This window comes from Streptococcus sp. IsoGale021, from assembly GCF_031142795.1.
Lineage (GTDB): Bacteria > Bacillota > Bacilli > Lactobacillales > Streptococcaceae > Streptococcus > Streptococcus hominis.
The window spans coordinates 229,386-287,056 of sequence record NZ_JAKZJH010000001.1 but is presented as its reverse complement, the minus strand read 5'-3'; the positions used below and the strand labels follow the sequence as shown (position 1 = coordinate 287,056).

Genomic DNA, 57,671 nt, shown 5'->3' with positions numbered 1-57,671 from the left:
GTTAGATCTGGTTAGAATGACAAGCGTCCTTTTGAATAATGCCATAGAAGGATCAGCAGAAAGTTATCAAAAAACGATGAATGTTTCTTTGGTGGATTTAGATACAGAAACAATCTTAGTCATTCAAAATTCACGTAAGAAAAGACCGCTAGATTTAGAAGAGATTTACCAAACTGATTTTTCAACAAAGGGTGAAGGACGCGGTTTAGGCTTAAGCAATATCAAAGAAATTATTAACAACTATGAAGGAATTATCCTCGATACTAAAATTGAGGATGAATATTTTACACAAGTAATGAGAGTGCGGAAAGAAGGTTTATAATGAAAGTATTAGTATTAGAAGATGAAATTTCACATCAAGTAAGAATGGAAACAACTTTGGCAGAGATTGCGAAAGAAATGGGAATTACAATAAAGGTTAAAGTAACTGGCAAAGTAAGAGAATTTAAAGAATATGTTGAAAATGATGAGGTGAATCAATTATATTTTTTAGATATTGATATCAAAGGAGAGGAAACAAAAGGTTTAGAAATAGCAAAATTTATACGTCATCACAATCCGTATGCTATTATTGTTTTTGTTACAACGAAATCAGAATTTGCTACTATGACCTTCAAATATAAGGTATCTGCACTGGATTTTGTTGATAAAAATTTGAGTGATGTTGCTTTTAAAAAACATATAAAAGACAGCATTGAGTATACAAAAGCGACATTGATTGAAAATAAAGATATGGTGGATTATTTTGAATATAGCTTTCGTGGCGGAGAGGTTAGAATGCCTTTTAATGACATTTTATATATTGAAACGACAGGTTCTTCTCATAAATTAAGAATTGTCGGTAAAAACTTTTTTAAAGAATTTTATGGTACTATTGCAGATATTCAAGAAAAAGATAAAGAAACAAGACGTTTCTTTTCACCTCATAAATCTTATCTAGTCAATATTGGAAACATCAAAGGTTATGACAAAAAAATGCGAGAAATAATTTTTTATGAAGATCATCGTTGTCCGATTACTCGAATGAAAATTGGAAAGTTAAAGGCTATTTTAGAGGAATTAAAAGGATAAATAGAATAGGCAAATGAAATAGCAAATATAGTTAAATTTTTAAATAAAAACTATTGACAAAGTTTTCCAAACTGGTATAATAGTATATGTTCTGTGAAAGAACATATATGGTCCGTTGGTCAAGGGGTTAAGACACCGCCTTTTCACGGCGGTAACACGGGTTCGAATCCCGTACGGACTATATCATCCGGCATAGCTCAGTTGGTAGTAGCGCATGACTGTTAATCATGATGTCGTAGGTTCGAGTCCTACTGCCGGAGCTACTAAGCATTCATAAAGAATGCTTTTTTATATAACTAAAGAATACTAAAAGCCAAACTGTCTTATTGTTCAGCTTGGCTTTTTAACTATGACAATTTTTTCTTACGTATCTTATTGTAAATTATAAATAAGGAGATTCCAGATAAACATGCTATACTACCTTCTTTAAGACCATTTGGGATAAATGTCAGTTTTATTTTTCCTGCGCCTTTTTTGACATCAATTTTCATAAAGCCATTTTGTGCTCTTGAAATTTTAATTGGTTTTCCGTTTTGTGTTGCAGCCCAACCTTTATCATAAGGAAGTGTGAAGAATAAAGAACTATCTCGTTGAGCTTGATAATGTGCTGTTATTGTATTATGTTTTGTTGTCACGGATACTTTTTGTCGTTGAATCTTGTTTATCGCTTGTTGAAAATGATTGGTGTTAAGCGTATAAAATTCAGGACTATCAAATGAAACTTTTGAGTTATCTGGGAAAGATATTTTAACGGTTATGGTTTGTTTTTGCTTAAAATAACCAAGATTAAAAAATGGAAAGACATTGTTGGTACCATAATGCATTTTTTGATTATTATTTACAGTTATGTCAACTGATTTTTGGTTGTCATTTGAGAAAGTTAAGTTTGGCAGAGTTAAATAAACTTGACTATTTGTTGGAACTTCTAAAGTGTAAGTTACACTAGCAAAGGAATCATGATTTTCTTTATCTACTTCTGCTGCTATTCTATTTCCAACTTGCTTAACATTATGATTACTTGTAGGAGATAATCTGTGATAATATTTTAAATTTAATCCAGAAAGCTGATTGAGAAAACGAGTTTGATTATCTAATGTTAAGTGATTAAACTTTACATCTCTGTAAATTGAATTTGTTAAAAATGCTAGTGAATTAGCATTTTTATTTTCATAAAGTGTTAAATTATCTTTCGTTTTAATGGAAGTAAAACCATATTTTTGAGGATTGTTTGTTGAAATATTATATTTTACACCCAATAAGCTATCCATAATGATACTATTGTTTTGATAACGTAAGTTTAAATTAGTTCCAGATGATTTAAAACCTAATTTATCAAGAATAGAACTAGCTGCGGTATTGCGAACAGAAGAAAATTGAGAGATACCATTATAATTGTATTTCATACTGTCATTTCCAGTTTGAATAGCTAATTTTTCAGTTCTAAAGAAATTGGAATTTTTCTTTTTACTGTAGTTGACGAGTAAATCAATAGCTGTTAAATCTTGTTCATAAGCATTTCTACTTGCAAAGCCCCATTCTTTTGCAATTCCTTCCATTTGATAAAAACTATTTAAACTTAGTTCAAAGCAAACAAATAATAAAGTAGAAATAGTAAATATTTTAACAGAAATATATTTTTTTGTATAAGTCCAAGAAATTAAAAGATAAGCAATCAAAAACTCTAATGTTAAGATGAAATTAACAGAACCTAAAAATTTGTAATGATTCTTAAAAATAAAAGCAGCAATAAAACCAAGTCCTAAGATAGAAAAACTGGCTAGAATGTTTGTCAATTTAATCTCTTTTAGACGCTCCAAGCTTTCAGCAGCTAAGAAAATAATGACAATAGAAAAAGTCCAAGAGTAACGATGTAGGAACATATTTGGCGTGTGCATACCTTGCCAAAGCAGATCCAAAGGCTGTAAGTAAAAACTAGCTACTAAGAATATAATTAAAATAACATAGGAAAGTTTCACGTGAAACTTAATAGACTTTAAAGTGAAGAAGAGAATTGCTAGTAATAATGGAACAAGCCCAACATAAATCATCGGAATAGATCCATATTTAGTTGTGTCAAAAGCTCCAATAAAGTTTTTGGCAAAGATATCCAAATACCAACTTTTTTCAGTCAGTAAAGTTGTTACTTTTGTTAATTTCTCACCATGCGTTTTTAAATCTAGAAAAGTTGGTAGAATCATAATGAGACTAGTTATCCCAGCTGAAATTGACACAACTGTAAAGTCTATGAAAGATTTAATCCTAATTTTAAAATCCCATGAAGTTTGAACAAAGAACCACAATACAAGAAAGATCGCCATCATATACCCAAAATAATAATTTTGAATAAAAAGAATTGACAAAGCTGTAAAGTAAAGAACACGTCTTTTTTGAGTAATCAACTGGTGTAAACCAAGTAAAATAAGTGGAATAATAATGAAGACATCTAGCCAAGTTTTTATTTCAAGTTGACTAACTGCAAAACTCATTAGAGCGTAGGAAGTTGACAGTATTAATATAAGATAAGGAGAAATTTTTTTAAAGATACCTTTAATACTGATGAAACAAGTCAATCCCATCAAACCAAACTTTATCAGAGTAAATAAATATACTGCATCTGGCATATTTTTTAAATTGAAAAAGTAAACTAAAGGTGATAAAAAACTTCCAAGATAATAGCTAGATAAAGCATAAAAATTTAATCCAAGTCCACTTGTAAACGTGTAAAAAATACTGTCTGAACCATGCAAAATATTTCTTAAAGTAACATCGAAAATGACATATTGATGAAATCCGTCTCCTAATAGCGGAGAAGTGTCACTTTTCCAATAGATTCCATTTATAAGGTAAGTTATAAACAGAATCAAAAATGGAATAAAAAAGGCTATCAAATAATAATTTTTGAAGAGTTTTTTGATTTTTTTCATAAGCTATCGTAAAATACTAAAATTTAAGGAACTGAATCTTTCATCAGCTCCTATTTTTTGAAAAGTTTAATCTTTCCAAAGACTATTGACTTTTTCTTGTACTTCTTGATTTTCTAAAAATTCATCATAGGTTTCGTCAATACGATCAATGACACCATTTTTAGAAAGAACAATAATGTGATTAGCAAGTGTCTGGATAAATTCATGATCGTGGCTAGCAAAAATAATAGATTCTTTAAAGTTTTTCAGACCGTCATTTAGGCTAGAAATAGATTCTAAGTCTAAGTGATTGGTTGGATCATCTAGTACTAAAACGTTTGATTTGAGCAACATGAGCTTTGACAGCATGACACGAACCTTTTCACCACCTGACAAGACGTTGACAGACTTGTTAACCTCATCACCAGAGAAAAGCATGCGACCTAGAAATCCTCGAAGGAAGGTGTTGTCATCTTCTTCTTTACTTGCAAATTGACGGAGCCAGTCAAGAATAGATTCACCGCTGGCAAAATCTTTGCTATTGTCTTTTGGTAAATAAGATTGACTAGTTGTAATACCCCACTTGACAGTTCCTTCATAGTCAATATCTCCCATAATAGCTCGAATCAAAGCGGTTGTTTGAATGTCATTTTGTCCAATCAAGGCTGTCTTGTCACCCGGACGCAAGATAAAGCTGATACTGTCAAGGATGACTTCGCCGTCAATCTTGACAGAAAGGTTTTCGACTGTCAAGAGGTCATTTCCGATTTCGCGTTCGGCTTTGAAGTTAATAAATGGATATTTACGGCTTGATGGGACAATTTCTTCCAGTTCAATTTTGTCAAGCATTTTTTTACGAGAAGTTGCTTGCTTAGATTTTGAAGCATTAGCAGAGAAGCGAGCAACAAATTCTTGCAGTTGTTTGATTTTTTCTTCTGCTTTAGCATTACGGTCTGCTAAGAGTTTAGCAGCTAATTCACTAGATTCTTTCCAGAAATCATAGTTACCAACATAGAGTTTGATTTTGCCAAAGTCTAAATCAGCCATGTGTGTACATACTTTATTGAGGAAGTGACGGTCGTGGGATACAACGATAACGGTATTTTCAAAATCAACCAAAAAATCTTCTAACCAAGAGATGGATTGAATGTCAAGGCCGTTGGTCGGTTCGTCTAGCAGCAGAACATCTGGTTGACCAAATAGAGCTTTTGCAAGGAGAACTTTTACTTTATCTCCATTGGATAATTCACTCATATTTTGATAGTGAAGATTTTCTGGGATATTTAAGTTCTGGAGGAGTTGAGAGGCTTCACTTTCAGCCTCCCAACCACCTAACTCAGCAAATTCACCTTCTAATTCAGCTGCTCGGACACCGTCTTCATCAGAAAAATCAGGTTTCATGTAAATGGCATCTTTTTCTTTCATAATGTTATAAAGATGCTCATTTCCCATGATAACTACATCAATCACTCGTTCTTCTTCATAATCAAAGTGATTTTGTCGAAGAACTGAGAGACGTTCGTCTGGTCCGAGTGAGATATTTCCAGTCGTTGGTTCGATATCTCCAGATAGGATTTTTAAAAAAGTTGATTTTCCTGCACCATTAGCACCAATTAAACCATAAGTATTTCCTTTTGTAAATTTGATATTCACATCATCAAATAATTTTCGATCACTAAAGCGTAGTGATACATCTGATACTGTAAGCAATATTTTTCTCCTAATTCTGTAATTAGTTTCATTTTACTAGAAAATTTGACTTTTTTCAAATGATTCAGGGATAAAATATGACATTTTAGAATATTGATAAGTAAGAGAAATTTCAAAAATTTATAATGAATTTAGAATATTTTTAGGAGGAGAAAATGAAAATTTTATTGGTAAATGGTTATCAAAAACATGAGTTTTGTAAAGGAGAATTAAATTTTAGTTTGTATAATATTATGTTGGATAAATTACGTCACAATCATGATGTGCAATTATCGTCAGTTGAGGACTATAATGTAATAGACGAGAGAAATAAGTTTTTGTGGGCAGATTTGATTATTTTTCAATTTCCTATTTATTGGTTTAATGTACCTGGGAAGTTGAAATTATATATGGATGAAGTCTTTGAATATGGTCAATTTTATTCATTTGCAGATACTTATGGACAAGGCGGTTTAATGAAAAATAAAGAATATATCTTATCCACAACTTGGAATGCACCAGAAGAAGTTTTTAATAATCCGGCTGCATTTTTTGATGGAAAAAATGTAGATGATGTTTTGATTTCATTCCATAAGACCATGGAATTTTGTGGTTTAAAGAAAAGAAAAACACTATCTTTTCATAATGTTGTGAAAAATCCTCAATTTAAATTTTATAAACAGACAATAGAAGATTATTTTTTAAAAGAGTTGTAAATAGTGTAAAGGAGGCATAAAGTGTTAGTTGTTTTTAATTTTAAAAATCAGATGTCAATCAAGCAACAATTAGAATTGTTAGAGAAGTTCAATCAACCAATAAGCAAACAACATCAATTGATTATTGCTCCTATCATACCGAATTATAATGTGTATCATTTTGACATTGCAGTTCAAAATTTGTCAATTAAAGGAAGAAATGTAGGTGATTTATCGCCTCAACATTTAAAACATTACAATATAAATTATGCTTTTGTAGGTCATTTAGAAAGGCAAAAGTATTTAAATGAAACAACAAGAATGATTCGCTCAAAGATTGACAATGCTTTACAGAAAGATATTATTCCTATTATTTGTGTAGGAAATCATGAAAATCCTATTTTTGAATGCGCAACATATTTAGATGATCTAGATCTTCAGGATAAACATATTATTGTAGCTTACGAAATATTGAGTGCAACATTAAAAGGAAAAAAAGATTATTCCTTTATAGATGTTGAAGAAAGTTTTCAAGATTTAAAAGATTATTTGGATAATTTAAGTGTAAAGTTTGGTTTTACATATCAGTTGATTTTTGGTGGTGGTGTAAACCGTGAAGATATTGAACAGATTTTAACTATTGGATTTGATGGGATTCTTATTGGAGATAGAATTGAAAGTTTGGTTGAAACATACCAATACTTACTAAAAGATACTCTTTTATTGATGTAAAAAGATAAGGAGGAGAAAAATGAAATCAATTTTAGTGACAGGAGGAGCTGGATATATTGGCTCTCATACTGTAAAGGCGCTTTTAGATGCTGGTTATGATGTATATGTTTTGGATAATCTAGCATCAGGTGTCAGGGATGCGGTGGATGTAAGAGCACACTTTAAAGAACTGGATGTTTATGATGAGTCTGCATTAAAAGCTTATTTACAATCTTATAAAATTGATGCTGTGCTACATTGTGCGGGTGAAATAGTCGTTAGTGAAAGTATTGAAGATCCAAGTAAATATTTTTCAGCAAATGTAGCTGGTATGAATCGGGTGTTAAAAGTATTATCAGCAGTAGGAATTGATAAAATTATATTTTCTTCTACAGCTTCAGTTTATGGCAATAATTGTATAGATAAACCGGCAAATGAAGATACGCTATTAAATCCAGTAAATCCTTATGCAGAGACAAAACTGATGGGAGAACGCATGATTTATTGGATGGCCAACCGTTATGGTTGGAAATATGTCATTTTTCGTTATTTTAATGTTGCTGGTGCTGCTATGGATGCTTCAAATGGTTTGAGGGTTAAAAATCCGACACATATTATCCCTAATATTAATAAAACAGCTCTTGGACAAAATGATGCTTTAAAAATTTATGGCGATGATTATGAAACGCGAGATGGCTCATGCATTCGTGATTATATTCATGTTTTAGATTTAGCGCAGGCACATGTAAAGGGATTTGACTATTTGTTTACAGATTCGTCAACTTCACAGATTTTCAATTTAGGAACAGAACAAGGTTATACTGTCAAGGAAATTTACAATACTGCAGAGCAAATTTTACAGCAAAAAATTCCTCATGAAATTGTGGCACGTCGTTCTGGTGATCCAGCAAGTGTGTTAGCAAATGCTTCTAAAGCAAAAGAATTTTTAAATTGGCAAGCAACTTATTCTTTGAAAGATATTATATTATCTGATTATAAATGGCGTGTGAAAGCTGGTAATTCAATTGTCAAATAATTTTAAGAAGTGTAGAAATAGTTTCTACACATTTTTCTTGAAAATGGTATAATATTATCAAGAAAATTCAAGGAGAATGTGATGTCAAAACCTATTATTTTAACAGGAGATCGTCCAACAGGAAAATTACATATTGGTCATTATGTAGGAAGTTTGCGAAATCGTGTTTTATTACAAGATGAAGGAAAATATGAATTATTTGTATTTTTAGCTGATCAGCAAGCCTTGACAGATCATGCTAAGGATCCTAAGACAATTGTAGAGTCAATTGGAAATGTAGCATTAGACTATTTAGCTGCTGGATTAGATCCTGAAAAGACAACTATTTTTATTCAAAGTCAAATTCCTGAGTTGTCAGAGTTGTCAATGTATTATATGAATTTGGTGTCATTAGCGCGTTTGGAACGTAACCCAACTGTCAAGTCAGAAATTGCTCAAAAAGGATTCGGTGAAAGTATTCCAACTGGTTTTTTAGTTTATCCAATTGCACAAGCAGCAGATATTACTGCTTTTAAAGCGAATTATGTTCCAGTAGGAAATGATCAGAAACCAATGATTGAACAAACTCGTGAAATTGTACGTTCTTTTAACCATACTTATAATTGTGATGTCTTGGTAGAGCCTGAGGGCATTTATCCTCAAAATGAAGCAGCAGGACGTTTGCCGGGGCTTGACGGGAATGCAAAAATGTCTAAATCTTTAAATAATGGCATCTATTTATCTGATGATATGGATACTTTACAAAAGAAAGTGATGAGCATGTATACTGATCCTGACCATATCAAGATTGAAGATCCTGGTAAAATTGAAGGCAATATGGTTTTTCATTATTTAGATGTGTTTGGTCGTCCAGAAGATGCGCAAGAAATTACAGCAATGAAGGAACACTATCAACGAGGTGGACTGGGAGATGTGAAAACAAAACGCTATTTATTGGAAATTTTAGAGCGTGAGTTAGGACCAATTCGTGAACGTCGTGTTGAATTTTCAAAAGATATGGGAGCAGTCTACACTATGCTACAAAAAGGTAGCGAAAAAGCACGTCAAGTAGCTAGTCAGACTCTTTCTGATGTAAAATCTGCTATGGGAATTAATTATTTCAAATAAATTAAGAAAGACTGTCACTAAAAGTGATGGTTTTTTAGATAATAGTGATTGACAAATACAGATAGAATGGTATCATATTAACAATAAATACGAGCTGTGCTCAATCAATAAAGAAAAGAGGAATTGTGGATGTCTAACTGGGACACTAAATTTTTGAAAAAAGGTTTTACTTTTGATGATGTATTACTCATTCCTGCAGAGAGTCATGTTTTGCCAAATGATGCGAATTTACAAACAAAATTGGCTGAAAATTTGACACTCAATATTCCAATTATCACCGCAGCAATGGATACTGTTACAGAAAGTAAAATGGCCATTGCTATTGCTCGTGCTGGAGGTCTTGGTGTTATTCACAAAAATATGTCTATTGAGCAACAAGCGGATGAAATTCGGAAAGTTAAACGATCAGAAAATGGAGTTATCATTGATCCATTTTTCTTGACTCCAACTCATACGGTATCAGATGCAGAAGAATTGATGGAACGTTATCGTATCAGTGGTGTTCCTGTTGTTGAAACGCTTGAAAATCGCAAATTAGTTGGGATTATTACAAATCGTGATATGCGATTTATTACGGATTATAATCAACCTATCTCAGCGCATATGACGAGTAAAAATCTTGTGACAGCTCCTGTTGGAACAGATCTTGAAACGGCAGAGCGGATACTTCATGAGCATCGCATTGAAAAATTACCATTGGTTGATGACTACGGTCGTTTATCTGGTCTGATTACAATTAAAGATATTGAAAAAGTAATTGAATTTCCAAATGCAGCTAAAGATGAATATGGTCGTCTTTTGGTTGCTGGTGCAGTAGGAGTTACTTCTGATACATTTGAGCGTGCAGAAGCTTTATTTGAAGCAGGTGCAGATGCTATTGTCATTGATACAGCACATGGACATTCAGCGGGAGTACTTCGGAAGATTGCTGAGATTCGTGAACATTTTCCAGAACGAACGTTGATTGCAGGGAATATTGCTACAGCAGAAGGTGCCCGTGCATTATATGATGCCGGAGTTGATGTTGTAAAAGTCGGGATTGGTCCAGGTTCAATTTGTACCACTCGTGTTATTGCTGGAGTTGGTGTACCTCAAGTGACGGCAATTTATGATGCTGCACAAGTTGCGCGTGAATACGGGAAAACAATTATTGCAGATGGTGGGATTCAGTATTCAGGAGATATCGTGAAAGCACTTGCTGCAGGAGGAAATGCAGTGATGCTTGGTTCAATGTTTGCTGGTACAGATGAGGCACCAGGTGAAACAGAAATTTTCCAAGGCCGTAAGTTTAAAACATATCGTGGGATGGGGTCCATTGCTGCTATGAAGAAAGGGTCCAGCGATCGTTATTTCCAGGGTTCTGTCAATGAGGCGAACAAGCTAGTTCCAGAAGGAATTGAAGGTCGTGTAGCTTATAAAGGTGCAGCAGCAGATATCGTTTTCCAAATGATTGGAGGAGTTCGTTCTGGTATGGGATATTGTGGAGCAGCCAATCTCCAAGAACTACATGACAAAGCTCAATTTATTGAAATGAGTGGAGCTGGTTTGAAAGAAAGCCACCCTCATGATGTTCAAATTACGAATGAAGCTCCAAACTATTCTGTACAATGAGATTTATTATAAAAGCTCTGCATTACCTACTGCAGAGCTTTTATAATTTACACACTTTGCAAGTGTGTAAAGCGTGTTAATATCTAGTTTACACCTTGTCTTCAGTTAAATGTCCTTCATGAATTGAGAAAATTTTAATATTAGAAGGCATGTTTTGTAGATGTTCTAGAGTTGTTGTTGTTATAAATGTTTGGATATTTTGAGAAATAGTTTCAAGTAAATTAAGTTGACGACTATTGTCAAGTTCACTCATAACATCGTCAAGTAGAAGAATTGGTTTTTCTTTAGTAACAGTTTCCATGAGCTCAATTTCTGCCAGTTTGAGAGATAAAACCACACTTCGATGTTGTCCTTGACTACCAAAATTGGCATTCATGTCATTGATACAAAAAGCAATATCATCTCGATGGGGACCAACCCCAGTATTTTTTTTAAATAAATCTCTACTACGGCTTTGCTTTAATGCAATTTGGAAAGATTCTTTTAACTTATTGGAATCTGAAAGTGGAACAGAAGAGCAGTACTTAATGGTTAAGTTTTCTAAATGACTTGAGAGTTCCAAATGTTTTTGTTGACCAAAGTGCTCTAATTTTTTGAGAAATTCTATCCGATGCTGCATAACACGACAACCAAACTCCACTAGTTGATCATCTAAAACTGCTAAAAAAGTCTCATCTATTGTTTTTGCTGTTTTTAAATAAGTATTTCTTTGTTTTAAAACATGGTGGTAATGTGATAAATCAGATAAATAGATTGGCTTAATTTGCCCCAATTCTATATCAATAAATTTTCGTCTAAGGGCTGGAGCTCCTTTAATCAACTGTAAATCTTCTGGAGCAAATAAAATAACATTCATATTTCCAACATAATCAGATAGTTTGCTTTGTTTTAGATGATTAACCTTTGTAATTCTTCCTTTAGGTGTCAAGTCAATCTCTAAAGAGATTTTCCCCGTTTGCTTGACAAGTTGTCCAGATATTTTTAGGGTGTCTTTGGAGAAATAAATTAAATCTTTGTCTGAACGAGTTCGATGACTTCGTGTCAATGCAAGAAAATAGATGGCTTCCAAGATATTTGTTTTTCCTTGAGCATTTTGGCCTAGAAAAATATTGAGACCAGAATGAAAATCTATTTCAGTTGCTTCATAATTACGAAAATGTTGAATTTGTAACTTTTTTAACCACATATTAAATACCTGGGAAGCGGATAGGAGCCTTTTTATCCGATTTATTGGTTCTCAGACTTGTTGTCGATTTACTTTTTTTGATACTTTTGTTCATTTCTTTTACAAGGGTGGCAACTCGTCTTTTTTCTAAAAGCTCTTTTTCATGCTCCCCCCCTTCCTCTTCATTTGGTGCAGTCAGCAGTATTTCTAATTTTTGATTTGGAAGAGTAATAGTATCGCCAATGCGAATTTTCTTTCCGCGGCGAGTTTCGAGTTCTCCATTAAAATAAACTTGATTTTCTTGAAGAAAACTTTTAATAGCACCACCACTTTGAATGATTCCGACTTCTTTTAATAAAGCTTGTAGAGTGATGTAGTCATCAAATAATTTATATTTCATATAATTCACCTCGATCTTTGTCATTATATCATAATTAGATGAAAAGATGATATTAGAATTATCACAATCACACCATTAAGAAAACGTTTTAAGTTGAAAGAATAAAGCTTGAAGGAGAAATTAGGAGTTGTTTCGTGATATAATAGAAGTCAATATTAAAAGAACATGAGGGACACTATGGAGCTGGTTTCTGGAGTAGATCTCCATTTTATAACATCCAAAAAATTTAAAACGAATCGAATAAAAATGAGGTTTTCAGCTCCGATGTCTACGGATACGATAGCGGGGCGCGTGCTGGTTGCAAGTATGTTTGAAACAGCTAATGAAATCTATCCAACTTCGCAGATTTTTCGTGAACGATTAGCAACTCTTTATGGTGCCAACTTTTCAACGGGATTATCACGCAGAGGACTAATACATTACGTGGATTTAAATATCTCTTTTGTTAGCGATGCATTTTTAAGTCGAAAAAATACACTAACAGGAGAGATACTTGATTTTTTAAAGGATAGCTTGTTAAAACCTTTAGCGAATGAAGGAGCTTTTAATCAGGCTGTTTTTGAAATTGAAAAAAAGAATGTACTCAATGATTTAAAAGCTGAAATTGAAGATCATTTTTATCACGCGCATCAAGAGCTGAATAAATTATTTTATACAGAAAAGGAAATACAAACTCCTCGTTTAGCTACGCCAGACTTAGTTGACAAGGAAACACCAGAAAGTAGTTTTGCTATTTTTCAAAAAATGCTTCAAAATGATAAAATTGACATCTTTTTTATGGGTGATTTTAATGAGATTGAAGTCTGTGAACATATTAAAACCTTTGGTTTACAGCCGCGTCAACTTAGTTTGCAACTGCATTATCATCAAGAATTTTCGAATGTTTTAAAAGAATCATTGGAGCGAAAAGATGCTTATCAATCTATTGTTGAATTAGGATATCATTTTTCTGCTCAATATGGTGATAAGACTCATATCCCTCTTATTGTATTGAACGGACTTTTAGGTGGCTTTGCTCATTCAAAATTATTTGTTAATGTTCGGGAAAAAGAGGGTCTAGCTTATACAATTTCAAGTAGTATTGATATTTTTTCGGGTATGATGCGTATTTATGCTGGAATTGATAGGAAAAATCGAACAAAAACAGTGAGTTTAATTTATCGACAAATTGCAGATTTAAAAAAAGGACATTTTACTGATGAGGCGTTAAATCAGACCAAAAAAATGCTACGAAATACGATGCTCCTTTCTTTAGATAGGCAAAATACGTTGATAGAACAAGCTTATATGGCATCTGTTTTGCAGAAAACATTTATGCCAATTGCTGTTTGGCTAAATGCTTTAGAAGCAGTCAGCCGAGAAGATATCATTGTTGCTGCAACACAACTCAGGCTACAAGCGATTTATTTTATGGAAGGAAAATAATGCAAATTTTAAAAATGGAGAGGAAGGATTATCCAGCAGTTGGAGAAGCAGTCTATCAGACTACTTTACGAAATGGTCTAAAAGTATTTCTTTTACCCAAACGAGATTTCAATGAAACTTATGGGATTATGACAGCAAATTTTGGCTCAATTGATACTTCTTTTATTCCGCGTGGTTCTAATCAAGCTGTTCAATACCCTGCAGGAGTTGCACATTTTTGGGAACATAAATTATTTGAGGATGAAAATGGTCAAGATCTTTTACAACAATTTGTTGAATTAGGTGCTGAGAGCAATGCCTTTACAAGTTTTACTAAGACCAGTTATCTTTTTTCGGCGACGGACAATGTTTTAGAAAATGTGAGATTGTTGCAAAGTTTACTAGAAAATGCTTATTTCACAGAAGAATCTGTTCAACGTGAACAGGGAATTATCCAGCAAGAAATTGATATGTACAAAGACAATCCAGATTATTGCCTGTTTTTTCACACTTTAGCAAATCTTTATCCAGACACTCCATTGGCAGAAGATATTGCAGGAAGCGTTGAATCAATTGCAGAAATAACTGTTGAGGATTTGGATGAAAACTTTGAAACCTTTTACCATCCATCTAATATGAGTTTACTGCTGATTGGTAATTTTGACTTAGAAAAGACCATTGCTGTTATTCAGGAACAACACGAATCTTTGAAGGGGATTGATGAAGAAAGTTTGATTAGACGTTTTCCCCTTGCGTTAAATCCTGTTATTTCTACTGGGAGTGTTCGAATGGAAGTGGCAAGTTCTAAACTTGCAATCGGATTACGTGGGAGTCAATCACTAGTGGGAGCTGATTTATTTCGTTATAAGACTGCTTTAAAACTGCTATTTGCAATGATGTTTGGTTGGACATCTAAAAGATTTCAAACGCTTTATGAGGCTGGAAAAATAGACAACTCATTATCGTTAGAAGTTGAAGTAGAAAAAGATTTTCACTTTGTGATGTTAACAATGGATACTAGTGAGCCAGTTGCTCTGTCTCACCAATTTCGTTCTGCGATTCGTGATTTTGAAAAAGACCCTGATGTAACAGAAGAGCATCTTGATATTATAAAAAGTGAAATGTTTGGTGATTTTTTACATGGACTGAACTCATTAGAATATATTGCCACTCAATACGAAACCTTTTCAGAAGGGGATAATCTATTTGATTTACCAAAAATATTACAGACAATTAGTTTAGTTGATGTGATTGAAATAGGACATCATTTTATTGATTCTTGTGAAATGATTGATTTTACTATTTTTCCAAAATAATTTCATGTTTTGATGAAATTTGGTAAAATAGTGTTTAATAGAAAGAAGGCTAGTGTGTATGAGAAAGAAAACAATCGGTGAAGTCCTGAGGTTAGCTCGTATTAATCAAGGAATGAGCTTGGAAGATTTACAAAAGAAAACAGATATTCAGTTAGAGCTACTGGAAGCTATGGAAGCTGATGATTTTGATCGTCTTCCCAGTCCTTTCTATGCTCGTTCTTTTCTAAGAAAATATGCTTGGGCTGTTGATTTAGATGAGCGAATTATTCTTGATGCTTATGAAGAAGGAAACATGATTACTTATGATGAAGTGGATGTTGATGAGGAAGAGAATTTTAGAAGTCGAAGAACAAAAAAACAACGAACTTCTTTTTTACCATTATTTTATCTGACGATTCTTGCATTAGCTATTTTATCTTTTGTTAGTTATTATGTTTGGACATACGTTCACCATAACTCATTAACAACCACTCCTTCATCAAGTTATAGTGTTGTAAACAAACAGACAACTACTTCTTCTAGTTCGACTAGTGAGGCAACTTCTAGTGAATCTTCTGGCAGTTCAAATACAAATTTGACTGTATCAGGAAATGGTAACAACTTGACAGCAACCTTAACAGGTGCAACAAGCTCTGTCAATTTAAAACTATCAGTTACTGATGCAACTAGTTGGGTAAGTGTTACAGGTACAGACTTAGAAGGTGGGGCAATATTAAGTCCTGAGAATCAAAGTGTGTCAACCACTATTTCACCAGGCACTACCTCAACAATTACTCTTGGTGTGGTTCAAGGTGTGACCATTACAATTGATAATCAACAGATTGATACGTCAGGCTTGACAAGTTTGACAGGTACAATTACACTTATAATAAACAATTAAGGAAAAGAAAATGAAAAAAGAAAATATTCCCAATGCTTTAACTCTTTTGCGGATTGCTTTAATTCCAATTTTTATTTTAGTACTATCCTTGGGTCACTCTGTTGGAATGCATGTCTTTGCAGCGATTATTTTTGCAGTAGCCAGCATTACAGATTATTTGGATGGATATTTGGCTCGTAAATGGAAGGTTGTAACAAATTTTGGGAAATTTGCTGATCCGATGGCAGATAAGTTATTGGTCATGTCAGCTTTTATTATGTTGATTGAAATGAATATAGCACCTGCTTGGGTTGTTGCAGTTATCATCTGTCGTGAGTTAGCTGTGACAGGTTTGCGGCTATTGTTGGTTGAAACTGGAGGGACAGTCTTAGCTGCTGCTATGCCAGGGAAAATAAAAACATTTACGCAGATGTTTTCCATTATTTTTCTGTTATTGCACTGGACACTGCTAGGACAAGTTTTGCTATATATTGCATTGATTTTTACGATTTATTCGGGTTATGACTACTTCAAAGGAAGTGCCTATCTTTTTAAAGATACATTTAGATAATATGAAAAATATCATTGAAGTTCAGCATTTAAAGTATAAATACGATCATCATGTAGATGATTATATTCTCAAGGATGTGACGTTTCACGTGAAACAAGGAGAGTGGCTGTCTATTGTGGGGCATAATGGCAGTGGCAAGTCTACGACGATTCGTTTAATAGATGGCTTGTTGGAGGCAGAAAGTGGCGAGATTATCATTGATGGAGATAAATTAACTCTTGAAAATGTATGGGAAAAGCGCCAGCATATTGGGATGGTTTTTCAAAATCCAGATAATCAATTTGTGGGGGCGACTGTTGAGGATGATGTTGCCTTTGGTTTGGAAAATCAAGGAATGGATTACCAAATAATGTTTGACAGAGTTCAAGAAGCATTAGACATTGTTGGAATGCAAGATTTTAAAGAGCGTGAACCTGCAAGACTTTCAGGTGGGCAAAAGCAGCGCGTGGCTATTGCTGGTGTGGTTGCTTTGCGTCCTGACATCATTATTTTAGATGAAGCAACTAGTATGTTGGATCCGGAAGGGCGTTTAGAGTTGATCCAGACAGTTAAAAAGATTAAAGATCGACATGGAATGACTGTTATTTCTATCACGCATGATTTGGATGAGGTGGCTCTTAGTGACCGAGTTTTGGTGATGAAGGAAGGTCAGGTGGAATCAACCAGCACACCAAGTGAGCTTTTCTCACGAGTGGATTTAGAAGATTTAGGTTTAGATGAACCTTTTACAAATCAAGTAAAGGAAACTTTGCTGAATTCAGGCTTTCAATTGCCAGAGCGCTATTTAACAGAAAAAGAATTGCAGGATTATTTATGGGAATCACTTTAGAAAATGTAAGTTATACTTATCAAGCAGGCACTCCCTTTGAGGGTCCTGCCCTTTTTAAAGTCAATTTAGAAATAAAAGATGGCTCATATACTGCTTTGGTTGGTCATACAGGTAGTGGGAAATCAACTATTTTACAATTGCTGAATGGGCTTTTAGTCCCGACTGAAGGAAGTGTTGTGATTGATGATGTCAAAATTACTTCCACATCTGTAAACAAAGATATTAAACAAGTACGTAGAAAAGTAGGATTGGTTTTTCAGTTTGCTGAAAGTCAGATTTTTGATGAGACCGTTTTAAAAGATGTTGCTTTTGGTCCACAAAATTTTGGAGTATCAAAAGAAGATGCTGAACGTTTAGCACGTGAAAAATTAACTCTTGTCGGAATTTCAGAAGAATTATTTGAACGAAGCCCGTTTGAACTGTCTGGGGGACAAATGCGTCGAGTAGCCATAGCTGGTATCCTAGCCATGGAGCCAGATATTCTTGTATTGGATGAGCCAACAGCAGGCTTAGATCCTGCTGGACGAAAAGAATTGATGAGTTTATTTAAACGATTACATGAAGCAGGAATGACCATTGTTTTGGTAACGCATTTGATGGATGATGTCGCTAATTTTGCAGATACGGTTTATGTGATGGAAAAAGGAAGATTAGTCAAAAGCGGAGAGCCTCGGCAAGTTTTTCAAGATGTAGCATTTATGGAAAGTATTCAACTAGGAGTCCCCAAAATTACAAAATTTGTACAAGAATTAAAAAATAGAGGGTTAACTCTTCCGTATTTACCTATCACCATAGAAGAATTTAAGGAGTTACTACATGGATAGTATGATTTTGGGGCGATATGTTTCTGGAAATTCAATCATTCATCGATTAGATCCTCGCAGTAAACTTTTGTCAATGTTTTTCTTTATTTTAATTATTTTTTTGGCAAATAATATTGTAACCAATGGACTACTATTCGTCTTTACAATAGTATTAGTTGGACTTTCCAAGATTCCTTTAGGCTTTTTCCTTAAAGGATTAAGATCTATGGTCTTTTTGATTGCTTTTACTACTTTGTTTCAACTACTTTTTACATCTGGTGGCACGACTTTATTTCAATTTGGCTTTATTAGAATTACTGAAGTAGGTCTGGCTCAAGCGGGTATCATTTTTAGTCGTTTTCTTTTAATTATTATATTCTCTACCTTATTGACTTTAACAACAATGCCACTTAGTTTGGCAGACGCAGTTGAATCATTATTGCAGCCTTTAGTAGCATTAAAGGTACCCGTTCATGAAATAGGGTTGATGTTATCAATGAGTTTACGTTTCGTTCCTACTTTGATGGATGATACGACACGGATTATGAATGCTCAAAGGGCGCGTGGGGTTGATTTTGGTGAAGGAAATATTGTTCAAAAAGTAAAATCAATTATTCCGATTTTAATTCCGTTATTTGCTTCTAGCTTTAAACGTGCGGATGCTTTGGCAACTGCTATGGAAGCGAGAGGTTATCAAGGTGGTGTAGGAAGAAGTCGTTATCGTCAATTGAGGTGGAAAAAAGCAGATACCCTTTCTATTTTTATTATGTTTGCTTTAGGTTTGATGTTATTTTTCTTAAAAAGTTAAAAAACTTATATTATTGTTAGCTAAAAAACGCCTTGAAGGGCGTTTTTGGCGTATAAAATCAATATTTCTGTAATCTTTGTAATACAATTATAAGATTAGAGTAATATTTTATGTGTAATATAGTATTATACGAAAAAAGGAGAAATTGATATATACATGAATACAAAATCAATGAAATGGACTTTATCAGGACTTTTTACGGCAGTTGCCTTTTTTGCAACGGGAGCTATTGCAAGTGCTGAATCTTATACTGTTAAATCAGGTGACACTTTATCAGAAATCGCTAAAGAAAAAAACACATCAGTTGAAAAAATTGTTGAGCTCAATAAAATTGAAAATCCTGACTTGATTAAAGTTGGGCAAATTTTAGAACTTGATGAAGAGAAAAATTCAGAAGTTTCAACAGAAACTACAACAGAAGAAGCTGTAACTTATGAAGATGTGACATATAACGCACCTGCTGCTTCCACTACCTATTCGCAACCGGCTGCAAACACTTCTTCAAATGTTGTTCTTCCTAATGGAAATACTGCTGGTGCTACGGGATCTTATGCAGCTGCTCGTATGGCAGAATTGACAGGTGTCCCAGCATCAACTTGGGAACATATCATTGCTCGTGAGTCAAATGGACAAGTAAATGCTTATAACCCATCAGGAGCTAGTGGTCTTTTCCAAACTATGCCAGGTTGGGGGTCAACAGCAACAGTAGATGATCAGATTCAATCTGCTTACCGTGCTTATAATGCTCAAGGTCTTTCAGCTTGGAACTATTAAGCAAAATTTTATGATAAATGAGTAAACAAAAAGACGAATCATTGAGTAAAAGATGATTCGTCTTTTTCTATGAGTGATTGGCTCAGCAAACATAGTTGTTTGTTTTAGAATCTTTGATTGTATATTGTAAAGATGGTTTACAATTCATGTAAAGTATTATTTACCAAAGCCGTTAAAATTTTCTGAGGTGAATCTGAGATAAAATCTGCCCCATTGTCAGTTAATTCTTTCTTGTTTCCAAATCCCCACAGAACTCCTAAAGTAGCAATTCCGACTGATTTTCCACCAATCATATCAAATTTTGTATCCCCAACAATGATAGATTGCTTAAGATTAGCATGAGAATTATTTAAAGCACGAGTTATAACATCTGCTTTATGATAAGAATTTGGAAGAGAGCCGAAGATACCATTAAAATGTTTATCAATTTCTAGGTATTGTGCCATTTTATGAGCCATTGGTTCATTTTTACTAGTGGTAATATAGACATGGTAATCCGAATGTTCTAATTCTAACAACAGTTCTTTTATACCTTTGTAAAGTTGAGCTTCAAAAACACCGTTATTTTTATAGTATTCTCTAAAGAAAGCAATAGCTTGATTGACGTTGGTCTCTGGCACTACAGAAACGAAACTAACTTCTAAAGGTGGTCCAATGAAAGTATCCAGCTCTTTGCTATCAGGGGCTTTGATATTTAGTGAAGTGAATGCGTACTGGAAAGCATTCTTGATTCCTACAGAACTGTCAACAAGTGTTCCATCTAAATCGAAAAAAATATATTTAAAATTTTGCATAGTCTAAATTCATGTTTACAGAGTTGTAAACTTTTTCCTTTTTTGGAGAAAGTTATTCTCCAAAAATTTCTTTGGACAATCTACGACCAGTAGGTGTAGCCGCCAATCCACCTTCAGCAGTTTCACGGAAGGCAGTTGGCATACTTGCTCCAACTTGATACATAGCGTCAACTATTTCGTCAACGGGAATTTTTGATTCAATACCTGCTAAAGCCATATCAGCGGCAATGAAAGCGTAGCTAGCTCCCATAGCATTTCGTTTGACACAGGGAACTTCTACTAATCCTGCAACGGGGTCACAGATTAATCCAAGCATATTCTTAATCACAAAACAAATCGCCTGGCTGGCTTGAAATGGGGTACCACCTGCTGCCAAAACAAGTGCTGCTGAACTCATGGCTGAGGCTGATCCAACTTCTGCTTGACAGCCCCCTTCAGCTCCTGAAATAGAAGCATTATTAGCGATGACTAGACCGAAAGCTCCAGCTGTTAATAAAAAGTCTAGTTGTTGTTTTTCAGTAAGGCTTAATTTTTCGATAGCAGATGTAAGGACAGCGGGTAAACAACCAGCACTTCCTGCTGTTGGTGTTGCACAGACCAACCCCATTTTAGCATTGTATTCATTGACAGCAATAGCATTTTTAGCTGCCGTCAAGACAGTATAGTCCGAAATAGTTTTTCCTGATTGAATATATTTGTGGAGTTTGGCTGCATCGCCACCTGTTAAACCACTCCGAGATTTACTTTCATCTAATCCCATAACGACAGAAGCTTTCATAACTTCTAGATTTCTAGTCATCAAGCGTAAGACTTCATCTCGTTCACGACCTGTCAGTTCGTATTCAGTAGCAATCATAAGTTCGGCAACGCTACCCTGAAAGTCTAAATCTGCTTGCTCCACTAATTCTTTGATTGAATAAAACATAAACTCTCCTATTTAAAGAAATTGACATTATGAAGTTTAGGAATTTTCTTGATTTCCTCAATAGCTCCATCACAGCTGCGACTGTCAACTTCAATGATCATAATTGCTTTTTCACCTGCTTTTTCTCTTGTGACATTCATCTGTGCGATATTGATGTTATAACGAGAAAGTGCTTCAGTAACATGAGCAATCATTCCAGGTACGTCCTGGTGAACGATAATGATTGTTGGAGTGTTCATGCTGAGTGAAATAGAAAAACCATTTAATTCAGTTACCTGAATATTTCCACCACCAATAGAAATACCAGTAACACTAATCGTTTTGTGGTCGTTTTTTACGGTGATTTTAGCTGTATTTGGGTGTGGAGCATTGCTATCTTTTTGAATAGTCCAGACAATTTTAATCCCTCTTTTATGAGCAATTTCTAGGCTATTTGGAATATCAGGGTCATCTGTATCCATTCCGAGAATCCCAGCTACAAGAGCCAGGTCTGTACCATGTCCCCGATAAGTTTTCGCAAAAGAATTAAATAGTTGGAATTCAACTTCTGTTGGTTCGTCATCAAAGATAGACGAGACAATTTTTCCGATACGAACAGCTCCTGCAGTATGACTACTAGATGGACCAATCATAACAGGTCCAATAATATCAAAAACAGATTGAAATTTTAGTGAGTTCATTGTAATTCCTTATAAGTTCATTATCTTCATTATATCAAAATTCAGTATTTTTTTTTGTTTTTTTATTTGACAAAATAGATGTGATGTAAATTCTAGACCATCTTTAAGGTCACTTTTCTTATAGTAACCTTAAAGCAAAGAAATATAGGGTGGATTTTAGTCTCTCTTCAATTTGTTTGTAATATTTTTAATGAAAGGAAAAAACAATAGTAATAATTAAGGTATATGATAGTTCTATCATAGAAAAGGAGAATTTAAATGATATTGAATTTAAATAACACAAATAAAAAAACAAAAGTAGGTTTAATGAGCTTAGCAGCAACAGTGCTGTTCTTTCTTCCTACACTTGCAAATGCGGATAGCTATACAGTAAAATCTGGAGATACTCTTTCAGCTATTGCTGCGTCACATAATACAACAGTTGATCAAATTGCTCAGAAAAATAAGATTAGCAATATTCATCTGATTAGTGTTGGGCAGGTATTGGAATTAGATAACACCGCTACAAGCACTACAACTGCGGAGTCAAGTAATTCTACAACTACCACATCTGGTCTGAGTGCTGAAGATGCGGCTGCAAAAGAATGGATTGCGCAAAAAGAATCAAGTGGCAGTTATACAGCCCAAAATGGACAATATTATGGTCGTTACCAATTGAGTTTATCATATTTAAATGGTGACTTGTCAGCAGAGAATCAAGAAAAAGTAGCAGACGCTTATGTAGCGGGTCGTTATGGTTCTTGGTCAGCTGCTAAGACTTTCTGGTTAGCAAATGGCTGGTATTGATGAATACAAAAAATGATTGAGGTTGGGACAAAATGTCTCAACCTTTTTGTGATGAAAGCAAGGCTTTAATATAGTAGTTTACGACTAAAAGCACCATTTTCAGACTGTAGATAGAGGCTGAAAGTTGCTCACTAGATTCGCCCTTTTGATAGAATTTCTATTGTTTCATTCACTGATTTAATAGTTTATCCACTGAATTTTTAGTTTATAGTAGTGTAAAGTTATTGATGTCTGGTTATTGAAATTTGTTCTTAAGGTTATTTCGTGTTATAATAAACCTTGCTCTAAGCGACCTTCAATCGTTGAAAGCAAAACACGACCTTCAATCGTGAAATAACGAAAAGATGGGAGAACACTATGAGTGATCATTCTAAAACACGTGTCGTTGTCGGAATGAGTGGCGGTGTGGATTCGTCAGTTACGGCTCTTTTGTTAAAGGAGCAGGGCTATGACGTGATTGGCATTTTCATGAAAAATTGGGACGACACTGACGAAAATGGGGTCTGTACGGCTACAGAGGACTATAAAGACGTAGCAGCTGTGGCAGACCAAATTGGCATTCCCTATTATTCTGTCAACTTTGAAAAAGAGTATTGGAATCGCGTTTTTGAATATTTCTTAGCTGAATATCGAGCTGGTAGAACCCCGAATCCAGATGTCATGTGCAACAAAGAAATTAAGTTCAAAGCTTTTTTGGACTATGCTATGACATTGGGAGCGGATTATGTGGCAACAGGTCACTATGCGCGTGTAAAGCGCGATGAAGACGGAATTGTTCATATGCTGCGAGGAGTGGATAATGGCAAAGATCAGACTTATTTCCTTAGTCAGTTATCACAAGAGCAGCTGCAAAAAACGATGTTCCCTTTGGGACATTTAGAAAAGTCTGAAGTTCGAGCTATTGCAGAGAAAGCAGGATTAGCTACTGCTAAGAAAAAAGATTCAACTGGCATCTGCTTTATTGGTGAGAAAAACTTTAAAGAATTCCTAGGAAACTATTTACCGGCTCAACCTGGTCGCATGATGACAGTTGATGGTCGAGATATGGGTGAACATGCTGGTTTAATGTATTATACAATTGGTCAGCGTGGTGGCCTTGGTATTGGTGGTCAGCATGGCGGGGATAATGAACCTTGGTTTGTAGTGGGTAAGGATCTCAGTCAAAATATTCTTTATGTTGGTCAAGGTTTTTACCATGACAACTTGATGTCAACGAGTCTTGACGCTAGTCAAGTACATTTTACAAGAGAAATGCCAGCTGAGTTTACTATGGAATGTACAGCTAAGTTTCGTTATCGTCAGCCAGATTCTAAGGTTACAGTAACTGTAAAGGGTGACCAGGCAATTGTCAACTTTGCAGAACCTCAACGTGCTATTACACCTGGACAAGCCGTTGTATTTTATGATGAAGAAGAGTGTCTTGGTGGTGGCTTGATTGACAATGCCTATAAAGATGGTAAACTTCAACAGTATATTTAGATTGACATTTTTTAGCAATCTGCTAAAATGGATATAGCAATAACTATGATGGTCAAAGCTCATGGATGTTGCAGGCTTTTTGTCCTGCACTTCTAGAGGTTTGACTTTTTTGGTGAAAAAATAAGGAAAGAAAAGATGACACACAATTTTACTGAAAGTTATGATATTGTCGTAATTGGCGCAGGGCATGCAGGTGTTGAGGCTTCGTTAGCAGCCAGTCGAATGGGCTGTAAAGTCCTACTTGCGACAATCAATATTGAAATGCTAGCTTTTATGCCTTGTAATCCTTCTATTGGAGGATCTGCTAAGGGGATCGTTGTACGTGAAGTGGATGCTCTAGGTGGAGAGATGGCTAAGAATATAGATAAAACTTATATTCAAATGAAGATGCTCAATACTGGGAAAGGTCCAGCGGTTCGTGCTCTTCGTGCCCAAGCAGATAAGGAACTTTATTCTAAAGAAATGCGCAAGACGGTTCAACATCAAGAAAATCTCACTTTGCGTCAAACTATTATAGATGAGATTCTAGTTGAGAATGGGAAAGTCGTTGGTGTGAAAACAGCCACGCACCAAGAGTTTGCTGCACAGGCAGTTGTCGTAACAACCGGTACAGCTCTGCGTGGAGAAATTATTATTGGAGATTTGAAGTATTCTTCTGGTCCTAATCATAGTTTAGCTGCAATTAACTTAGCAGACAATTTACGTGATTTAGGGTTTGAAATTGGGCGTTTTAAAACAGGGACTCCACCACGTGTGAAAGCCTCTTCTATCAATTATGAAGAAACGGATATTCAGCCTGGAGATGAAAAAGCGAACCACTTTTCCTATACTTCTCACGATGAGGATTACCTCAAAGATCAGATTCCTTGTTGGCTAACTTATACTAATGGAAGAAGTCATGAAATTATTCAAAACAACCTTTACCGTGCACCAATGTTTTCAGGAATGGTGAAAGGTGTAGGACCACGTTACTGCCCGTCAATTGAAGACAAAATTGTTCGTTTTGCAGATAAAGAGCGTCACCAACTTTTCTTGGAGCCAGAAGGGCGAGATACAGAAGAAGTTTATATTCAGGGGTTGTCAACGAGTTTGCCAGAAGATGTTCAAAAAGATTTAGTGCATTCTATTAAAGGACTTGAAAATGCTGAATTGATGCGAACTGGCTATGCGATTGAATACGATATGATTATGCCACATCAGCTTCGCGCCACTCTAGAAACTAAGAAAATCTCAGGTTTGTTTACAGCTGGACAAACGAATGGGACGTCTGGTTATGAAGAAGCAGCGGGACAAGGCATTGTTGCAGGAATCAATGCAGCTCTGAAAGTTCAAGGAAAGCCAGAACTGATTTTGAAACGCAGTGATGGTTATATTGGGGTCATGATTGATGACTTGGTCACTAAGGGAACGGTAGAGCCGTATCGTCTTTTGACAAGCCGTGCTGAATATCGTCTCATTTTACGACACGACAATGCAGATATGCGATTGACTGAAATTGGACGTAAAGTAGGATTGGTTGATGATGAGCGCTGGCTGCGTTTTGAAATTAAGAAACATCAATATGAAACTGAAATGAAGCGCTTGAGCACTATTAAATTAAAGCCAATTAAAGAAACGAATGAAATGGTTGAAAAATTAGGCTTTAAACCATTGACAGACGCAGTTACAGCGAAAGAATTTTTGCGTCGGCCAGAAGTTTCATATCAAGATGTTGTCAAGTTTGTCGGTTCAGCAGCTGAAGTTTTAGATGAAAAGATTATTGAATTGATTGAAACTGAAGTTAAATATGAAGGCTATATTTCCAAGGCGTTGGATCAGGTTGGGAAGATGAAACGAATGGAAGAAAAACGGATACCAGCAAACATTGACTGGGATGATATTGATTCCATTGCGACAGAAGCTCGTCAGAAATTTAAGAAAATAAACCCAGAAACAATTGGTCAAGCTAGTCGGATTTCAGGTGTCAATCCAGCGGATATTTCGATTTTGATGGTTTATTTGGAAGGTAAATCACGAAGTATCTCAAAAAATCAAGAAAAAGCAAAAAAATAAATGATGAAGATGCTTGTTCACATTTCTGAGCAAGTATTTTTTCGTCAATAATACTTGACAAGACTGTAAACCACCAGAGAAATAAAGTTAGTTTAATGGGAAAATCAGGCATTCTTTCTTGTAAAGTAATCAAAGGGATGCAGGAAGATTTAATTTTTTCTAATGTTTGACAGTATTATTTGGTTTGCTTTAATAAGGGAAAACTCGCTTTTTTAGAGCTTTTGTGGTAAAATGGCGGTTAAGAGGTTTATGATGAAAAAATTTCGTTTTACTCCAATTCATTTTGTAATCATGGGCGTTATTTCCTTTGGAATTTTAGCTATTTTATTACGAGTTTTTGGTAGCAGCATTCTGATGTTATCTGCACTCTTTTTAGTGCTTGCTCTTTTGATTTTTCTATTGATTTACCAACAAAAAAGTTATGAAATTGATGAAGTGGAACAAATCCAGTATGTGAATGATCAAGCAGAAAATAGTTTGGCATCATTGCTTGAAAGAATGCCGGTTGGTGTTGTAAAAGTTGATCAAACATCTGGAAATGTAGAATGGTTTAATCCTTACGCAGAGTTGATTCTTACCAATGAAGACGGTGAATTTGATGTGGATTTGCTGCAAAAAATTACCAAAACACCATCTGAGGGTGCTGGGTCGTATGCAACAATTGGGGATACAAAATATTCGGTCTACTTAGATCATGCTTCAAGTGTGTTTTACTTTTTTGATGCATCTAATGAGTATGAGGCAACTTCAGAATTAGTAACGACGAGACCAGTTATTGGTATTATTTCAGTTGATAATTATGATGATTTAGAGGACGTCGTCTCAGATTCAGATATTAGCCACATTAATAGCTTTATTGCAAATTTTGTCTCTGAATTTGCAGGAAAATATGCTATGTTTTCTCGTCGTGTTGGAATGGATCGTTTCTATATTTTTACGGATTACACGGTGCTAGATCGGTTAATGCAAAATAAGTTTGCAGTTATTGATCAGTTTAGAGAAGAAGCTAAAAAGCGGGAAATTCCTCTCACATTGAGTATGGGCTTCTCTTATGGTGATAGTAATCATGAGCAAATTGGTAAAGTGGCTCTCTTAAACTTGAATCTTGCTGAAGTTCGTGGTGGTGATCAGGCTGTTGTTAAAGAAAATGATGAGTCAAAGAATCCTGTTTACTTTGGTGGTGGCTCAGCTGCATCGGTGAAACGGACACGTACTCGCACGCGCGCTATGATGACTGCTATTTCGGATAAGATTAAAAGTGTGGACCAAGTTTTTGTAGTTGGGCACAAAAATTTGGATATGGATGCGCTTGGTTCTGCTGTGGGAATGCAAGTATTTGCTAGTAATATTATTGATCAGACTTATGCTGTTTATGATCCTCATCAAATGGCTGCGGATATTGATCGAGCAGTTCGCAAACTGCAGGATGAAGGGGAGACCAATCTTCTTTCGGTCGCTGATGCGATGACAATGGTGACCAATCGTTCTCTGTTGATTATGGTGGATCATTCAAAAACAGCTCTGACTTTATCAAAAGAATTTTATGATTTGTTTAACCAAATTATTGTCATTGATCACCACAGAAGAGATCAAGATTTTCCGGAAAATGCTGTTATCACTTATATCGAAAGTGGAGCAAGCAGTGCCTGTGAATTGGTAACAGAGTTGATTCAATTCCAAAATTCTAAGACAAGACGCTTGAGTAAAATGCAGGCTAGTGTGTTGATGGCTGGGATTATGCTGGATACGAAGAAGTTTTCTTCTCGTGTAACGAGTCGGACGTTTGATGTAGCGAGCTATTTGCGCACGCGCGGAAGTGATAGCGTAGCCATTCAAGATATTTCTGCCACAGACTTTGATGAGTACCGTGAAGTGAATGAGCTAATTTTAAATGGTAAGAAAATCTTGCCAAATGTACTCGTCGCTACCGGAGCAGAAGAAAAATGCTATGATACAGTTGTTATTAGTAAAGCAGCAGATGCTATGTTAGCTATGTCAGGGATTGAAGCTAGTTTTGTTGTCAGCAAAAACAAACAAAATAGTATATCGATATCTGCTCGTAGTCGTAGTAAAATCAATGTCCAACGTATCATGGAAGAACTGGGTGGCGGCGGTCATTTTAATTTGGCGGCAGCGCAAATTCCTGACCAGACAATTGCTCAGGTGGTTCATAGCCTGAATGAAATTATTGTTCGTGAAGTACTAAAAGATAAGGAGTTAGAAGAATGAAAGTAATCTTTTTAGCAGATGTAAAAGGTAAAGGAAAAAAAGGTGAAATTAAAGAAGTGCCTACTGGCTATGCACAGAATTTTCTGATTAAGAAAAATCTTGCAAAAGAGGCGACTGCAGCAGCTATCGGCGAGCTTCGCGGAAAACAAAAATCAGAAGAAAAAGCACACGCTGAAATGCTAGCTGAAGCGCAAGCCATTAAGGAAAAGTTGGAAGCAGAAAGTACAATTGTCGAATTTACTGAAAAAGTGGGACCAGATGGACGGACTTTTGGTTCTATTACCAGTAAAAAAATTGCTGAAGAGTTGCAGAAGCAATTTGGAATTAAGATTGATAAACGATTGATTCAAGTCAAGAGTCCTATTCGTTCTGTTGGTTTGATTGATGTGCCAGTGAAAATTTATCAAGATGTGACAAGTGTGATTAACTTACGTGTAAAAGAAGGTTAATTGAAGAATATTTTTTGAGAGAGGAGGTCTTATGGCAGATATTGATGAATTGCGAGCACAACCGCAGGATATTTTAGCAGAGCAATCTGTTTTAGGTGCGATTTTTATTGATGAAAGTAAGCTAGTTTTTGTTCGTGAATATATCGAGCCAACTGACTTCTTTAAATATGCTAATCGGTTAATTTTTAAAGCGATGATTGACTTGGCAGATCGAGGTGATGCCATTGATGCGACAACTGTTCGTAATATTTTGGACAGTCAGGGTGATTTGCAAAATATCGGTGGCTTGTCTTACTTGGTTGAAGTGGTCAATTCAGTGCCGACTTCTGCCAATGCTGAATATTATGCTAAGATTGTCGCAGAAAAAGCTGTTTTGCGCCGGTTGATTTCGCGGCTGACAGACTCTATCAATCTAGCTTATGATGGCTCTAGTCCTGCAGATGAAATCATTGCTGGGGCTGAAAAAGCGCTGATCGATGTTAGTGAAAATGCTAGTCGAAGTGGCTTTAAAAATATTAAAGAGATTTTGAATCTTAACTTTGGCAGCTTGGAAACGCGGTCTCAGCAAACTTCTGATATTACAGGGATTGCGACAGGTTATCAAGACTTGGATCACATGACTACGGGTTTGCATGAAGAAGAGTTAATCATCGTGGCAGCTCGTCCAGCGGTTGGTAAAACAGCTTTTGCTCTCAATATTGCTCAAAATATTGGAACAAAGCTGGATAAAACAGTTGCTATCTTTTCTTTAGAAATGGGGGCAGAAAGCCTAGTAGACCGAATGCTGGCAGCAGAGGGGTTAATTGAATCGCATTCAATCCGTACAGGGCAACTGACGGATGAAGAATGGAGCAAGTATGCGATTGCACAAGGAAATCTAGCAGAAGCTAGTATTTACATTGACGATACGCCAGGAATTCGGATTACAGAAATTCGTTCGCGTGCTCGAAAATTAGCGCAAGAAACAGGAAATCTTGGATTGATCTTGATTGACTACTTGCAGTTGATTACAGGGACTGGTCGAGAAAATCGTCAGCAGGAAGTTTCTGAAATCTCTCGTCAATTAAAGATTTTGGCAAAAGAGTTGAAAGTGCCAGTCATTGCGCTGAGCCAATTGTCACGGAGTGTGGAACAGCGTCAGGACAAACGACCTGTTTTGTCAGATATTCGTGAGTCTGGTTCAATTGAGCAGGATGCAGATATTGTCGCATTTTTATATCGAGATGACTACTATGAACGCGGCGGTGAAGAATCTGAAGGGCTTCCAAACAACAAAGTTGAAGTGATTATCGAAAAGAATCGTAGCGGTGCGCGTGGCACGGTGGAATTGATTTTCCAAAAAGAATACAATAAGTTTTCAAGTATTTCCAAGAGAGAGGAATAAATAATGAGTGATGCATTTACAGATGTTGCAAAAATGAGAAAAATCAAAGAAGAAATCAAAGCCCATGAGGGCAAAATGGTAGAAATGACTCTTGAAAATGGTCGTAAACGTCAAAAAAATAAGCAAGGGCGCTTGATTGAAGTTTATCCTTCTTTGTTTATCGTTGAATATACAAGTAATGGAGGTCAACCAGGTGAGATTGAAAACACTTATGTCGAATCTTATACTTATTCAGATATTTTAACAGAGAAAAATCTCATTCATTATTTGGATTGAGAATAAATTTGTTTTAATGGCGAAAAACTGCTTTGATGTGATGTAGCTGGAGTGAAAAATGATTAAAAATCTAGTTTTTGATTTTGGCAATGTTTTAATTGAATGGAATCCCGCTAAGATTTTAGCTACTTTTGTAGAAGATGAAGAAGACCGGAAGTGCGTCAAAGCTGCTATTTTTGATTCGGGGTTCTGGGCTCAGACAGATACTGGACAATTAACTTTGGAAGTAGCTATTCAGGCAGCTCAAACATTACTAGATAGTTCTTACTCTGCTACTGTTGAAGCCATTTTTACTCATTGGTATGAGACAGTGGATGTTTATCATCAGCTACAAGAGAAAATTTTTGAATGGGTTCAGCTGGGATATGGCATTTATATTTTGTCTACTACAAGTGAGATATTTTATGCAGTTGAAAATGCAGGTTTATTACCGATGACGAAAGTGTTGACTGGTAAAATCCTTTCTTACGAAGTAGGGTGTGCAAAGCCAGATAAAAGTATCTATCAAAAGTTACTAGCTCAATACGCATTACAAGCTAATCAATGTGTGTTTATAGATGATCTACAGGTTAATTTAGATGTCGCTAAAAGTCTAGGATTTGAAACTATTTTAGCAACATCTGAACAGCAAAATATAATTGCGATAGAAGAATTGTTGAAAAAGAAAGGTTATTTTCATAGAAAGAAATAATCTGGTAAAATCCGTCTTTACAGATAGGATTTTTTTTGATATAATGGCTTTTGTGTGAAATAGCAGCAGGAGAGCATGAAGCTCGTCAACAGAACATTAGCTATAAAAGTAGCCTTGGCTGTTTAGGCGAAAATGTTCTGCACGAATCAGGGCTTTCTAAGTGACTATTTCCTCAAATTATTATTTTTACAGGAGGACATGTTTATGTCACGTTATACAGGACCATCTTGGAAACAAGCTCGTCGTTTGGGTCTTTCACTTACAGGTACAGGTAAAGAATTGGCACGTCGTAACTACGTACCAGGTCAACATGGACCAAACAACCGTAGCAAATTGTCAGAATATGGTTTGCAATTAGCTGAAAAACAAAAACTTCGTTTCACTTACGGTGTAGGTGAAAAACAATTCCGTAACTTGTTTGTTCAAGCTACTAAGATCAAAGAAGGCATCCTTGGTTTCAACTTCATGCTTCTTTTGGAACGCCGTTTGGATAACGTTGTTTACCGTCTTGGTCTTGCGACTACTCGTCGTCAAGCTCGTCAATTCGTAAACCATGGTCATATCCTTGTTGACGGAAAACGTGTAGATATTCCTAGCTACCGCGTATCTGTTGGACAAGTGATTTCAGTTCGTGAAAAGTCACTTAAAGTACCTGCAATCCTTGAAGCAGTTGAAGCAACTCTTGGACGTCCGGCATTCGTATCGTTTGATGCTGAAAAATTAGAAGGTTCATTGACTCGCCTTCCAGAACGCGATGAAATCAACCCAGAAATCAACGAAGCACTTGTCGTTGAATACTACAACAAACAACTTTAATCAATGGATTATCAGAAGTTGGGATTTCCCCAGCTTCTTTTTTGTTATAAAGATTACGAAAAAAGTCCTAAAGACCTTGTGTGTGCTACTAGAGCAGGTATAGGAAATATTCTAATACAGCATTTTTAAAAGGAAATCTGCCATTTGTTCGGGGCTTTCTTTTTTTCCTCTGGAAATCCACATTTGACAGACACCAAAAAAGGCATTTGTGAGATAAACATAACTGTACTCTTTTTCTACTTGACTCAGCAATTTGCTATTGAAGTGATCTTGTAGGTCTTCAGCTAGCATAATTTGGAATTTATGGCGTAAAAAAGTTTGGATTTCTTTGGTTCCGTTTTCTGTCAATAGGGCAGAAAGGAGAGATTCACGTATGAGAAAATCAAAAACTTCTATAATGGCACTGCGCTTATCTTGGGCATACTTATCAAAAATGTATTCTAACTTATGAAAAAGTTTTTGCTGATAATGCTCAATCATGTCATATTTATCTTTGTAGTGTGTATAAAAACTGCTGCGACTGATACCAGCCGTTTTTGTCAACTTGACAGTGCTAATCTGATCGAATGATTCGTGTTCCAGTAGCTCTACCATAGCGTTTTCAATAATCATTTTTGTTTTTTGACGTTTGTTACTTTCTACCATTTTACCTTCCTCTTTTGAACAATTTTATACAACGTGTCTAAAAATGAAATTTTTCTCTTGTGAAAAATTTCAGAAACTGTATAATCTATTATATCAAATATTTAGACAATGTGTATAAAAATATTTCAAAAATTAAAATTTTTATACAGAGTGTCTAAGATAGAGGAGAAAAAATGTTCAAAGAATGGAAAGCAATTTTCAAAAAACCAATTTTTGTGATTGTCATGATTGGTGTTTCCTTGATTCCTGCTCTTTATAATGTAATCTTTTTGAGCTCCATGTGGAATCCTTATGGTAAAGTTTCAGAATTGCCAGTAGCGGTTGTGAATAAAGACCAACATGCGACATTTAACAACAACACCTTATCTGTTGGCGATGATATGGTGAAAAGTCTTAAAAAGAATGATGCTTTGGACTTTCATTTTGTATCTGAAGGAAAGGCTAAGAAGGGATTGGAGAAAGGTGATTATTATATGATAATCACGCTTCCAAGTGATTTGTCTCAAAAGGCTGCTAGTATTCTGGATAATAAGCCGCAAAAGATGCAGATTGATTATCAAACATCTAGCGGACACAGCTTTATTGCCAGCAAGATGAGTGACTCAGCTATGACGCGGCTTCAACAAACTGTCGCTAACAATGTGACAAATACATACACGACATCTCTCTTCAAGAGTATGAATAGCTTGAGGAAAGGCATGACAACAGCTGCTTCTGGTAGTGGTCAACTCGCTTCTGGCGGTCAACAATTAAAAGACGGTAGTCAAACCTTGACAGATAATTTGAATACTTTATCTAGCTCTAGTATGACGTTTGCAGACGGCGCTAATACATTGACGACAGGTTTGGGGACCTATACGCTTGGTGTGCGTCAGCTTTCAGACGGAATTGGTACGCTATCGACACGCCTTTCAGCTTATACGTCAGGTGTCGGTCAATTGGCTTCTGGGTCAGATACGCTTTCAAAAGGTCTGACAGACTATACAAATGCTGTTGGTCAATTAGCTTCTGGGTCAGATACATTATCAAAAGGTCTGATAGATTATACAAGTGCTGTTGGTCAATTGGCTGACGGCTCAGGGCAATTATCAGATGGCTTAACTACCTATACCGATGGTGTGGCCAATCTTGCAGGTGGCGCAAATCAATTAAACAGTCAATCGCAAAACTTATTGGCTGGTGTTAATCAATTGAGTGCTTCTAATGAAGAAATTCAAAAATTATCAAGCGGTGCGCATCAATTAGCTACGGGTCTGAACACGTTAATGACGACTGTTCAACAATCTGGCATGACTGCTGAACAAGTTCAAAAGCTACAGGATTTGCAAGCAGGTTTAACTGCTGTGCAAACCGCTCTTTCAACTGGATCAGACTTGTCAGCTGCCAAAGCAAGCATGACAACTGCTTTAAGCAATATGGAAACGGCTGCGAACACGCTTGCCAATAGTGCGACGACAGACAAAACTACGATTGCAACTAACGTGGCTGCTACAGCTGCTTATCAAAAGTTAAGTGCTAGTGAGCAGGCAGAAATCAATGCTGCGATTTCGCAAACTCCAAGTCAAACTGCTACGACTGCGGCAAGTCTATTGACAAATATTCAAGCGCTCAAGACGCAAGTGACGAACTTGCCAGAGCAATCTTCTAATCAACAAAGCGCAGCTGTCATCGGACAAGCAAAAGGTGCGCTTTCAGAGCTTCAAACGAGCTCACAACAATCCCAAGCAAAAATCCTTGCAGCTTTGCAACAATCAAATGCGGGTGCTAATAAAGTAGCAGCAGGTATTGACCAATTGCAAACGAGCTTAGCAACAGGTGCTGGTCAATTGGCAAAAGGTGTAACCGACTACACCAATGGGGTTGCGCAGATAACAGCAGGAGCTAATACCTTATCTAGTAAGAATATTCAATTAACATCCGGCATGGCGAAAATCAGTTCAGGTTCTAAGACTTTGGCTGGTAAGAATGGGCAGTTGACGTCTGGCATGGCGAAAATCAGTTCAGGTTCTAAGACTTTGGCTGGTAAAAATAGTCAATTGACATCTGGTATGGCAAAAATCAATTCCGGAGCTAATCAATTGGCGGCTAATAATGGTCAAATCGACGCTGGCTTAGCAAAATTGGCAGACGGAGCTAGTCAATTAGTGAACAATTCTGCTACGCTCGTGTCAGGGGCAGGCAAACTGTCTGACGGTGCTGGTCAAATTGCAAATGGTTCTACGAAGTTAGCAGACGGTAGTTCAACTATCACGTCTAATCTGGGAACACTTGTGTCGGGTGCGGACACCTTGACAGCAGGTTTGACAGATGCCAAAAATCAATTATCTATGGTGATAACCAATAAAGCCAATGCTAAAGCTCTCGCAAATCCATTAACAACGAAGAAAACAGATAAAGACCATGTTGGTAAAAATGGTATCGGTATGGCACCATACATGATTTCTGTGGCACTTTTTGTAGCAGCGATTTCAACCAATATCATTTTTAACACGTTGCCCTCTGGTAAGAAACCTGAGACACGTATGGAATGGCTGAAAGCACGTATTCAGGTCAATGGCGTTATTTCTCTCTTGGCAGGTTTATTGGTATATGGTGCGGTACACATGATTGGCTTAACCGCAAACCACGAATGGGCAACGCTTGGTATCATTCTTTTGACCAGCATGTGCTTCATGGCGGTGGTGACGGCTCTGGTAACGTGGGATACCAAGCTTGGAGCTTTCATTTCCTTGATCTTGTTGTTGCTGCAACTCGCCTCTAGTGCGGGTACTTACCCACTTCCATTAACGGATAAGATTTTTCAAGATGTCAATCCTTGGTTGCCAATGAGTTACTCTGTTTCGGCTTTGCGTCAAACAATTTCGATGACGGGGCAAGTTGGCGGGCAAGTTGCCTTCATGACAATCGTTCTGCTGCTCTTTGTTGGTCTTGGTTTCTTGGTTTACAATCCAAATAAAAAAGAATTAGTTTAATCAAAAAGAGGCTGGAACGCTGGCGCAATCACTCACAGGAAAATGAAATGTGAGAAGATGACGTATAAAAGTGTTCCAGACTCGTTTATTTCTAGAATAAAACTCAACCTTACGGGGTGGATGACAACATCGTTTTCTTGCGAAATGTTGATGTTTGTCCCGCCCTTTTTAAATCAAACCGAAATGGGCGAGGGCGTACGGAATACCGTTTTCATCATTGGAGCGCGTGATGAAAGTGGCTGCTTCTTTGACGGCTGTTTGGCTATTGCCCATTGCAATGGGATAATCTACTGTTTCAAACATGGTCAGGTCATTGAGTCCGTCTCCGAATGCGTAAGTCGGTGCTTCGTCTGCCAGCAAGGTCAGCAGGTGCTGAATCCCAGAGCCTTTGTTACAACCGTGCGGCGTGATGTCTATCGAGTAGGGGCTGTTACGGAAAAAGTGAAGTTCAGGGATTTCTGCTTGATATTGGGTGTCTTTTTCAGGCTTCTCACTAAAAATGAGCAACATCTGACAAGGCTGATTTTGATAAATGGTCGGACCGACTTGGGGCAGGTCTTGATGAAAATAGCGGAAATTCTGCTGAACGGTCAGACTGAGCGCTGTCACACGCATTTCTCCTTGCGAATAAAAACCGAGGTCATGCTCATTTTCCTTTGCCAGTTGCAGGAGCTTGAGAATGCTGTTTTGTGCAATTCGTCCTTCAAACAGGAATTGCTTTTCATGGAGGATTTCCATGCCATTTAGCAAGATAGCGGAATGAATCCCAGCGTCTTCCAGAACCGTCCCCATTTCTCCGCGACCGCGTCCCGTACAGACAATAGGCAGAAAGCCGTTGGCTCGTAGTTGAGCAATGGCTGTTTTGTTGTCTGCTGGGACTTGTCCTTGGCTATCAACCAAGGTGCCGTCAATATCAAAAAATACAAATCCGTTGTAAGTCATTTGCTTCTCTGTCTCCTTTAAGATGCTGAAGTTCCACGTGAAACGTGAGAGAAAGGGGAAGTACGATGTTGTTTGACTTCTTCTTTCAAGTTTTCGAGCAAGGTCGTTTCTTCTGTCAGCTCAAGCAACTGGAGCCCCTTCTGGACAAGGGCATCGTCTCCTTGGCAAATACCCAGGCGAACCTGAGCAAACCCGAGCTTGTCGTATCGTTTTGTTTGCTTGGCGAGCGGTAAGATCATCTCGGTGATACGCTGGCAATCGTCAAGGCGGTTATTGAGAAAATAAACGGTGGAAAGATTGAATAAAATAGAGGCTTGAGTTCCTTTGATGTTTTTATAATCATTATATTTTTCAAGATTGGTGAGAATTTTTTCGGTAATCTCCTGAATGGTTTCAATTGGAAAGAAGAAGAGAATAACACCTAACAGGCGAAAGTCACTTTCGTACCAGACATCTCGCTTTTCTAAATCTGTCCAAATTTGCTCTGCCAATTGTTTTGCTTTATCGCTAAAGTTATGCTCTCGTACTTCCATAATAATATTGATTGTGGAGAGAATATTTTGGATTGGCAAATCATGTTTGACTTTTTTAAGATGTTCTTCGCATAGATGAGCAATTTTTTTAAGTTCTGTATTATTAACAATAGATAAGTGGTTTGACATTTGATTGATAATCACTTGTCTTATCCGAGGTTTATAATAATTACAAATATATTCAAATTCCCCAAAGCTCATGTCAATCTGGTGGAGCAGAAATTCCATAGTTTCATAGCTGGGAACGGATTGGTTGCTTTCAAACTTGGAAAGATTGGAGCGCGAAATCCAATCTCCGCAAATCTCTTGCTGGGTGATTCCCTTTGCTTTTCGAATTGTCTTGTAAACTGTTCCAATATCCCAACGCATAGGCGACTCCTTGTGTAAAATATGAAATGTGAAAATAGTGGGCATTTTGTGAATGCCTTTTCATCATATTATATCATATAGATGAAAGGAGAAAAAGTGATGAAGAAAAATACCTTTTCTGCTTCTGCGTTCCATTAAGGACTGTGTGTTCAAACTGTTTTGAAAGTGGTTAATCCTCTTTTTCAGAAAATTTCCTATAATTTCCCATTCATGTTATACTAAATGAGATGATTTTTCTGGATTTCGTTGGCTGATGAGGTGAGGCGAGACAATTTTACTTCGTCCACGCGGCTGACAAGGCAAACTGATTGTCGTTCAGACCGTCGACCGGGTCGAAAGAGTGAACGAAAAGTAGTTTAGACTGTCGACTGGGTCGAAAGAAAGAATGCAAAGTAGTTTAGACCGTCGACTGGGTCGAAAGAATGAATGAAAAGTAGTTTAGACTGTCGACCGAGTCGAAAGAGTGAATCCAAAGTAGTTTAAGTTGTCGCCCCAGTCGATAGAAAAAAGGAGAAGTCATTGAAACGGTCGCTTTAAGTGACAAGTAAAAAAGGAAAGAAGGAATTTATGAAGCAAGAAAAGCTCATTGGATTAAGAACTGGACATCTCCGTCATGCGGAATTCACGCAGTTTATCACTCGTTTTTTAGACGATGTGGAGAAAGAAGCGCTCGACTTTAAAAATGAGGACGTCATTACCGCTCTCGTCAAGAAGATCAAGGCAGCCTTGCCTGCTTATCAAGCCTCTCTCGGTCAGATTCGGGCGAGTGAAAAGTCAGCTTCGATTAGTGCGGCTGACGAATTGCGCGACGCTGATTTGCAAGCTCTTCGCGATGCGCTGAAACCGTATCGGGCAGCCAAGCGGGAAGAGGAAAAGGCGGCTTATGCCAGCTTGAAACGCTTGTTTGACCAATACAAAGACGCTCATCAGAAGCATTACGAGGAAGAAACCGCCCTCGTTGTCAGCTTACTGGACAAGCTAAAAACAGCCCCATATAAGGAGCAGGTGGGGACTTTAGCGCTTGGAAAATTCGTTGAAAATCTGACCGAAAGTCACTCAGCTTTTGAACAACTCTTTGCCTCTCGCTCCCAAGAGAAATTGCAAAAAGTGAGCTATGATGTCAAGCGATTGCGCAAAGAAGTGGCGACGCCTTACCAACAGTTGGCGGACTATGTGGTGATTTTGCACCAAGTCAAAAACGATAGCTTTTATGCGCCCTTCCTTTCCGTGCTCAATAACAGCCGCAAGCACTATGCAGATGTCCTTGCCCGTCGCAAGGGTAAAGAGCCTAAAGCAGAAGCAGGAAAAGTAGCAGAAATCAACTAACATTTCTCCTTCATCTTACTTGAAGTTTGTCTGTCAGAGTGGTAGGATAAAGACGAAGAGGAACGAGCAGAAAATTAGAAAGTGTGATGGGATGATACGATTTCATTTTAATAACGAATTTTGGTTTCGGTGGCGGTTTTATCTGTTGAGCATGATGATATTCGTTTCCTTGGTTGTTGAACCTTATGCGAAATTAGACGTGTTCAATGTGATTTATTTTGCTGTGTTGGGAACATTTTTGCTTTTGCAGATCTTTGTGCCAGAGTGTTCGCATAAGCGGTCCTATCCAGTAGGCAGCTATCACTTTAACTGGGAATTTTATAATGAAACTTCCTTGTATCTGATGATTTATTTTTCACGTTCCCTCTACTCTGGTCCGAGAAGCAGCCATGATGTGTGGTACTGGATTTTTCTGGTAGCAGCTATTCTGATTATTTTCAGTTTTCTTATCAAAAAAGAAAAAGAAGAGAAGAGTGAAGAATAAGATTGCGGTAGCTTCTAGTTTCTATTTCATTCTACAGACATTTATTAAACATCTCCAGAAAATGGGGGTGTTTTGTTTTCTTTAAGTTTTCTTTAGCTTTCTTTTAAGGATTTGCCCGTAAACTACGTAGATAAAGAACGACAAAGGAGAGCAATCTCATGGCTAAAAAAACATTTAAAGATAAATTTCAACGGATAGAAACCAAGTACGTCATCTCAAAGGAAACGTTGGCAGATTTGCTACAGGAGTTTGAAGCGTATATGGCAGAAGATGAGCACGCCTATTCAACGATTGGCAACCTCTACTATGATACACCGACCTATCAGATGATTCGGGAGTCTTTGGAGAAGCCTTATTTCAAGGAAAAATTGCGCGTGCGCACTTATGATGCTAGCCCTCAGGCTGATAGCCAAGTCTTTTTGGAAATCAAGAAAAAAGTGCGCAAGGTCGTGTATAAACGTCGGATTGCGACTGAGTTGTTGACAGCAGAGCAGTATCTCGCAGGGGAATGCCAGCTTGAGGATTCGCAGATTAAACAGGAAATCGAATGGCTTTGTGAGCGTTACGGTGGCGTGCAGCCCATGATGTATATCTACTACAACCGCTACTCTTTAAAAGGTTTGGAAGATTCAAATGTGCGGATTACCATTGACTATGATGTCGCTTATCGAACGAAAAATTTGAGCTTACTGGCAGGAAAAAACGGCAAGAACCTTCTTCCTGACAACCATGTCATCATGGAAATCAAGGTGCCGGGGGCGTATCCACTCTGGCTGGCAGAGATTCTGGATCGTCACCACGTTTTTCCAAAGTCTTTCTCAAAATACGGGGTTGCCTACAAGAAAACAACCGACTACAAAGGAGTAATCAATCATGTTCGATCAGCTATTTAGTGATGTTTTTACAGGGACAACGGTCAATCCAGCCAGTATGTTTGGTGCGATTGGTGTTGCCTTAGTGCTGGGGCTGATATTAGCCAAGGTCTATCAGTACAAAACCATTTATAGCAAGTCCTTTATGATGACCTTGGTTATGCTGCCGACTTTGATTGCCATTGTCATTTTCCTAGTCAATGGCAGTCTGGGTGCAGGGGTTGCGGTCATGGGGGCTTTCAGCTTGATTCGCTTTCGTTCAGCACCGGGTGGTGCTAAGGAATTGCTGGCGATTTTCCTTGCGATGACGATTGGGATTGCTGTCGGTATGGGCTATCTTGTCTTTGCCAGCGTCTTTACGATGATTATGTCGGTAGTTATGTTGTTGCTGGAAACAGTGAATTTCGGGCAGATGAAACATTCCATGCGCCAAGTGACCGTTGTCATTCCAGAAAGTTTAGACTATGAGACGGTCTTTGATGACATCTTCCAAAAGGCGACCAACTATGTTGAACTAGCAAATGTCAAAACGTCTGATATGGGAAGTCTGTTCAAGATTAAGTATATTGTCCAATTAAATGGTACAATGACAGAGAAAGAGTTAATGGACGCTCTGCGGACACGAAATGGGAATTTAGAGATTGCCATTAGCCGCTACGTCACAAAAGAAAATGAACTATAAGGAGGACCGCCATGAAAAAAACAGCCTCAAAACGAAAAACATGGAAACGACTGGTTCCGCTTGTTCTATTGACAGTTGCTTTGGGAGCATGTGGTGCGAAAAACGGTAGTTCAGCCAGTACCAATTCCTCTAGCACCAGTAAGGTAACGACCGTTAAACTGTCCAATTATTTTACTAAACGTGACCAAGACGCTTCTTATGATGAATCAAAAGCGACTAAGATTAGCCTGAGTGGCTCATCTGCCAAGACTTCTGGTTCTGGTGCGGAAGTGTCCGGCTCTACAGTGACGATTACCAAAGCGGGGACTTATGTCTTGTCTGGTTCAAGTGAAAATGTCCAAATTGTCGTTAAAGTTGGCAATAAAGACAAAGTTCAACTCGTGCTGAATGGGGTCACGATGACTGGAACAGATGCTGCTATTGTCGTAGAAAATGCAGATAAGACTTTTATCACTCTTGCAAAAGACAGCAAGAACACGATTTCGGATTCTGCCAATCACAAGAATACAGACTATGACGCTGCGATTTACAGCAAGGACGACCTCACTTTCAACGGTTCTGGTAGTCTGACGGTCGAAGGCAATTATGGCAATGCTATTGAGTCCAATGATGATTTGCGCATTACAGGCGGAACCTACACGATTAAAGGTTATAAAAATGCCCTTTCAGCGAATGACGCAATCAATATCAAAGACGCGACAATGAATTTGACCGCAACGGAAGATGCCATTCATGCGGATAATGATGAAGATACATCATTAGGCAATTTCTATATCCAGTCTGGAAAGATTACCATTCACGCTGGAGATGATGGTATTCACGCTTCTAATACTGCTTTTATTGACGGCGGTACGATTAAGGTTGAAAAGAGCGAAGAAGCGCTAGAAGGCAAAACCGTCACCATTAACGGTGGGGATTTAGACCTGACAGCCAATGACGATGGTATCAATGCTGCAGACGGTAGCAGCAGCGAGAGCGCTCCAGGACAAGCGACCGCTGGTGTCAGTCTGACCATCACAGGTGGTAAGGTCAAGGTTAATGCCCAAGGTGACGGCTTGGATTCTAACGGAGATTTGACCATTTCAGGTGGTGAGGTCTATGTGGACGGGCCGACAAATGGTGGCAATGGTGCTCTTGACTATGACGGCAATGGCACCATTACTGGCGGGACCGTTGTAATGGTCGGCAGCAATGGCATGGCAATGGGCTTTGGCTCAAATTCTAAACAGGCCTCTATCCTTACGAATGTATCTGGGAATGCTGGTGCTAAGGTGACGATTTCTGATTCGTCAGGAAAAGAAATTCTCAGTTACACTGCGACTAAGAATTTCCAATCTGTTCTAGCGAGCTCAGCTGCTATTAAAGACGGTAAAAGCTACACTATTACAGTAAATGGACAAAGCACGACCGCAACAGCTAGCCTAACCACACAAAATGGAAATGGTATGGGCGGAGGTCCTGGCGGACGGTGATGATAGACAAAAGAGGCTGGGAAACCCAACCTCTTTCGTTTGACCTTTGCTTAATCGTCAAGGTGTGATAGTGTTTTAATCGCTAACCATTGTGATAGGATTAAAACTAAGAAAAATATATGAAATAATAAATCACGTATAATTGGCATATTTCTACAAATAAATAAAGAAATGAAAGGGGAACAAACAAACCAAATAGCTTGAAAAATAACAATCTTTTTTTCATACTTAATAACTCCTATTTCCATGATAATATAATGGACTGTGGTAACTAGATGTATCAGCAACTCCGACATTAAAGCTACCAACCTGACCAATACCAATTCCAGCTCCGATTGAAGTGGTTGTTGATGTATTTCTATACAAATGACCGTTTAAAGTAAAGTGTATTCTATTGGCATTGGGTAAAGCGTATTGAAAATTTCCTTGGAATATTAAACTTCCAGAATAATAACCTGCATAAACAATTCGTTTTATTCCTCTAAACCAACCGCTTTTACTAACTTCACAATAAAAATAGACATGTCCTGCATTATTTGGAATATAAGAAATTAACGTATCATCTTGATATGTAGCACCACGTAACACTACATATGAAGTTTCTTCATTTAGCTGAGCATTTCTAGCTTGAGAAGTGCTCTTATTGGGGAATAAAGTACGTTCAGCTTCTGCAAAACTAACGCCTGTATTACTAACATAATTGGCTAAGATTTCATCTTTAGTAACTGTTACAACATCAAAATTTTTAACAGTAGTTTCATCAGCTTTTACAGTCGTTCCAATGCCAAAGACTAGAACTAAGAAACTTAAAAAGCTAATAAACATTAAACCTAAACGCCTCATAGTGTTTCCTCCTTTTTATAAAATCAAATTGATAAAACTACAGCTCTAATTATAAATCCTCCCTTCTGACGAACTGCTTAAAGAATTCCCCTTTTTTCACTTTCAATGTATCACAAAAATAAGAAGAAACAAGTCTATTTTTGAAGGAAAATTTATGATATAATAAAGTTGATAACGTTAAAAAAACTAGAGCGAAACAACTCTAGTTTTTTTGCATGCTCAGCCTAAAATCTCTAGAATCTCTATCAAAATCAACAGTCCAATCTGGTGCTTCTGCTGGATTCGTTACGTGGGTCAAGCGGCTAAATCTCTGTCGGATCCAAATGGTTTGCATTCCAAGTTGTTTAGCCGGAAGAATATCATTGTACAAACGGTCACCAATCATCACAGCGCCTTCAGCTAAGCAGTTCGCTTGTTGGAGAGCTAACTCAAAAATAGCGAGATCAGGTTTTGCCAAGCCAACATCGGCAGAGGAAATCATCAGATCAATCCAAGAATCAATACCAAATCTTCTCAATCTTGCTTGCAAGTTCGGTAACTGGTTGGCAATAATCCCAATCTTGTAGTGCTGGTGGAGAGTTTTCAGCACTTACTTGCAGTCAGGATACAGCACCTCTAAATCAGACCTCCAAGACGGACGCTTCAGACCATAATCGTTCAGAGCTTCCCCATCGCCCTTTTTGTTTTCCTTAAAATAGTGAATCATAGTTTGATAAAATGCTGCATAAGAAATGTGAGTATCCGCAATAGCCTGCTCAATCCGATCTTGGTAGGCTTTTTCTTCGTTTACCAAAGTTGAGCCAATATCAAAGAATAACCAATGAATCTGTTTCATGCGAAACCTCTAATAAAGATTGATGTCTCCGCTGACAGCTTGGATAGTAAGAGAATCTGTAGAATCCGTTGCTTGGTGGTGGATCGTGTTGCCAACGATTTGGTGGCTCGGCTGGAGCTGATCAGAGATAGAAATGTCTCCGTGCACTGTTTCAAGATCATAGCTGAAATCATGGTGCAGCAGATGAAGTGAAATATCTCCGCTTGTTGTTTGAATAGAGGTTTTACCAGCAATTTCTAAAGAATGCGTGTCGAGATCACCTGATACAAGAGTAATTTTACAATCTGTTAATTTGGCATGCGCTAGATGAATATCACCACTGATAAGGGTAACATTGGTCTGTTGCAAATGGCAATGACGCATGGTCAAATCACCACTTGAAAGCTCAATCGTTCCTTTTTGTGTTTGAAGATGAGATACAGCTACATCACCAGAAGTTGCTTGAAGTGAGAATGACTGAAGAATCTTGCCATTCGGGATTTGAATGCAAATAGGATGATTATCAAAACCGTTTTTCATGACGTTAATAATCCAGTCCAAACCACTATAATGCGTGTTGCCTTTTTCTGTAATGTGCCACTTCTCGTTTTGAACAGTAGAAATGATTTGATTGTTGCCTTTTCCATTATAGTATTTGATGTGGAAAAAATCATCAGGTGAAGGCTCAATCAGAATATCTTGCGTGGTGACATCAATATGCAATTCAGAGATTGTTGCATAGTCTTCAAAGATATAAGCATTGTCGGTATATGATTGGTGATTGTGTGCAGATGACTGGTGTTGAGGACGAGTTGACGTTTCTTCTGCTTGATTTGATGAAAGTGAACGAATAATCTCTTCTGCTGCGTCTTTGGGATCTCCCAACTCCTCAATGACTTGTGCTTCATTTTCAGGTCCGGCTTCTTCAAAGTATTCCGTAAAATAATCCATTGCTTCTTTATAATCTGCTTCTGGCAATGTTTTCAAGTATTTCTCTAGTGCGGCTAAATAGTCAGTTTTTGTCATGGCGAATGCTCCCTTCTATGATACCGTTGACTGTCGCTGTATATAACTCCCACTCCCTTTTAAGGGTGTTTAACTGCTTTCGTCCCACTGGAGTAAGGGAGTAATACTTCCGTTTTCGACCTTGATATTCTTGCGAGTAAGTCGTTAAATAACGATTTTTTTCTAACTTTTTCAAAATAGGATATAAGGTTGATTCCTTGATATTGGCAATCAATTTAATCGTTTGGCTAACCTCATAGCCATAGGAATCTTCGCTTTCCAAAATCGCTAGAATGAGAAATTCAATCAAGGTAGAAGATGTTGGAAAATACATGAGCACCTCCTATATATAATATTTTTATATATAATTTTTCTATACATAGTATAGTTCTTTTTCTTTTTAAAGTCAAGAAAATATATAAAATTTTTATATATTATCAAAAGTTGCTGTTAGTAGACGTATTTTTTCAGCTAACTGTGTCAAGAAGTATCTGTAATTTGTCTAGGTTTGTTGTAAATAAACCTTAATTCTAACTGAATTCCTCAATTAAAGAATGTTTTGTATTGAAAAATAGCGTTAGAAAATGGTAAAATATACTAAGTCTTATCTAGAAGTAAGACAAAAGTGATGAATATGATGAAAAAACATAAAATAATTTTTAAATTTTTTGGACAGACGCTGTTTTATTTTGTGATATTTCTAGCGTTGCTTTATTTCTTTAATTATCTTGGTCAAGGCCAAGGTGGTTTTATCTATAATGAATTTTAGGAGCAGACTGTGACCAATTCAGTAATTAACGACATGATTGAAACGATTGAGCGCTTTGCTCAGTCTCAACCAGATTTTCCAGTTTACAATGTTCTCGGAGAAGCTCATACTTATCATGATTTGAAAGTGGACTCGGATTCGCTCGCTGCAAAGATTGATAGTCTTGCGCTTCCTGAAAAGTCACCAGTGGTGGTGTTTGGTGGGCAAGAATACGACATGTTAGCAACCTTTGTAGCTTTGACGAAGTCAGGACATGCTTATATTCCGATTGATAGTCATTCAGCTCTGGAGCGCGTGACAGCGATTGTGGAAGTGGCACAGCCTAGTCTCATTATTGCAATCAATGACTTTCCGCTGAAAGATGTGACGATTCCGATTCTTGATGTAACAACAGTTCAAGTAGCTTTTGCAGCCAAACATCCTTACGAAATTACACACCCTGTTAAAGGTGATGAGAATTACTATATCATTTTCACCTCAGGAACGACTGGAAAGCCAAAGGGTGTGCAAATCTCGCACGATAATTTGCTTAGCTTTACCAACTGGATGATTACAGATAAGGAATTTGCGACTCCAGCTCGTCCGCAAATGTTGGCGCAGCCACCTTACTCTTTTGATTTATCGGTTATGTATTGGGCGCCAACCTTGGCACTTGGAGGAACACTTTTTGCAGTTCCGTCTGCCATTACGCAAGATTTCAAGCAGCTATTTGAGACTATTTTGAACTTGCCAATCGCTATTTGGACATCCACGCCGTCTTTTGCAGACATGGCAATGCTGTCTGAAGATTTCAATGCTGAAAAAATGCCAGGCATTACACATTTCTACTTTGACGGAGAAGAATTGACGGTTAAAACGGCTCAAAAATTGCGTGACCGTTTTCCAAATGCACGTATTATCAATGCTTACGGTCCGACAGAAGCAACTGTGGCTCTATCTGCCGTTGCTATAACAGATGATATGCTGACAAATATGAAACGCTTGCCGATTGGCTATACCAAAGCGGATTCTCCAACTTTTGTGATTGATGAAGATGGAAACAAATTGCCAAACGGTGAGCAAGGAGAAATCATTGTTTCTGGACCAGCTGTATCAAAAGGCTATATGAACAATCCAGAGAAAACAGCCGAAGCATTTTTTGAGTTTGAAGGGTTACCAGCTTATCATACAGGTGATGTTGGTACTATGACAGATGAAGGTTTACTGCTTTATGGCGGTCGTATGGATTTCCAAATCAAGTTCAACGGTTTTCGTATTGAATTAGAAGATGTTTCCCAAAACCTGAACAAGTCTCAATATGTGGACTCAGCTGTGGCTGTACCGCGTTACAATAAAGATCATAAAGTACAAAACCTTCTAGCCTATGTCATCCTGAAGGACGGGGTTAAGGAACAATTTGAGCGTGAGATTGATATCACCAAAGCTATCAAAGAAGATTTGCAAGATATTATGATGTCTTATATGATGCCTTCCAAATTCCTTTATCGGGATTCCTTGCCATTGACACCAAATGGTAAGATTGATATTAAAGGTTTGATTAGCGAGGTCAACAACCGATGATGGATTTCATAAGACAGCTTCCTCACTTGGAACCGTACGGGGATCCGCAGTATTTTGTTTATATCATTTTAGCCGTTTTGCCAATCTTTGTTGGTTTATTCTTCAAAAAAAGATTTCCCATTTACGAAGCTCTGGCCAGCTTTGCTTTTATCATTTTTATGCTGACTGGACCAAAGTTAACGCAAATTTATGCGCTACTGTTTTACGTTATTTGGCAGATGATTTGGGTTTGGTCTTATAAAATTTATCGAAAAACGGGAGATAGCAAATGGATTTTCTATTTGCACATTGCTTTGTCTATCCTACCGCTTTTCTTTGTAAAGGTAACGCCAGCTATTTATGGTCATCAATCACTCTTGGGCTTTTTAGGAATTTCCTACTTAACTTTCCGTTCAGTAGGAATGATTATTGAGCTGCGGGATGGTGTTCTAAAAGACTTTAACTTATGGGAATTTCTACGTTTCATGCTCTTTATGCCAACTTTTTCAAGTGGGCCGATTGATCGTTTTAAGCGGTTCAATCAAGACTATGAAAACATCCCTGAGCGTGATGAACTGCTAGATATGTTGGAGCAATCCGTTCAATACATAATGCTTGGTTTCTTATACAAGTTTATTCTGGCACATATTTTAGGCTCAATGATTTTGCCTCCTCTCAAGCAATATGCAGTGCAAATGGGTGGTATCTTCAACCTGCCAACTCTAGGAGTGATGTATGTATTTGGATTGGATTTATTTTTTGACTTTGCGGGTTATTCCATGTTTGCCCTCGCTATTTCCAATCTAATGGGCATTAAAAGTCCGATTAACTTTAATAAACCTTTCGTTTCGCATGATTTGAAAGAGTTTTGGAATCGTTGGCATATGAGTTTATCATTTTGGTTCCGTGACTTTGTCTTTATGCGTCTGGTTACAGTACTTATCCGAAACAAAGTTTTTAAAAATCGGAATACCACTTCAAGTGTAGCTTATATCATCAATATGCTAGTCATGGGCTTTTGGCACGGGGTTACTTGGTATTACATTGCTTATGGACTTTTTCATGGTCTAGGACTCGTTATCAATGACGCTTGGGTGCGGAAGAAAAAGACCGTCAATAAAGAGCGGAAAAAGAAGAATCTACCTCCCTTGCCAGACAACAAATGGACGCAAGCAGTGGGGATGTTTATCACTTTTAATGTTGTAATGTTTTCATTCTTAATCTTCTCAGGATTTTTGAATGACTTATGGTTTAAAAAATAAAAAAGGAGTTCTCTAATGGACGTAAAAGCAGAAGTATTAGAAATTATTGATGATTTATTTATGGAAGATGTATCAGACATGATGGACGAAGATTTGTTTGATGCAGGAGTTCTGGACAGTATGGGAACGGTTGAATTGATTGTTGAATTAGAAAACCGTTTTGACATTCATGTTCCCGTCTCAGAATTTGGTCGTGATGATTGGAATACGGCTAATAAAATTATTGAAGGTGTAACGGAGCTTCGCAATGCTTAAACGATTGTGGCTCATTTTAGGCCCAGTTTTCTGCGCCTTTTTGATGGTGGTGGCTTTACTATTTTTCTACCCAACCAAGCAACAACATGATTACCAAGCTGAAAAGCGCTCAGCCGTTACTTTGACGGCGGGAAGTTTCAAGGGAAGAACGCAAAAAGTACGTGCTTTGACAGATAAAAAGCACCGCTTTGTTCCTTACTTTGGTTCAAGTGAATGGCTGCGTTTTGACAGCATGCATCCTGCGGTTTTGTCAGAAAAATACAACCGCAATTACCGTCCGTATTTTTTGGGGCAACGTGCCGCAGCGTCTCTTACACAATATTTTGGTATGCAGCAGCTGCTTCCTCAACTGAAAAATAAAACAGTCGTGTATGTGGTCTCTCCTCAATGGTTTACCAAAAAAGGCTACAGTCCAGCAGCATTTCAACAATATTTTAATAGTGATCAATTGACCAGTTTCTTGCGTCAGCAAGAAGGAGATATTGCTGCTCAGTATGCGGCTAAGCGTCTCTTACAACTGTATCCGACAGTGGCTATGAAAGACAATGTAAAAAAAGTCGCTGCTAATCAGAAACTGTCAAATTTTGACAAGCAATATATTCGTCTTATTAGTCGTTTGAATCAGCGGGAGGATGCTCTTTTTAGCTCACTATTTGCCGAACGCAATGCAAATTATGAAAAATTGGTTCAGCCTCAAGTCAAGCGTTTACCAAATAAATTTTCCTACGAGGATTTAGAAAAATTTGCTATTAAAGATGCACAAAAAAATACCAACAATAATAACTTGGGAATTGATAATAAGTTCTATCGTCGCCGTTTGCGAAAGCATTTAAAGAAGCTCAAAGGTGCGCAGGGAAAGCTATCCTATGTCAAGTCTCCTGAGTATAATGACTTACAGCTTGTTTTGAAGCAATTTGCCAAGTCAAAAACGAATCCAATCTTTGTTATTCCCCCTGTTAATGCAAAATGGATGGCCTATACTGGTTTGAGTCAAGAAAAGTACCAACAAGCGGTGAAGAAAATTCGTTATCAGTTGGAAAGCCAAGGTTTTACCAATATTGCAGACTTTTCAAACGATGGTGGGAAACCTTATTTTATGCAGGACACCATTCACATGGGCTGGCTTGGCTGGCTGGCGTTTGATAAGGCTGTCAATCCTTTTATTTCCAATCCAAAGCCTGCTCCGACTTACCGGATGAATGATCGATTCTTCAGCAAAGAATGGGCAAATTATGACGGAGCAATTGAGAATTTTAAATAAGAAAAAGAAAACACGAACAAAGATTTTAACTAGTTGGTTGCTAGTTTGCTTGTCCGTGTTTTTTTATATGGAGAACTAGAGAATTTTATGAATCCGTTCATTTTTCTATTGTATTTTGGAAAGATAGCTGTTAATCCAAGACGTATTGCTCTATTGCTTGAGCGACTCCTCCCTCATTGTTTGTCAGAGTGACTATAGTAGCTTGCTCTTTGACTGCTTTAGGAGCATTTCCCATAGCCACTCCTAATCCGGCCAATTTCAGCATGGGGAGATCGTTGAAGTTATCACCGATTGCCATGACTTGCTGGAGAGGGATTTGGTAAAAATGAGCAATCTCTTGAAGAGCATTTTCCTTAGAAACCTGTTTAGCTGTCACTTCTAGATAATTCTCTTTTGAAAGATAAAAGGTTGTTTTAGGAAAATCTGTGTTTTGCAGATAGTCGTGAAGATTTTGGATGGTGATCGCTTCACCTATCAGAAGAAGTTTGTGAATAGAAGCACAATGTTCTACAACAGAAACTAGAGATTGAAGGATAGGATTTTCACCGGTAATATCTGCTTCTTCCTGAACCCATTTGTCAATCTGTTCAGCAAACCAATCCTTTCCTGAATAGAGATTGATAGCTACAGCTGGAAACTTCTCTTGGACGAGCTCTAGCAGACAACGAACTTCTTTTTTATCCAAAGCGTGTTCCATTAAAATATCATAATTCTGAGGATTTCCTTTGATGACAAGAGCACCATTGTAGCAAGCCAATGGATTGTCAATGAGACCAAGCTGCTGTGCGATTGGCTCCATGCCAAGTGGTGAACGTGCAGATGCCAACACAAAAGGGATTCCTTTTTCCTGCAAAAGAGAAAGCTGTGTTTTTAGCTGATAATCAACTTGGTGTTGGTCATTTAAAATAGTACCGTCAATATCGCTTATGACAAGGCGGATAGGTCGTTTGTTCATAAAATTTCTTCTTTATAAGCATGATATCATTGTGGGGTGATAATCAGAATGTTCATTTTTCTTCTTTGTTATTATTTTAACACAAAAAAGAATTTTTGAAAGCGATTTAGCTGTTTTCTATTAAGACAAATTTAAGCAAAACAAGGTATCTTATAACTAATCCTAAAAAAACTTTTTTCATCATAATCTCCTAAACAAAAAAGCAGTCTTTCTCGATTGCTTTTTTGTATGGAATTCATGTTATAATGAAATCATGTTATCAAAAGAATTTAAACACATCATGCAGACAGATACAGTCGCAACGGCTAAGTCCTTGTTAGGTATGCAATTGTGCTTAGACGGACAAGTGTTGGGACGAATTGTTGAGACAGAAGCTTATTTGGGAGCTAAAGATAGTGCTTGTCATAGTGCACATGGCAAACGAACATCGAAAAACGAGTCTATGTATTTATCTGCTGGACACTGGTATGTCTATCAAATCTACGGACATCAAATGTTGAATCTAGTCACAAGAGCTGAGAATGTCGCAGAAGCTGTCTTGATTCGAGCCTTGGAATTGCCAGACGGGACATTGCTTGCCAACGGCCCAGGAAAATTAACTAAATTTGCAGGGATTACCAGGGAATTTGATGGTCAAGGTTTGACCACTTCAAGATTGCAATTGGTAGAAAATGCTGTCCCGTTTCAAATTGGCTCGCGCTCTCGAATTGGCGTGACCTGTACAGATGAATGGCGAGCTGCGCCTCTAGGCTTTTATGTTATGGGCAATCGGCATGTTTCTAAAATTTCGAAGGTAGGTTTACTGCCAGATGCTAAGACATGGAAAATAGATAATTAAAAAAACAGAGTGGAGAAAAGAGTCCAACAACTGAAAAAGGTTCACTCTCCATTCTGTTTTTGATTTTTATAAAATTTTATCAGATTTCTCTACATAAAAGAGAGCAATAATCATAATGATTGTAAGAATGAGCAAGACACATACAGCAGGTAGCCAAGAATGGAAGAAATCGGCACTATAACCAAATAAAGCTGGTCCAAAAGCAGCTAGTAAATAACCACCTGTTTGTGCTAAGCCAGATAGCTGAGCAGTTTGTTCAGGGCTACTCGTTTTTGTTGAAAAAGTAACCATAAGATATGGGAAAAGAGCACTCACAGCTGACCCAATGAGGATATTGGCAATAAGCCAATAAAAGAAATCATTCGTTTGAATTAAGAGCATGCTAATACCAAGGACACCCGCAGCAGAGATAATTGCTAACATTATCATACGATGACGAGGAGACAGCCGTGTTGTCAAGCTAGGAATGGTCATTGAAAAAGGTAGACTAATCAAGTTAAAGACAGAGGCTAAAACTCCAGCAGAAGCATTTGAAATGCCGGCTTGTGTTGCCATAGTTGGTAGCCAGGTTAGGCAAGTATAAAAAAGCAATGATTGCAAGCCACCAAAAATAATAATAGCCCAAACTTTTTTATTTTTCCAGATAGAGCTACCTTGGTGCTCTTTATTTTTGTTCACTAAGAAATGGTTATAAGATGTATTTGGTAGCCAAATCAAAAATGCTAAAAGACAAACCATTGTCAAAAAAAGGACAAGACCTTGCCATGAAGTTGCTTTTGTTATCGGCACTGCAATAGAAGAAGCAATAGCGGTTGATAGCCCCATAGAGGTTACATACATGGTTGTCAAGAGTCCAATCCGATGCGGTTGATTGGCTTGGATGACACTTGGAAGTAAAACATTAAGTACTGCAATGGAAACTCCAATGAGAATCGTCCCCACATAAAGAAGTGGTAGATTAAAAATCCGAATGAAGGATCCAATGGTAAGCAGAGCAAGGACGAGAGTAAAAAGCCGTTCGAGCCCAATTTTGCTCGCTAAACGCGCCGAAAATGAAGAGCAGAGAGCAAACATGATTAAGGGCAGACTGGTCAAAAGACCGAGGGAACTAACTGAAACATGAAGCCCGTTGGCAATGTCTGTTAAGACAGTTGGAAGCGTTGTAAAGGGCGTCCGCAAAGCGACACCCACCATGATAATTCCTGGTAATAAAAAGATAGAATGTTGTTTTTTCATAAATTCTCCTAGAAGGGTTCTTAAAAAAATTATACCATAGCGATAACCAAAATTATAGCCCTATATTAGTGCATTAGCTCAAGATAGTAGGCTGTAATAGTGGCTTCATCGATTTTATTTCGTTGTCCCAACCACCAAGTAACTGTTTCAATAAAAGTTGTCGTGACATAATTTTTTAAAAATGGTTCTGGTAGCTCAGACTTTTGTGCCAATAGCTTTTCATGAATGAGAGGAAAAAGATAATGCTCTAGTTCTAATTTTAAACGATTGGTAAAATAAATATTTTTAGACAATAATAAAGTAGCTATTTTATCTTGGTTTTTCCTGAAATGGTAAAAAATATGAGCTGTTGCGTCAAAAAGTTCACTTGCTTGGTAGCGCTCAACAAACGTATGCTGGAACAAATCTTGGCACATTTCTTCAAGTAATGCCTCTTTCGTCTCAAAATGAGCATAGAAAGTCGACCGACCGACATCTGCAAGGTCAATGATTTCTTGAACTGTGAGGGATTCATAACTTTTTTGATTCAAAAGAGTGAGAAAAGCCTGATAAATGGCTGCGCGTGATTTTTTAACTCGTCTATCCATCATTTCCGAACAAATCCTAATAAATGTACGCTATCAAACGAAGCATTAGATTTGTTTCTTGTTTCCTCCGTTAAAATAGTAGATAATATAATTGAACAAAGTGTTTTGTTTTGAATACATTATACAATAAATAAAATCAAATCTCAATGTGCGATTAGAAGGAGACAATAATGAAATCAAGTAAAAATGTCTGGATTGCATTTCTGTTAAATTTTTCGTTTGCGATTATTGAATTTATCTTTGGAGCTCTATTTAACTCCAGTGCTGTACTGGCAGATGCGGTACATGATACAGGAGATGCCTTAGCGATTGGCTTGTCGGCGTTTTTTGAAAAAATTTCCAACAGACGAGATGATAAGAAATACACACTAGGGTATAAACGGTATAGTTTGCTGGGGGCTATGTTGACCTCTACCATTTTGATAGTGGGATCTATTCTCATTCTGGTTGAAAATGTTCCCAAGCTGTTTGCGCCTGAACGGGTAAATTACGATGGTATGCTTATTTTGGGAATTTTTGCAATTGTAATCAACTTTGCAGCCAGCAGAGTTGTTAGCCATGGACATACACACAATGAATCCATTCTGAGTCTGCATTTCTTAGAAGATATTTTAGGCTGGTTGGCTGTGATCTTTGTATCCTTCATTCTTCGTTTTACAAATTGGTATTTCCTTGACCCATTGCTTTCGCTCATCATTTCGATCTTTATCTTGAGTAAAGCATTGCCTAAGTTTTGGGAAAATGTTCAAATCTTTCTTGATCACGTACCGAGTGATGTGAACTTGAATGATCTTTATGCAGAGATTCAAACAATCGAGAATATCCAAACAATCACTCAGCTAAATGTTTGGACAACCGATGGGCTAGAAAAATTTGCGATGATTCATATTTGCATGAAACATCCCGAACAACAAGCAGAAACTCAGCAGCTCATTCGCCAACATCTCAAAATGTATGGAATTACAAAAGTAACCATTCAGACAGACGAAAGTTTAGATGAGCATGAAGAATGCTGTATTGGTGAGCAACAGTGAGGGGCAAAAAGTTTAAGACAGATGTTTTAAACTCTTTATTTGTATGTTTTCTTTTTATTGTTGAAAATCTTTTATAAATTCTTGCGATTCCTGAAAAATATAGATTTGTGTTATTTTAGGATATAAGGACGAATTGTTAGAATGTATTAAAGAAGGACAAATCTTTGATATAATAAGCTTATCAAAAAGTATATGTATATGCTTGGTTTGAAAGGTTCAAAAAAAACAAACGTAGGGGTATCTTTAGCCTTTGAGTATGCTCAGGGTTATCCTAATAGTTTCATTGCAACATTTGTACTTTCCCCAACTGTTAAGAAAACGGAAACGAAAACAATCGGAAACGAACAGGAAGTAGCTAAGGCTCAAGCAACTTACGACAACTCTGTTAAGGCAGACCAAGATGCGAAAGCTAAGTTGGCTGAGGCTCAAACTAAGTACGATACTGCTATGAAGGCTTTGGCAGATGCTCAAAAACAACTCTCTGACTTGCAATCGGGTAGTGTAGATATTCCTGCTCTTGAAAAAGCGGTAGTAGATGCACAAGCACAGTTAGATGCGGATAAGGCATCATTGCAATCTGCTAAGGAAACACTTGCAGTAGCTAAGGCTAGTGCGGTTGATAAAGCCAATGCTCTTTCTAAGGCTCAGGCTGAACTTGTAAAAGCTAAATCAGAAAACTTAAAAGCTCAACAAGCTCTTTCTCAGGTTAAGGAAGAACTAGAAGTGCTTACCAAAGCTAATGGGGTAGCTAAGCAGTCTGTTGAATCTGCGACAGCTAACCGTGACAAAGTAAAAGTTCTTGCTGATGAAGCTAATAAAAAGGCACAAGACCTTGAAACAGCTTTAACTAACAAACCAGTTGTACTTAAAGAACTTAATGCTAAACTTGCAGAAGCTCAAACTAAGGCAGCAGCAGCTCGTGCAGAGCTTGAAACTGCTAAAGAAGCACTTGCTAAGTTGCAGGCAACAGCTAAAGAAAAGGTTGCTAAGTACAATGAATTAGCTAAACTTAAAGATGAACAAGACAAGGCTGAAGCTGATGCTAAACGTTTGCAAGATTTGAAAAATAAGGCTAATGAAATCCGTAAAAATGGCGGTCAGCCTAAAGAAGTCCTTGATGCTAACGGTAATGTTGTAGATGTTATTGATGCAGCGGTTAAAGAAGTGCCTACTAACTCTAAGGTAGTTCCTGTAACTTATTCACGGGTTGAAAGAAGCAAGCAGCTACCAAACACAGGCTCAAAAAGATCTATACTTGGTTTACTAGGACTTAGCCTGCTAGTAGGTCTAGGATTGGGATATAAAGGAAAACATAGAAGAGGATAGGAAAATGAGTAACACAAGAAAATTTTTAAAAGAATTTATCAGATATAATTTATCCATTAAAGGTTTTGCTGTAATGAATCAAGGGAATTACTTGAAAGCAACAAAAGGTAAAGAAAAATTTAGAATTTTACCAGTAACTAGAACAATTTCGATAGATTCTGAAACCACCACAGTTGAAGCAAACTATGATTCTGTTAAGAAATTCCAAAAATACCATAATGAAAAGTATATTGATTGTATTGCTTATGGAATAAGTAAAGTTTCAGATAATGAGATTAAGGGGCTTGAATTATTTATAATTCCTATTGCAGAATTTGAGAAATATGTCCAACCTGACCAGAAAACAGGGGATGTTCTATCTAGAGCTTCTAATCACTATCATTACAATTATGCAAAATATAGTCACCCAATCAATGAGCTTATTCATGGCTCTTGGATAAGCAAGTAAAAAAAAGAAAAATCTTCTTACAATGGTGTAGGAAGATTTTTATATTCCACAAATGATTGAAAAGACTATGCTATTCTACTTATTTTTAGGAATGAAAAAAGCCCTAAGAATCTTCTAGGACTTCTCATTCTTCGATTGTTGACTTTCTTTTTTATTTCAAAAAAGGTTGCCAAAAAGGTTGCCATAGAACTGATGTCAAATGATTTGTAATGAAATTCAATATTTCAAAAATCGCATGAAATCAAGGTTTTCAGCATGTACTGAAATGTAATGAAACCTTATTTAACTTCTGTAAACACTACATGTTTACGTAATTTTGGTGAGTATTTCTTCAATTGAAGACGGTCTGGAGTGTTACGTTTGTTTTTAGAAGTAAGGTACAAGCGTTCACCAGATGCTTTGTGTTCAAGTGTGATATTTACGCGCATGATAGCTCCCTTCTATTATTCTGCTGCTGCAGCTTTGGCGATTTTACGTCCTTTGTAGTATCCTTTGAGGGATACACGGTGAGAACGTGAGTAATCTCCAGTAGTTTCGTCAAAATGTACAGATGGAGCTGTAATTTTGTAGTGAGTGCGGCGTTTGTTTTTCTTCGCTTTTGAAGTGCGACGTGCAGGTACTGCCATTTTCTTTATTCTCCTTTTAATATAAGTTCGATTCAATCTCTTTGATTTTCATCAACTGTAATAGTATATCAAAAAAATTTTGTAAAGTAAAGTTACTTGACAGATTTTCTTTTACTTTTTGGAAAATAGCAGAGCGTGCTAGCTTTTTAGAGAAAATATACTGAAACTGTCCTCAAAATCTGCTACTTGTGGTAAAATAATTATATTATATGAATGAAGAGGAAAGCTATGAAATTACAAAAACCCAAAGGGACTCAGGATAT

Annotated in this window: 57 protein-coding genes, 2 tRNA genes and 2 pseudogenes (2 of these 61 cut by a window edge); 42 read left to right on the top strand and 19 right to left on the bottom strand. The window is 37.1% G+C overall.

Features of this window, described 5'->3' with window-relative positions; genetic code table 11:
- The 4 genes from RG565_RS01530 to RG565_RS01515 form a co-directional block, all read left to right on the top strand.
- On the top strand, positions 1-322 hold the final stretch of the coding sequence (locus RG565_RS01530) for a GHKL domain-containing protein (RefSeq protein WP_247936919.1). It extends 1,001 nt beyond the left edge of the window; 322 of the gene's 1,323 nt are visible here — the last part of the coding sequence; its start codon lies beyond the left edge, outside the window; its stop codon occupies positions 320-322.
- Positions 322-1,071 carry a competence system response regulator transcription factor ComE gene (gene comE / locus RG565_RS01525; RefSeq protein ID WP_003040601.1) on the top strand — a complete coding sequence of 250 codons (750 nt, stop codon included), beginning with the start codon at positions 322-324 and terminating at the stop codon, positions 1,069-1,071. The genes RG565_RS01530 and comE overlap by 1 nt, the downstream gene beginning before the upstream one ends.
- 109 nt (positions 1,072-1,180) lie before the next feature.
- A tRNA-Glu gene (locus RG565_RS01520) sits at positions 1,181-1,252 on the top strand.
- 5 nt (positions 1,253-1,257) lie between these two features.
- Positions 1,258-1,331: transfer RNA gene (locus RG565_RS01515), tRNA-Asn, on the top strand.
- An 87-nt stretch (positions 1,332-1,418) separates the two neighbouring features.
- Here the strand turns inward: RG565_RS01515 and RG565_RS01510 are convergent.
- Both RG565_RS01510 and RG565_RS01505 read right to left on the bottom strand, forming a co-directional pair.
- Positions 1,419-3,995 (bottom strand): YfhO family protein, encoded by a 2,577-nt coding sequence (locus RG565_RS01510; RefSeq protein ID WP_247936918.1) that lies wholly within the window; start codon positions 3,993-3,995, stop codon positions 1,419-1,421.
- 66 nt (positions 3,996-4,061) lie between these two features.
- Positions 4,062-5,684, bottom strand: coding sequence for an ATP-binding cassette domain-containing protein (locus tag RG565_RS01505; protein WP_247936917.1), 1,623 nt, complete (start codon positions 5,682-5,684; stop codon positions 4,062-4,064).
- Between the two features lie 155 nt (positions 5,685-5,839).
- On the opposite strand from RG565_RS01505, the gene RG565_RS01500 reads away from it, so the two are divergent.
- From RG565_RS01500 to guaB, 5 genes are all read left to right on the top strand, one after another.
- Positions 5,840-6,379, top strand: a complete 540-nt coding sequence (locus tag RG565_RS01500; protein WP_003030730.1) for an NAD(P)H-dependent oxidoreductase — start codon at positions 5,840-5,842, stop codon at positions 6,377-6,379.
- Positions 6,380-6,400: 21 nt separating this feature from the next.
- Positions 6,401-7,090 carry a triose-phosphate isomerase gene (locus RG565_RS01495; RefSeq protein WP_117644986.1) on the top strand — a complete coding sequence of 230 codons (690 nt, stop codon included), beginning with the start codon at positions 6,401-6,403 and terminating at the stop codon, positions 7,088-7,090.
- Between the two features lie 19 nt (positions 7,091-7,109).
- Positions 7,110-8,105 (top strand): UDP-glucose 4-epimerase GalE, encoded by a 996-nt coding sequence (gene galE / locus RG565_RS01490; protein ID WP_247936916.1) that lies wholly within the window; start codon positions 7,110-7,112, stop codon positions 8,103-8,105.
- 81 nt (positions 8,106-8,186) lie between these two features.
- A complete protein-coding gene (trpS, locus tag RG565_RS01485) occupies positions 8,187-9,212 on the top strand; it encodes a tryptophan--tRNA ligase (RefSeq protein ID WP_195322926.1) in 1,026 nt (341 codons plus the stop codon).
- A 129-nt stretch (positions 9,213-9,341) separates the two neighbouring features.
- Positions 9,342-10,823 (top strand): IMP dehydrogenase, encoded by a 1,482-nt coding sequence (gene guaB, locus RG565_RS01480; RefSeq protein ID WP_003030719.1) that lies wholly within the window; start codon positions 9,342-9,344, stop codon positions 10,821-10,823.
- An 88-nt stretch (positions 10,824-10,911) separates the two neighbouring features.
- Here the strand turns inward: guaB and recF are convergent, their stop codons facing one another.
- Positions 10,912-12,009 (bottom strand): DNA replication/repair protein RecF, encoded by a 1,098-nt coding sequence (gene recF, locus RG565_RS01475; RefSeq protein ID WP_247936914.1) that lies wholly within the window; start codon positions 12,007-12,009, stop codon positions 10,912-10,914.
- A gap of 1 nt (position 12,010) precedes the next feature.
- Positions 12,011-12,388, bottom strand: a complete 378-nt coding sequence (gene yaaA, locus RG565_RS01470) for a S4 domain-containing protein YaaA (protein ID WP_247936913.1) — start codon at positions 12,386-12,388, stop codon at positions 12,011-12,013.
- Positions 12,389-12,565: 177 nt separating this feature from the next.
- Between yaaA and yfmF the strand changes: the two genes are divergently transcribed.
- The 8 genes from yfmF to RG565_RS01430 all read left to right on the top strand — a co-directional run bounded on the left by yfmF (position 12,566) and on the right by RG565_RS01430 (position 19,752).
- A complete protein-coding gene (yfmF, locus tag RG565_RS01465) occupies positions 12,566-13,813 on the top strand; it encodes an EF-P 5-aminopentanol modification-associated protein YfmF (protein ID WP_059221669.1) in 1,248 nt (415 codons plus the stop codon).
- On the top strand, positions 13,813-15,108 hold the full coding sequence (gene yfmH / locus RG565_RS01460) for an EF-P 5-aminopentanol modification-associated protein YfmH (RefSeq protein WP_247936912.1): 1,296 nt from the start codon (positions 13,813-13,815) through the stop codon (positions 15,106-15,108). The genes yfmF and yfmH overlap by 1 nt, the downstream gene beginning before the upstream one ends.
- Positions 15,109-15,166: 58 nt before the next feature.
- The gene (rodZ, locus tag RG565_RS01455) at positions 15,167-15,988 is read left to right on the top strand and encodes a cytoskeleton protein RodZ (RefSeq protein WP_049533455.1); all 822 of its coding nucleotides are present in this window, start codon (positions 15,167-15,169) and stop codon (positions 15,986-15,988) included.
- Between the two features lie 10 nt (positions 15,989-15,998).
- Positions 15,999-16,538 carry a CDP-diacylglycerol--glycerol-3-phosphate 3-phosphatidyltransferase gene (pgsA, locus tag RG565_RS01450; protein WP_003027883.1) on the top strand — a complete coding sequence of 180 codons (540 nt, stop codon included), beginning with the start codon at positions 15,999-16,001 and terminating at the stop codon, positions 16,536-16,538.
- Position 16,539: 1 nt separating this feature from the next.
- Positions 16,540-17,367, top strand: coding sequence for an energy-coupling factor ABC transporter ATP-binding protein (locus RG565_RS01445; RefSeq protein WP_070670722.1), 828 nt, complete (start codon positions 16,540-16,542; stop codon positions 17,365-17,367).
- Entirely contained in the window at positions 17,352-18,191 is an 840-nt protein-coding gene (locus RG565_RS01440; RefSeq protein ID WP_268732161.1) for an energy-coupling factor transporter ATPase, read from the top strand. Before RG565_RS01445 ends, RG565_RS01440 begins: the two co-directional genes overlap by 16 nt.
- Positions 18,184-18,978, top strand: a complete 795-nt coding sequence (locus RG565_RS01435; protein ID WP_247936910.1) for an energy-coupling factor transporter transmembrane protein EcfT — start codon at positions 18,184-18,186, stop codon at positions 18,976-18,978. Before RG565_RS01440 ends, RG565_RS01435 begins: the two co-directional genes overlap by 8 nt.
- 156 nt (positions 18,979-19,134) lie before the next feature.
- Complete coding sequence (locus RG565_RS01430) at positions 19,135-19,752, top strand: LysM peptidoglycan-binding domain-containing protein (RefSeq protein WP_003027878.1); 618 nt, start codon at positions 19,135-19,137, stop codon at positions 19,750-19,752.
- Between the two features lie 137 nt (positions 19,753-19,889).
- Here the strand turns inward: RG565_RS01430 and RG565_RS01425 are convergent, their stop codons facing one another.
- The 3 genes from RG565_RS01425 to sdaAB are packed head-to-tail and all read right to left on the bottom strand — an operon-like array spanning position 19,890 to position 22,151.
- Positions 19,890-20,546: an HAD hydrolase-like protein gene (locus RG565_RS01425; RefSeq protein ID WP_247936909.1), complete on the bottom strand. Its 657-nt coding sequence runs from the start codon at positions 20,544-20,546 to the stop codon at positions 19,890-19,892.
- A gap of 52 nt (positions 20,547-20,598) precedes the next feature.
- On the bottom strand, positions 20,599-21,471 hold the full coding sequence (gene sdaAA / locus RG565_RS01420; RefSeq protein WP_247936908.1) for an L-serine ammonia-lyase, iron-sulfur-dependent, subunit alpha: 873 nt from the start codon (positions 21,469-21,471) through the stop codon (positions 20,599-20,601).
- Positions 21,472-21,479: 8 nt separating this feature from the next.
- Positions 21,480-22,151, bottom strand: coding sequence for an L-serine ammonia-lyase, iron-sulfur-dependent subunit beta (gene sdaAB, locus RG565_RS01415; RefSeq protein ID WP_059221662.1), 672 nt, complete (start codon positions 22,149-22,151; stop codon positions 21,480-21,482).
- A 258-nt stretch (positions 22,152-22,409) separates the two neighbouring features.
- Between sdaAB and RG565_RS01410 the strand changes: the two genes are divergently transcribed.
- From RG565_RS01410 to rpsD, 9 genes are all read left to right on the top strand, one after another.
- On the top strand, positions 22,410-22,937 hold the full coding sequence (locus RG565_RS01410) for a LysM domain-containing protein (protein ID WP_049507219.1): 528 nt from the start codon (positions 22,410-22,412) through the stop codon (positions 22,935-22,937).
- A 333-nt stretch (positions 22,938-23,270) separates the two neighbouring features.
- Positions 23,271-24,416, top strand: a complete 1,146-nt coding sequence (gene mnmA, locus RG565_RS01405; protein ID WP_268732164.1) for a tRNA 2-thiouridine(34) synthase MnmA — start codon at positions 23,271-23,273, stop codon at positions 24,414-24,416.
- A 135-nt stretch (positions 24,417-24,551) separates the two neighbouring features.
- Positions 24,552-26,468, top strand: a complete 1,917-nt coding sequence (gene mnmG / locus RG565_RS01400; protein WP_247936906.1) for a tRNA uridine-5-carboxymethylaminomethyl(34) synthesis enzyme MnmG — start codon at positions 24,552-24,554, stop codon at positions 26,466-26,468.
- 252 nt (positions 26,469-26,720) lie between these two features.
- Positions 26,721-28,697 (top strand): DHH family phosphoesterase, encoded by a 1,977-nt coding sequence (locus RG565_RS01395; protein ID WP_247936925.1) that lies wholly within the window; start codon positions 26,721-26,723, stop codon positions 28,695-28,697.
- A complete protein-coding gene (gene rplI / locus RG565_RS01390) occupies positions 28,694-29,146 on the top strand; it encodes a 50S ribosomal protein L9 (protein WP_003040525.1) in 453 nt (150 codons plus the stop codon). Before RG565_RS01395 ends, rplI begins: the two co-directional genes overlap by 4 nt.
- A 31-nt stretch (positions 29,147-29,177) precedes the next feature.
- Positions 29,178-30,530 (top strand): replicative DNA helicase, encoded by a 1,353-nt coding sequence (gene dnaB, locus RG565_RS01385; RefSeq protein WP_247936905.1) that lies wholly within the window; start codon positions 29,178-29,180, stop codon positions 30,528-30,530.
- 3 nt (positions 30,531-30,533) lie between these two features.
- On the top strand, positions 30,534-30,806 hold the full coding sequence (locus RG565_RS01380) for a Veg family protein (protein WP_003027868.1): 273 nt from the start codon (positions 30,534-30,536) through the stop codon (positions 30,804-30,806).
- A gap of 58 nt (positions 30,807-30,864) precedes the next feature.
- Entirely contained in the window at positions 30,865-31,497 is a 633-nt protein-coding gene (locus RG565_RS01375) for an HAD family phosphatase (protein WP_247936904.1), read from the top strand.
- Positions 31,498-31,701: 204 nt separating this feature from the next.
- Complete coding sequence (gene rpsD, locus RG565_RS01370; protein WP_247936903.1) at positions 31,702-32,313, top strand: 30S ribosomal protein S4; 612 nt, start codon at positions 31,702-31,704, stop codon at positions 32,311-32,313.
- 111 nt (positions 32,314-32,424) lie between these two features.
- On the opposite strand, the gene RG565_RS01365 is transcribed toward rpsD, so the two are convergent.
- Positions 32,425-32,958 carry a TetR/AcrR family transcriptional regulator gene (locus RG565_RS01365; protein WP_247936902.1) on the bottom strand — a complete coding sequence of 178 codons (534 nt, stop codon included), beginning with the start codon at positions 32,956-32,958 and terminating at the stop codon, positions 32,425-32,427.
- Between the two features lie 173 nt (positions 32,959-33,131).
- Between RG565_RS01365 and RG565_RS01360 the strand changes: the two genes are divergently transcribed.
- Positions 33,132-35,930, top strand: a complete 2,799-nt coding sequence (locus RG565_RS01360; protein ID WP_268732160.1) for a YhgE/Pip domain-containing protein — start codon at positions 33,132-33,134, stop codon at positions 35,928-35,930.
- A 168-nt stretch (positions 35,931-36,098) separates the two neighbouring features.
- Here RG565_RS01360 and RG565_RS01355 read toward each other — a convergent pair whose 3' ends face one another.
- Together RG565_RS01355 and RG565_RS01350 are read right to left on the bottom strand one after the other, a co-directional pair.
- Positions 36,099-36,872, bottom strand: coding sequence for a Cof-type HAD-IIB family hydrolase (locus RG565_RS01355; protein ID WP_003027862.1), 774 nt, complete (start codon positions 36,870-36,872; stop codon positions 36,099-36,101).
- Positions 36,873-36,889: 17 nt separating this feature from the next.
- On the bottom strand, positions 36,890-37,774 hold the full coding sequence (locus RG565_RS01350; protein ID WP_268732159.1) for a helix-turn-helix domain-containing protein: 885 nt from the start codon (positions 37,772-37,774) through the stop codon (positions 36,890-36,892).
- Between the two features lie 567 nt (positions 37,775-38,341).
- Between RG565_RS01350 and RG565_RS01345 the strand changes: the two genes are divergently transcribed.
- The 5 genes from RG565_RS01345 to RG565_RS01325 all read left to right on the top strand — a co-directional run bounded on the left by RG565_RS01345 (position 38,342) and on the right by RG565_RS01325 (position 42,610).
- A complete protein-coding gene (locus RG565_RS01345) occupies positions 38,342-39,100 on the top strand; it encodes a DUF6261 family protein (protein ID WP_268732158.1) in 759 nt (252 codons plus the stop codon).
- 91 nt (positions 39,101-39,191) lie between these two features.
- Positions 39,192-39,584 (top strand): hypothetical protein, encoded by a 393-nt coding sequence (locus RG565_RS01340; RefSeq protein ID WP_049533144.1) that lies wholly within the window; start codon positions 39,192-39,194, stop codon positions 39,582-39,584.
- A 158-nt stretch (positions 39,585-39,742) separates the two neighbouring features.
- Positions 39,743-40,477 (top strand): polyphosphate polymerase domain-containing protein, encoded by a 735-nt coding sequence (locus tag RG565_RS01335; protein WP_268732157.1) that lies wholly within the window; start codon positions 39,743-39,745, stop codon positions 40,475-40,477.
- The gene (locus RG565_RS01330; RefSeq protein WP_268732156.1) at positions 40,458-41,138 is read left to right on the top strand and encodes a DUF4956 domain-containing protein; all 681 of its coding nucleotides are present in this window, start codon (positions 40,458-40,460) and stop codon (positions 41,136-41,138) included. The genes RG565_RS01335 and RG565_RS01330 overlap by 20 nt, the downstream gene beginning before the upstream one ends.
- Before the next feature lie 11 nt (positions 41,139-41,149).
- Entirely contained in the window at positions 41,150-42,610 is a 1,461-nt protein-coding gene (locus RG565_RS01325) for a carbohydrate-binding domain-containing protein (protein ID WP_268732155.1), read from the top strand.
- Positions 42,611-42,838: 228 nt separating this feature from the next.
- On the opposite strand, the gene RG565_RS01320 is transcribed toward RG565_RS01325, so the two are convergent.
- From RG565_RS01320 to RG565_RS01305, 4 genes and pseudogenes are all read right to left on the bottom strand, one after another.
- Positions 42,839-43,453 (bottom strand): hypothetical protein, encoded by a 615-nt coding sequence (locus tag RG565_RS01320; protein ID WP_268732154.1) that lies wholly within the window; start codon positions 43,451-43,453, stop codon positions 42,839-42,841.
- A 219-nt stretch (positions 43,454-43,672) separates the two neighbouring features.
- A pseudogene (locus RG565_RS01315) lies at positions 43,673-44,288 on the bottom strand (HAD family hydrolase).
- A gap of 9 nt (positions 44,289-44,297) precedes the next feature.
- Positions 44,298-45,293, bottom strand: coding sequence for a DUF4097 family beta strand repeat-containing protein (locus RG565_RS01310; RefSeq protein WP_268732153.1), 996 nt, complete (start codon positions 45,291-45,293; stop codon positions 44,298-44,300).
- Positions 45,280-45,606 carry a PadR family transcriptional regulator gene (locus RG565_RS01305; RefSeq protein ID WP_268732152.1) on the bottom strand — a complete coding sequence of 109 codons (327 nt, stop codon included), beginning with the start codon at positions 45,604-45,606 and terminating at the stop codon, positions 45,280-45,282. The genes RG565_RS01310 and RG565_RS01305 overlap by 14 nt, the downstream gene beginning before the upstream one ends.
- Before the next feature lie 303 nt (positions 45,607-45,909).
- Between RG565_RS01305 and RG565_RS01300 the strand changes: the two genes are divergently transcribed.
- The 5 genes from RG565_RS01300 to dltD are packed head-to-tail and all read left to right on the top strand — an operon-like array spanning position 45,910 to position 50,358.
- Entirely contained in the window at positions 45,910-46,041 is a 132-nt protein-coding gene (locus tag RG565_RS01300) for a teichoic acid D-Ala incorporation-associated protein DltX (RefSeq protein WP_037566969.1), read from the top strand.
- A gap of 33 nt (positions 46,042-46,074) precedes the next feature.
- Positions 46,075-47,601, top strand: coding sequence for a D-alanine--poly(phosphoribitol) ligase subunit DltA (dltA, locus tag RG565_RS01295; protein ID WP_374989842.1), 1,527 nt, complete (start codon positions 46,075-46,077; stop codon positions 47,599-47,601).
- Positions 47,598-48,842: a D-alanyl-lipoteichoic acid biosynthesis protein DltB gene (dltB, locus tag RG565_RS01290; RefSeq protein ID WP_247936898.1), complete on the top strand. Its 1,245-nt coding sequence runs from the start codon at positions 47,598-47,600 to the stop codon at positions 48,840-48,842. Before dltA ends, dltB begins: the two co-directional genes overlap by 4 nt.
- A 15-nt stretch (positions 48,843-48,857) precedes the next feature.
- Positions 48,858-49,097 (top strand): D-alanine--poly(phosphoribitol) ligase subunit DltC, encoded by a 240-nt coding sequence (gene dltC, locus RG565_RS01285; protein ID WP_003026725.1) that lies wholly within the window; start codon positions 48,858-48,860, stop codon positions 49,095-49,097.
- Positions 49,090-50,358 carry a D-alanyl-lipoteichoic acid biosynthesis protein DltD gene (gene dltD, locus RG565_RS01280; RefSeq protein WP_247936897.1) on the top strand — a complete coding sequence of 423 codons (1,269 nt, stop codon included), beginning with the start codon at positions 49,090-49,092 and terminating at the stop codon, positions 50,356-50,358. Before dltC ends, dltD begins: the two co-directional genes overlap by 8 nt.
- A 130-nt stretch (positions 50,359-50,488) precedes the next feature.
- Here dltD and RG565_RS01275 read toward each other — a convergent pair whose 3' ends face one another.
- On the bottom strand, positions 50,489-51,313 hold the full coding sequence (locus RG565_RS01275; protein WP_247936896.1) for a Cof-type HAD-IIB family hydrolase: 825 nt from the start codon (positions 51,311-51,313) through the stop codon (positions 50,489-50,491).
- A gap of 253 nt (positions 51,314-51,566) precedes the next feature.
- On the opposite strand from RG565_RS01275, the gene RG565_RS01270 reads away from it, so the two are divergent.
- Positions 51,567-52,151 carry a DNA-3-methyladenine glycosylase gene (locus RG565_RS01270; protein WP_247936895.1) on the top strand — a complete coding sequence of 195 codons (585 nt, stop codon included), beginning with the start codon at positions 51,567-51,569 and terminating at the stop codon, positions 52,149-52,151.
- A 66-nt stretch (positions 52,152-52,217) separates the two neighbouring features.
- On the opposite strand, the gene RG565_RS01265 is transcribed toward RG565_RS01270, so the two are convergent.
- Complete coding sequence (locus RG565_RS01265) at positions 52,218-53,387, bottom strand: MFS transporter (protein WP_049533140.1); 1,170 nt, start codon at positions 53,385-53,387, stop codon at positions 52,218-52,220.
- A 65-nt stretch (positions 53,388-53,452) separates the two neighbouring features.
- Positions 53,453-53,974 (bottom strand): TetR/AcrR family transcriptional regulator, encoded by a 522-nt coding sequence (locus RG565_RS01260; protein ID WP_037566967.1) that lies wholly within the window; start codon positions 53,972-53,974, stop codon positions 53,453-53,455.
- 170 nt (positions 53,975-54,144) lie between these two features.
- Between RG565_RS01260 and RG565_RS01255 the strand changes: the two genes are divergently transcribed.
- From RG565_RS01255 to RG565_RS01245, 3 genes and pseudogenes are all read left to right on the top strand, one after another.
- Positions 54,145-55,008: a cation diffusion facilitator family transporter gene (locus RG565_RS01255; RefSeq protein ID WP_247936894.1), complete on the top strand. Its 864-nt coding sequence runs from the start codon at positions 54,145-54,147 to the stop codon at positions 55,006-55,008.
- Positions 55,009-55,329: 321 nt separating this feature from the next.
- A pseudogene (locus tag RG565_RS01250) lies at positions 55,330-56,334 on the top strand (LPXTG cell wall anchor domain-containing protein); the annotation flags it as partial.
- Positions 56,335-56,338: 4 nt separating this feature from the next.
- Complete coding sequence (locus tag RG565_RS01245; RefSeq protein ID WP_247936892.1) at positions 56,339-56,782, top strand: hypothetical protein; 444 nt, start codon at positions 56,339-56,341, stop codon at positions 56,780-56,782.
- A 278-nt stretch (positions 56,783-57,060) separates the two neighbouring features.
- Here RG565_RS01245 and rpmG read toward each other — a convergent pair whose 3' ends face one another.
- Both rpmG and rpmF read right to left on the bottom strand, forming a co-directional pair.
- Complete coding sequence (rpmG, locus tag RG565_RS01240; RefSeq protein WP_003026692.1) at positions 57,061-57,210, bottom strand: 50S ribosomal protein L33; 150 nt, start codon at positions 57,208-57,210, stop codon at positions 57,061-57,063.
- 15 nt (positions 57,211-57,225) lie between these two features.
- Positions 57,226-57,408: a 50S ribosomal protein L32 gene (rpmF, locus tag RG565_RS01235; RefSeq protein WP_003026691.1), complete on the bottom strand. Its 183-nt coding sequence runs from the start codon at positions 57,406-57,408 to the stop codon at positions 57,226-57,228.
- Between the two features lie 228 nt (positions 57,409-57,636).
- On the opposite strand from rpmF, the gene hisS reads away from it, so the two are divergent.
- A protein-coding gene (hisS, locus tag RG565_RS01230; protein WP_247936891.1) for a histidine--tRNA ligase crosses the window boundary here: on the top strand, positions 57,637-57,671 show its 5' end (the start). 1,246 nt of this gene lie beyond the right edge of the window; 35 of the gene's 1,281 nt are visible here — the first part of the coding sequence; it begins with the start codon at positions 57,637-57,639; its stop codon lies off the right edge, out of view.

Coding starts and splice junctions, on each gene's coding strand:
- comE (WP_003040601.1), top strand. CDS start 322: ATGAAAGTATTAGTATTAGAAGATGAAATTTCACATCAAGTAAGAATG.
- RG565_RS01510 (WP_247936918.1), bottom strand. CDS start 3,995: ATGAAAAAAATCAAAAAACTCTTCAAAAATTATTATTTGATAGCCTTT.
- RG565_RS01500 (WP_003030730.1), top strand. CDS start 5,840: ATGAAAATTTTATTGGTAAATGGTTATCAAAAACATGAGTTTTGTAAA.
- galE (WP_247936916.1), top strand. CDS start 7,110: ATGAAATCAATTTTAGTGACAGGAGGAGCTGGATATATTGGCTCTCAT.
- trpS (WP_195322926.1), top strand. CDS start 8,187: ATGTCAAAACCTATTATTTTAACAGGAGATCGTCCAACAGGAAAATTA.
- guaB (WP_003030719.1), top strand. CDS start 9,342: ATGTCTAACTGGGACACTAAATTTTTGAAAAAAGGTTTTACTTTTGAT.
- recF (WP_247936914.1), bottom strand. CDS start 12,009: ATGTGGTTAAAAAAGTTACAAATTCAACATTTTCGTAATTATGAAGCA.
- yaaA (WP_247936913.1), bottom strand. CDS start 12,388: ATGAAATATAAATTATTTGATGACTACATCACTCTACAAGCTTTATTA.
- yfmF (WP_059221669.1), top strand. CDS start 12,566: ATGGAGCTGGTTTCTGGAGTAGATCTCCATTTTATAACATCCAAAAAA.
- yfmH (WP_247936912.1), top strand. CDS start 13,813: ATGCAAATTTTAAAAATGGAGAGGAAGGATTATCCAGCAGTTGGAGAA.
- rodZ (WP_049533455.1), top strand. CDS start 15,167: ATGAGAAAGAAAACAATCGGTGAAGTCCTGAGGTTAGCTCGTATTAAT.
- pgsA (WP_003027883.1), top strand. CDS start 15,999: ATGAAAAAAGAAAATATTCCCAATGCTTTAACTCTTTTGCGGATTGCT.
- RG565_RS01445 (WP_070670722.1), top strand. CDS start 16,540: ATGAAAAATATCATTGAAGTTCAGCATTTAAAGTATAAATACGATCAT.
- RG565_RS01440 (WP_268732161.1), top strand. CDS start 17,352: ATGGGAATCACTTTAGAAAATGTAAGTTATACTTATCAAGCAGGCACT.
- RG565_RS01435 (WP_247936910.1), top strand. CDS start 18,184: ATGGATAGTATGATTTTGGGGCGATATGTTTCTGGAAATTCAATCATT.
- RG565_RS01430 (WP_003027878.1), top strand. CDS start 19,135: ATGAATACAAAATCAATGAAATGGACTTTATCAGGACTTTTTACGGCA.
- RG565_RS01425 (WP_247936909.1), bottom strand. CDS start 20,546: ATGCAAAATTTTAAATATATTTTTTTCGATTTAGATGGAACACTTGTT.
- sdaAA (WP_247936908.1), bottom strand. CDS start 21,471: ATGTTTTATTCAATCAAAGAATTAGTGGAGCAAGCAGATTTAGACTTT.
- sdaAB (WP_059221662.1), bottom strand. CDS start 22,151: ATGAACTCACTAAAATTTCAATCTGTTTTTGATATTATTGGACCTGTT.
- RG565_RS01410 (WP_049507219.1), top strand. CDS start 22,410: ATGATATTGAATTTAAATAACACAAATAAAAAAACAAAAGTAGGTTTA.
- mnmG (WP_247936906.1), top strand. CDS start 24,552: ATGACACACAATTTTACTGAAAGTTATGATATTGTCGTAATTGGCGCA.
- RG565_RS01395 (WP_247936925.1), top strand. CDS start 26,721: ATGAAAAAATTTCGTTTTACTCCAATTCATTTTGTAATCATGGGCGTT.
- rplI (WP_003040525.1), top strand. CDS start 28,694: ATGAAAGTAATCTTTTTAGCAGATGTAAAAGGTAAAGGAAAAAAAGGT.
- dnaB (WP_247936905.1), top strand. CDS start 29,178: ATGGCAGATATTGATGAATTGCGAGCACAACCGCAGGATATTTTAGCA.
- RG565_RS01380 (WP_003027868.1), top strand. CDS start 30,534: ATGAGTGATGCATTTACAGATGTTGCAAAAATGAGAAAAATCAAAGAA.
- RG565_RS01375 (WP_247936904.1), top strand. CDS start 30,865: ATGATTAAAAATCTAGTTTTTGATTTTGGCAATGTTTTAATTGAATGG.
- rpsD (WP_247936903.1), top strand. CDS start 31,702: ATGTCACGTTATACAGGACCATCTTGGAAACAAGCTCGTCGTTTGGGT.
- RG565_RS01365 (WP_247936902.1), bottom strand. CDS start 32,958: ATGGTAGAAAGTAACAAACGTCAAAAAACAAAAATGATTATTGAAAAC.
- RG565_RS01360 (WP_268732160.1), top strand. CDS start 33,132: ATGTTCAAAGAATGGAAAGCAATTTTCAAAAAACCAATTTTTGTGATT.
- RG565_RS01355 (WP_003027862.1), bottom strand. CDS start 36,872: ATGACTTACAACGGATTTGTATTTTTTGATATTGACGGCACCTTGGTT.
- RG565_RS01350 (WP_268732159.1), bottom strand. CDS start 37,774: ATGCGTTGGGATATTGGAACAGTTTACAAGACAATTCGAAAAGCAAAG.
- RG565_RS01345 (WP_268732158.1), top strand. CDS start 38,342: ATGAAGCAAGAAAAGCTCATTGGATTAAGAACTGGACATCTCCGTCAT.
- RG565_RS01340 (WP_049533144.1), top strand. CDS start 39,192: ATGATACGATTTCATTTTAATAACGAATTTTGGTTTCGGTGGCGGTTT.
- RG565_RS01335 (WP_268732157.1), top strand. CDS start 39,743: ATGGCTAAAAAAACATTTAAAGATAAATTTCAACGGATAGAAACCAAG.
- RG565_RS01330 (WP_268732156.1), top strand. CDS start 40,458: ATGTTCGATCAGCTATTTAGTGATGTTTTTACAGGGACAACGGTCAAT.
- RG565_RS01325 (WP_268732155.1), top strand. CDS start 41,150: ATGAAAAAAACAGCCTCAAAACGAAAAACATGGAAACGACTGGTTCCG.
- RG565_RS01320 (WP_268732154.1), bottom strand. CDS start 43,453: ATGAGGCGTTTAGGTTTAATGTTTATTAGCTTTTTAAGTTTCTTAGTT.
- RG565_RS01310 (WP_268732153.1), bottom strand. CDS start 45,293: ATGACAAAAACTGACTATTTAGCCGCACTAGAGAAATACTTGAAAACA.
- RG565_RS01305 (WP_268732152.1), bottom strand. CDS start 45,606: ATGTATTTTCCAACATCTTCTACCTTGATTGAATTTCTCATTCTAGCG.
- RG565_RS01300 (WP_037566969.1), top strand. CDS start 45,910: ATGAAAAAACATAAAATAATTTTTAAATTTTTTGGACAGACGCTGTTT.
- dltA (WP_374989842.1), top strand. CDS start 46,075: ATGATTGAAACGATTGAGCGCTTTGCTCAGTCTCAACCAGATTTTCCA.
- dltB (WP_247936898.1), top strand. CDS start 47,598: ATGATGGATTTCATAAGACAGCTTCCTCACTTGGAACCGTACGGGGAT.
- dltC (WP_003026725.1), top strand. CDS start 48,858: ATGGACGTAAAAGCAGAAGTATTAGAAATTATTGATGATTTATTTATG.
- dltD (WP_247936897.1), top strand. CDS start 49,090: ATGCTTAAACGATTGTGGCTCATTTTAGGCCCAGTTTTCTGCGCCTTT.
- RG565_RS01275 (WP_247936896.1), bottom strand. CDS start 51,313: ATGAACAAACGACCTATCCGCCTTGTCATAAGCGATATTGACGGTACT.
- RG565_RS01270 (WP_247936895.1), top strand. CDS start 51,567: ATGTTATCAAAAGAATTTAAACACATCATGCAGACAGATACAGTCGCA.
- RG565_RS01265 (WP_049533140.1), bottom strand. CDS start 53,387: ATGAAAAAACAACATTCTATCTTTTTATTACCAGGAATTATCATGGTG.
- RG565_RS01260 (WP_037566967.1), bottom strand. CDS start 53,974: ATGGATAGACGAGTTAAAAAATCACGCGCAGCCATTTATCAGGCTTTT.
- RG565_RS01255 (WP_247936894.1), top strand. CDS start 54,145: ATGAAATCAAGTAAAAATGTCTGGATTGCATTTCTGTTAAATTTTTCG.
- RG565_RS01245 (WP_247936892.1), top strand. CDS start 56,339: ATGAGTAACACAAGAAAATTTTTAAAAGAATTTATCAGATATAATTTA.
- rpmG (WP_003026692.1), bottom strand. CDS start 57,210: ATGCGCGTAAATATCACACTTGAACACAAAGCATCTGGTGAACGCTTG.
- rpmF (WP_003026691.1), bottom strand. CDS start 57,408: ATGGCAGTACCTGCACGTCGCACTTCAAAAGCGAAGAAAAACAAACGC.